Raw genomic sequence first — 57,245 nt, forward strand, 5'->3', positions numbered from 1 at the left:
CTGTCACCGTACGCGGCACCGGCTTCGACCCGGACTTCAACAACGGGGCCGGCATCTACGTCTCGTTCGGACCAAAGGTCGACGAGCACTGGGCCAACGCCGGCGTCCTCCAGGTCACCAAGTGGGTCAACAAGACCAACGAGCCGACCGACGCCCGGGACCGGATGGCCGCCGACGGCAGCTTCACCACGACGCTGCCGATCAGCGCCGTCTACACCGACCGCAACGGCGACGAGGTGGACTGCACCGAGGTGCAGTGCTACGTCATCACGTTCGCCGCCCGCGGTTCGGCCGACCGCCGCCAGGACACGTTCACCCCGATCACGTTCACCCGGACTGGGGCGGGCGGGAACTCGGCCCAGCAGCGGATCACCAGCACCGTGACCGGCGGTCCGCTCAGCCTGAGCGTCGCCGGCGCGACAGTCGCCCTGCCGCCGGTCGGCAAGGGCGAGTACGCCCGGGCGCCGCTGAACACGGCCACGGTGGCCGACCTGCGCGGCGCCGGCACCGGCTGGAGCCTGGTCGGACAGGTCTCCGACTTCACCTCCGCCGCCGGTGGCGTCATCGCCGGGAACTACCTCGGCTGGGCGCCGACGGCGAGCGTGGTGGACGACCCGCTGGGCGGCACGACCGGTGCCGTCACCCCGGGCGCGGTGGCCGCTCCCGGCGCCGGTCTCGGTGAGGCCCGGGCCCTGTGCACGGCCGGAGCCGGGACCAGCAACGGCGTCTTCGCCTGCGGCGCCGAGCTCAACCTCGGTGTGCCGGCGTCCGCCGCGGCGGGTGACTACGTCGCCACGCTCACCCTGACTCTCTCCTGATTCACCGACCGGGTCGGACCTGGTGGGGCGCGGGCACGTCGCCCGTGCCCCACCAGCCGCCTCCCGGCGACCACCTCGCAGCGGAGCACGGAATGCCCCTCCTCACGCCCTCCACCCGCACCCCGCGGCGGCGCACGCCCGGCCCGGCCGCGCGGTTCGGCGCCGCGCTCGCCGCCGCGCTGCTCGCGGTGCTGCTCGGGCCGCCGGCCGCCGGCGAGGCCGCCCCCCGGCCCGCACCGTCCGCCGACCCCGGTGCCGTCCGCTGGGCGGTCCAGCCGTCCGGGCCCGGCGGGCCGACCGGGCGCAACTACTTCACGTACGACCTGGCGCCCGGCGACAGCGTCACCGACCACGTCGGCGTCACCAACCTCGGTGACCGACCGCTCACCTTCGCGGTGTACGGCACCGACGCGTACACCACCACCGACGGCGCCTTCGCGCTGCTGCCCTCCGACCGGGCCGCCACCGACGTCGGCGCCTGGATCGGCGTCGAGCGGCGAAGCTGGACCGTCCAGCCCGGCAGGCGCGCGGACATCCCGTTCCGCCTCACGGTGCCGCGCAACGCCACGCCGGGCGACCACACCGGCGGCGTGATCGCCGCGGTCGCCCAGGACGGCGTGACCGCCGACGGGCAGCGGGTCCGGCTCGACCAGCGGATCGCCGCCCGGGTCTACCTCCGTGTGGCCGGCGAGGTCCGCCCCGCCGTGACTGTCGAATCGGTACGCGTCGGCTACGACACCCCGCTCAACCCGATCGGCCGCGCCGACCTCACAGTCACCTACCGGATCCGCAACAGCGGCAACGTCCGCGTCGGCGGCACCGGCGCGGTGGTCGTCGCCGGCCCCGGTGGCTGGACGCTGTCCCGGACCAGCCCGGTCGACCTGCCGGAGCTGCTGCCCGGCGCCGAGTTCACTGTCACCGAGCGGGTCACCGGGGTGCCGCCCGCGCTGCGGCTGACCGCGACAGTCGACCTCGCACCCACCACCGTCGACACCGCGCTGCCCCCGGTGCAGCGCACCGCGAGCGTGTGGGCGCCGCCCTGGCTGCTGCTCGCCGCCCTGGCGGCCGCCGGACCCTGGCTCTACCTGCGTCGCCGTCGTCGCCGTCCCACCTCGGCCGCGCCCTCCACCACGCCCGGGCCGGCGTCGGTGTCCGAGCCCTCGGCCGCTCCCGCCGGGCCGGCGGATGCGTCCGGGGCCCCCGTCGCGGGGACGGCCGAACCCCCGGCGGGCGGCGCGGCGGCCGGTGCCCGGTGACCCCGGTCCTGCCGGCTGCCGCCGCGATCCTCGCGCTGGCCGTGCCGGTCCCGGCGCCGCCGTCCACCCCGGACGGCACCGCCGTCTCCGCCCCGGGCGCGCCGTCGTCCAGTGCGGCCTCCGCGGCGCCGCGGCCCGCTGTCGTCGTGCCGTCCGGCCCGCTGACTGTCGGGCAGCGGGTCACCGTCACGCTGCGCGGCTGGCCGGCCGGCCCGGTCCACCTCACGGTCTGCGGCAACGACGCCCACCGGGGCGCGCTCGACTGCGCCAACGAGCAGGCCACCACCGTCCAGGTGCCGGAGGGCACGACGGCGGTGCCGATCGTGCTGGCGGCACCGCCCGTCGCCTGCCCCTGCGTACTGCGCGCGCATGCCCTGACCGGCACCGTCCAGGCCACCGCCGCGCTGCCGGTCAGTGGCGTGACCGCCGCCCCGGCGCCCGCGCCGGCCGCCACGCCGCGACTGCACCTCGACGAGCTGCGCGTCGCCGGCCGCCGCCCGCTGCGGGAATGGTTCGGGCTGCCCGAGACGCTCACCGTACGCGTCGCGCTGCGCAACCCCGGCCCGGCCGACGTGGTCTACCCGACGTTCACGCTGCTGTTCGGCCGGCCCGGACGGGCGCACACCATCGTCGCCGCCCCGCCCCTGGGCCGATGGTGCCCAGGGCAGGTCCGGACGTACGAGATCCCGGTGCCGGTGGACGTCGCCGTGCTCGGGGCACACGAACTCCACGGCCGCGTCGACCTGCCGGAACGGCCGGTGGCGTTCGTGGTCGAGACCAGCCGCCACCCCTGGGGACTGCTCGGTGCGGCGGCGGTCCTGGTGGTGGCGCCGGTCGTGCTCCGGCCGCGCCCGCCGCGCCGCCGGGGCCGGCACCGCACCGGCGAGGGAACCGGCTAGCCGACGGCGGTGGGGGAGGGCGGCGCGCTGCCACCCTGCGGCGCCTCGGCCGTCATCAGCCGCACGATCTCCGCCCGGTCGGCTGCCGACGGCATCCCCCACTCCGGCCGGTAGCCGAACGCCCGGTCCAGCGGGATCGACGAGGTCCGGCCGTCGAGGATCTCCACCGCGTCGGTGCCGATCAGCCCGGGATGCTCGACGCCGCACGCCTCGGCCACCTTGACCAGGTCGCGGCGCAGCGTACGGATGTAGTTCGCGGCCCGCACCGACTTGCGGGCCGGGTCCAGACCCCGGGCCAGCCACGCGTTCTGGGTGGCGACGCCGGTCGGGCAGGTGTCGGTGTGGCACTTCTGCGCCTGGATGCAGCCGATCGCCAGCATCGCCTCCCGCCCGACGTTGACCATGTCGGCGCCGAGCGCGAACGCCACCACCGCGTTGTCCGGCAGGCCGAGCTTGCCGGCACCGACGAACACCACGCTCTCGTGCAGGTCGCGTTCGGCGAAGGTGCGGTAGACCCGGGAGAAGCCCTGCTGGAACGGCAGCGAGACCGAGTCGCTGAAGATCAGCGGCGCGGCGCCGGTGCCGCCCTCGCCCCCGTCGACAGTCACGAAGTCCACGCCGCGCCCGGTGTCGCGCATCAGCGTGGCCATCTCCTCCCAGAACCCGAGGTCACCGACGGCGGACTTGATGCCGACCGGCAGGCCGGTCTCGGCGGCGAGCAGCTCCACCCAGTCGAGCAGACTGTCGCAGTCGGAGAACTCGGCGTGCCGGGACGGGCTGACGCAGTCCCGCCCGGCCGGGATGCCCCGGGTGGCGGCGATCTCGGCGGAGACCTTCGCCGCCGGCAGCAGGCCGCCGAGGCTCGGCTTGGCGCCCTGACTGAGCTTGATCTCCAGCGCGCGTACCGGCGCCGACGCCACCAGGTCCTTGAGCCGTTCTAGGCTGAACCGGCCCTGCTCGTCGCGGCAGCCGAAGTACGCGGTGCCGAGCTGGAAGACCAGCTCACCGCCGTTGCGGTGGTACGGCGACAGCCCGCCCTCGCCGGTGTTGTGCAGGCAGCCGGCCAGTGCGGCGCCCCGGTTGAGCGCCTCCACCGCGTTGCCGGACAGCGAACCGAAGCTCATCCCGGAGATGTTCACCACCGACTCCGGCCGGAACGCGCGCGCCCGGCCGCGCGCCGCGCCGAGCACCTTGGCGCAGGGCAGCGTCACGTCGTGCCCGGCGGTCGGCGTCGACGGCGGGACCGCCCGGCCGAACGTACGGTGCTTGATGATCGGATAGCCGGAGGTGTGCTCGATGTCGTTGTCGGTGCCGAAACCGAAGTAGTTGTTCTCCTGCTTGGCCGAGGCGTACACCCAGCGCCGCTGGTCGCGGGTGAACGGCCGCTCCTCGTCGTTGCCGGCCACGATGTACTGCCGCAGCTCCGGGCCGATCGACTCGATCAGGTACCGCGCCCGGCCCAGCACGGGGAAGTTGCGGCGCAGCGCGTGGTCGCGTTGCAGCAGGTCCCGGGCCGCCAGCGCGGCGACGGCGGCGACGGCTGCGGGTACGGCTCTTCTCGCCCAGCTCATCCCGCCACTCTTTCCGGCCCGGCACCCGGTCAAACGCCTGATGGAACCCGGCCGCCCCGGGCGGTGTCATGAAAGCGGACCGACGGCGGAGGCTGCCCTGGACGACGACGACCTCGTCACCCGCGTACGCGCCGGCGACCGGGAGGCGTACGACGCCCTGGTCGCCCGGCACACCGCGTCCGCGTACCGGACGGCGGTGCTGCTCGGCGCCGGTCCGGACGCCGAGGACGTGGTCCAGGAGGCGTTCGTGAAGGCGTACCGGAAACTGTCCCGCTACCGGGCCGAGGCGTCGTTCCGGTCCTGGCTGCTCGCGATCGTCGCCAACGAGACCCGGAACCTGCACCGTGCCCGCACCCGGCGGGACGGGCTGACGCTGCGCGCGGCGGCGGCGGAGCCGGTCGCGGCGGTCACCGGCGACGACGGGCTCGACGCCGTGCTGGCGTCCGAACGCCGCGCCGCGCTGGTGGGTGCGCTGCGGCGGTTGCCCGTCCGCGACCGCGAGGTGATCGTCTGCCGCTACCTGCTCGACCTCGGCGAGGACGAGACGGTGACAGTGCTGGGGGTGGCCCGGGGCACCGTGAAGTCACGGACCCACCGGGCGCTGGCGAAGCTGCGGGCCCTGCTGGACCGGGAGGTGGCGCACCGTGGATGACCTGGAACGGGAGCTGCGGGAGCTGACCGGCTGGCTGGAGCCGGCGCGGACGCCGGATCTGACCGACCGGGTCCGGGCCCGGCTCGACGCGCCCGCGCCGCGCCGCCGGTGGCGGTACGTGCTGGCCGGCGCGCTCGCCGCCCTGCTGGTGGCGGCGCTGCCGCCGGGGCGGGCCGCGGTCGCCGGCGCGGTGACCGGGCTGCTGCGGTTCTCCGGGGTCGTCATCGACACCGCACCCGCGCCGCCGCCGGCCGGTACGCCGTCGCCGTTGCCCGCGCAGCACCAGGTCGCGCTCGCCGAGGCGCAGCGGCAGGTCCGCTTCCCGATCCGCGTTCCGGCCCGCCTCGGCGCGCCGGAACGGGTGCTGGTCGCCGATCCGGACGGTGCCGGCGCCCACCGGGTCGTCAGCCTGCTCTACCGGGGCGGGACGGTCCGGCTGGACGCGTTCGACGGCTCGCTCGACATCGTGTTCCACAAGCGGTCGGTCGGGGCGGACGTGACGCTCACCCAGGTCGGCGGCGAGTTCGCTATCTGGGTCGGTGGGCCGCACGCGCTCGCGTACGTGGACCGCTCGGGGACGGAACGGGTCGCCACCGCGCGGTTGTCCGCCGCCACGCTGATCTGGGAGCGGGCCGGGGTGAGCTACCGGCTGGAGGGCGATCTCACCCGCGAACAGGCGCTGGACGTCGCGTCCTCGTTGGAGTGAGGGCGCCGGGAACCCCGGGGCGCCGGGCGGTGTCCTGTTGACGAGAGTCGTCGACGGGGGAGGCCGGATGTCCGTTCCGAGAAGAGTCCTGCTGGTGTCGGTCCTGCTGCTGGCCGGGTGCACCGGCCCGGCCGGCGTGCCCGACACGGCCCCGGGCACCACGCCCGCCACCGGCCCGGCCGCGCCGTCGGCCTGTGCCGAGCGGCTGGAGACCGGCCGGCTGCCGGACTGGGCGGACGCCGGGTTCACCGGCGACACCCGGGTGCGGCACGTCTTCGGCACCGGGGGCGACATCGTGGCGATCCTGTTCGCGTACCCGCTGGTGCACGCGCGCGGGGACGGCGCGAACAACAAGATCCTCTGGGTGGCCCGCCCCGATCCCGGCCGGTCCGAACCGGCGCCGCGGACCCCGCTGGTGATCACCGCGACGCGGGACGGGACGGACACCCCGGTCGTCCGGGAGGTGGAGGGCGGACCCGGCCGTCCATCGTCGACCTGCCGGCCGCCGGGTGCTGGCGGCTGCGGCTGGACTGGTCGGGCCGCACCGACACGATGGATCTGGTCTATCGGCCGGCGCTCGGCTGACCGGCATGGCCGCTCCCGGTCCGGGTAACGCTGCGTCATGGCGAAGTACACCGAGCCGGAACTGCGGGAGCGCCTCAAGGCCGAGATCCGCGCCTCCGACAAGGGCGGACGGCCGGGGCAGTGGTCGGCCCGCAAGTCGCAGCTGCTGACGAACGAGTACAAGAAGGCCGGCGGGGGATTCGAGGGCCCGAAGGACGCACGGCAGCGCTCGCTGCAACGCTGGGGCGGCGAGAAGTGGCAGACCCGCAGCGGCGACACGCGCGCCCGCAACGGCGGCGAAACCCGCCGTTACCTGCCCAAACAGGCGTGGGAGGAGCTGTCGGAGAACGAGCGGCGCGCCACCGACACCCGCAAGCGCCGCGCGTCGCGCTCCGGCCGCCAGTACGTGCCGAACACCGGCCCGGCGAAGCGGGCCCGCCGGGACGCCACCGCCGCCGAGCAGATCAACGAGCTGCCGGTTACCGAGGCGGTCAAGCTGGTCCGTGACCTCGACACCCGCCAGCTCGACGCGGCGCTGCGCCGGGAACGCGGCGGCAAGGCCCGCAAGACGCTCATCGGGCGGCTGGAGTCGGAACTGGGCCGGCGCCGGGCGGCGTGAGCGTGTGCCGGCCGGGCACAGGCGACGGGGCCGGTCACCGGACCGGCCCCGCCGTGGTGCGCCGGTCGTCTAGCGGCGCGGGTGCTGCGGGATGCGCGGCAGCACGTACGGCGGACCGGAGAAGATCAGGTCGGCCTTCAGCTCGTGGTACGCCCGCTTCGGCTGGTAGTTCTCGTCGTAGACGGTGGCCAGGCCCTCCGGCGGGTCGGAGAACGCGCCGGGTACCCAGGAGTGCTTGTCGGTGAAGCCCCAGAGGGTGAACGACAGGCAGTGCCGCTCGGCCAGGCAGGCCTGCATCAGCACGCTGAAGTTCGCCGCGGACGCCTGCAGACGCGGGTTGATCTCCGCGGAGTCGCCGGCCTCCACCCCCTCGGTGATCTGGCTGCGCACGTCCACCTCGGTGAGGGCCGTGGCCAGCCCGAGCCCGGCGAACTTGCGCAGGGCCGCGGCCACCTGGAGCGTGCTGAAGTTGCCGTACTGGGTGCCGAGGTGGCCCTGTGCGCCTACGCCGTCGATCGGCACGCCCTTGGCCCGCAGGTCACGGGCCATGTCGTAGACGAACTGCGTCTTGTCGTCGGCCGGGTTGCCGGAGCCGAACGCCTCGATGTTGTAGTCGTTGTAGAACAGCAGCGCCTTCGGGTCGGCGGCGCGGGCCCAGCGGAACGCGTCGGCGATGTAGCCGGGTCCGAGGTTCTGCGCCCAGAACCCCTTGTAGTGCAGGGTGGACGGGGTGTCCCAGGGGTCGCTGACCGCCTCGTTCACCACGTCCCACTGCCAGATCTTGCCCTTGAAGTGGGTGACCACGGCGGTGATGTGGTTGCGCAGGATCTGGCGCAGCTCGGCCTTGCTGATCGAGCCGTCCGCGACGCCGCTGGTCAGCCACGCCGGCAGCTGGTTGTGCCAGACCAGCACGTGGCCCCGGACCCGCTGGTTGTTCTTGCGGGCGAAGTCGATCAGCTCGTCGGCCGGCCCCCAGTTGTATGTGCCCCGGGTGGGTTCGAGGCTCTCCCACTTCATGACGTTCTCGGCGGTGACGGTGGAGAACTCGGATGCGGCCAGCTCGCGGTACCGCGGCTCGGCGGCGTCGTTGAGGGCGGCCATGTCGACGGCGGTGCCCACGTACAGGCCGTGGCGCTTGGCCAGCTCGCGCAGGCTCTGCGCGGCCGGGTCGTAGGGGCGGCCGGCCGTCGCGGGGACGACGTTGAGGGCGGTGGCGGTCGCGACGGCGACGGCGCCGGCGGCGAGCCAACGTCTCAGCTTCATGGTCGTTCCTTTCGGGATGGTGCGCGCGGCCGGAGGCCGGCGGTGGCGGTGCCGGGAACGCCGCGGCGTGGAACGGACCGGCGGGCGCCCGGGTGGACGGACGGTGCGGGCTTCCGAAACTTCCGGTCTGGCTTCCGGAAGTAGCCCGAAACATTACGGACGCCGATAGCCGTCCGTCAATCACCCGGGCCGGGAGGGTGAGATGGCGCCTCAGCGCAGCGGGCGGCAGGAGGCCCGGACGACCAGCTCGGTGGGGAGCCGGATGTGCGTGTCCCGCTCGACGCCCGCGATGAGGTCGATCAGCAGACGCAGCGACTCGGCGCCCATGCGTTGCAGCGGCTGCCGGATCGTGGTGAGGGGAGGGTCGACGAGCGCCGACTCCGGGATGTTGTCGAAGCCGATGACCGACAGGTCGTCCGGTACGCCGAGGCCGAGGCCGCGGGCGACGTCCACAGTGGAGATGGCCGAGAGGTCGTTGCCGGCGAAGATCGCGGTGGGCCGGTCGGGGAGCGCGAGCAGCTCGGCGGCCGTGCTCGCGGCGCTCTCGGTGCGGAACCCGCCGACCCGCACGAGCCGCTCGTCCACCGTCAGGCCCGCGTCGGCCATCGCCTTGCGGAACCCGGCCTCGCGCAGGCGGGCCGACTCCAGGTCGGGGCGGCCGCTGATGTGCGCGATCCGCCGGTGCCCGAGCGACAGCAGGTAGTCGGTGGCCAGCACCGCGCCGGCGAAGTTGTCGGAGTCGACGGTGGGCAGACCGGACGGGCCGGTGTGCGGGTCGACGGCCACCACGTGGAAGCCGTGCTTGGTCTCGACCACTGTCGGCGTCACGATCACCGCGCCGTCGATGAGTGTGCCGGACAGCCGGGCCAGCGAGCGCCGCTCCCACCCTATGGCCGCGCCCTCCCCGTCACCGCTGGAGTAGGCGAGCAACTGGTAGCCGCTGCCGGCGACCTCCCGGGACGCGCCCTTGAGCAGCTCGGTCGAGAACGGCTCGAACTCGGCGACCAGGATGCCCAGCACGTTCGTGCGGTGGCTGCGCAGGCTCTGCGCCCCCAGGCTGGCCTCGTACCCGAGCTCGTGGATGACCTGCTGGACGCGCTCGACGGTGGCCTGCGCGACGCCGTACCGGCCATTGACAACCTTGGATACGGTTGCCACCGAGACGCCGGCCGTACGTGCCACGTCCGACATCTTGACGCGCTCCTGGAACACCACGCCGACGATGATAGAGGGCTCTCCCAGGTCGATCGAAGACGATGTCGAAAACGTTATCGATACCGATTGACTTCACGTTACGGCCCTGTAAAACTCCCCGGCAGGTAACCCGACTGAGTGGTCGAGGAGACATCTATGGTGATGAAGCGCCGTGCTGGCGCCGTCCTGGCACTGTTTGTGACAAGTGCTCTGCTGGCCTCCGCGTGCAGTGGTGGTGGCGACGAGGAGAAGGCCGCCGAGAGCGAGCTGTACAAGAACCCGGTGACCTTGACCTGGTGGCACAACGCGTCGCAGGACGGGCCCGGCAAGACGTACTGGGAGAAGGTCGCCAAGGACTTCTCCACGGCCCACCCGACCGTCAAGATCGAGATCGAGGCGATCGAGACGAACCAGCTCCAGCGCACCCGGCTCCCCGCCGCGCTGCTGAGCAACGACCCGCCGGACATCTTCCAGGCGTGGGGCGGCGGCGAGATGCGCGAGCAGGTCGAGGCCGACTACCTCAAGGACATCACCGACCAGGTGAAGGGCGAGGTCGCCGACATCGGCAACGCCGCCGAGATCTGGCAGGTCGAAGGCAAGCAGTACGGCCTGCCGTACCGGATGGGCATCGAGGGCATCTGGTACAACAAGGACATGTTCGCGAAGGCGGGCATCACGGCGCCGCCGACCACCTTCGAGGAACTCAACGCCGCGGTCACCAAGCTCAAGACCATCAACGTCATCCCGATCGCCCTCGGCGCCGGTGACAAGTGGCCCGCCGCGCACTGGTGGTACAACTTCGCGCTGCGTGCCTGCTCGGTCGACACGCTGAAGAAGGCGACCAAGGACCGGAACTTCGACGACCCGTGCTTCGTCAAGGCCGGCCAGGACCTCAAGACCTTCATCGACACCAAGCCGTTCCAGAACAACTTCATCGCCACGCCGGGTCAGAACGACCCGACCAGCGCCAACGGCCTGCTCGCGAACGGCAAGGCCGCGATGGAGCTGATGGGTGACTGGAACCGCGGCACCCTGGACACCGTCGCCACCGACAAGGCGGCCCTGGGCAAGTTCCTCGGCTGGTTCCCGGTGCCGGCGATCTCCGGCTCCGCCGGTGACCCGAAGGCGGCCCTCGGCGGCGGCGACGGGTTCGCCTGCTCCAAGAACGCCCCGGCCGAGTGCGTCGAGTTCCTCAAGTACCTCGTCAGCCCCGAGGTGCAGAAGGGCTACGCCGCCACCGGCACCGGCCTGCCCGTCGCCAAGGGCGCGGCCGACGGCGTCACCGACCCGGCCCTGAAGTCGATCCTCCAGGCCACGTCCGACGCCACCTACGTGCAGCTCTGGCTGGACACCGCCTACGGCAGCACCGTCGGCACCGCGATGAACGACGCGATCGTCGCGATCTTCGCCGGCAACGGGACACCTGAGAAGGTCGTCTCGGCCATGAAGGCGGCCGCAAGCAAGTGACGTCCGCATCGCAGACCCGTACGCCCGCCGTCGGTGCGCAAGCGCCGCCGGCGGGCCTCCGGCCCGGCGCACGGGCCGCCTCCCGCCGCGCCGAGACCCGTCGCAAGTGGTACGAGATCATCGGGCTGACCACGCCCGCGATCGTCATCTACGTGATGTTCGTGCTGGTGCCGATGGGCTTCGCGTTCTACTACAGCCTGTTCCGCTGGCGCGGCGTCGGCCCGCCCACCGAGTACGTCGGCTTCCGCAACTACACGCTCGCCTTCCAGGACCCGATCTTCCTCGACGCGCTGCGCAACAACGCGATCATCGTGTTCGGGTCGCTGCTGATCCAGGGCCCGGTCGCGCTGGGCATCGCCCTCCTGCTCAACCGCCGCTTCCGCGGGCGCTCGGCGTTCCGCCTGCTGGTGTTCGTGCCGTACGTGCTGGCCGAGGTCACCGTCGGCATCATGTGGAAGCTGATCCTGACCGAGAACGGCACGCTCGACGCGCTGCTGCAGTCGATCGGGCTCGGCGGGCTGGTGCAGGCGTGGCTGGCCGACCTGGACGTGGTGATCTGGACGCTGCTGTTCGTCCTCACCTGGAAGTACGTCGGCTTCGCCATCATCCTGCTGCTCGCCGGCCTGTCGAACGTGCCGCAGGAGTTGAACGAGGCCGCGGAGATCGACGGCGCGAGCTGGTGGCAGATCCAGCGCCACGTCACGCTGCCGCTGCTCGGCCCCACCATCCGGATCTGGATGTTCCTGTCGATGATCGGCTCGTTGCAGGTCTTCGACATGGTCTGGGTGACCTCGGTGCCGGCCGTGCGCTCGCTCGGCGCCTCGGCCACCATGGCGACGTACATGGTGGACAACGGCTTCTTCGCCCGGCTCTGGGGCTACGGCAACGCGGTGGCCGTGATCCTGTTCGCCATCTCCTTCGTCGCGGCGCTGCTGTTCCAGCGTTTCCTGCTCCGCCGTGACATCGAGGGCGCCATCACCCGGAAGGGGAAGTGACAGTGGCCGTGAACTCCGTACCCGCCCCCTCGGCCGGGCGCCGGCCGGTCCAGTGGAGCGCGCCGCTGACGTACGCGATCGCGCTCGCGGTCGCGGCCGTCTCGATCGCACCCGTCGTGTACGTCGTCGTCGGCGGTTTCCGGACCACGCCGCAGATCGTGAACGACCCGGCCGGCCTGCCGGACCCGTGGGTCTGGGAGAACTACTACCGGGTGCTGACGCAGAGCGGCTTCTGGAAGCAGGCGTTCAACAGCGCCGTGGTCGCCCTCGGCACCACGCTCGGCGTGGTGGTGCTCGGCATGGCCGCCGCGTTCGTGCTCGCCCGGTACACGTTCCGGGGCCGCGAGGGGCTCTACACGTTCTTCACCCTCGGCCTGCTGTTCCCGGCCGGCGCGGCGATCCTGCCGCTGTACCTCATGCTGCGCGACCTGAACCTGATCAACTCCTACTACGCGGTGATCCTCCCGCAGGTGGCCTTCTCGTTGCCGCTGACGATCGTCATCCTGCGGCCGTTCCTGTCGGCCATCCCGCGGGAGCTGGAGGACGCGGCCGCCATCGACGGCGCCGGCCGGCTCGGCTTCCTCTGGCGGATCGTGCTGCCGCTGTCGCGGCCCGCGGTCGTCACCGTCGGCATCCTCGCGTTCGTGGCGAGCTGGAACGCGTTCCTCCTGCCGCTGCTCGTCCTGGGGGACGTCAACCTGCACACCCTGCCGCTGGGCGTGCAGAACTTCTCCAGCCAGTACACCACCGACACCGCGGGCGTCCTCGCCTTCACGTCGCTGGCGATGTTGCCGGCGCTGCTGTTCTTCACCCTGGCGGAGAAGCAGATCGTGGGCGGCCTCCAGGGCGCGGTCAAGGGCTGAGCGGCAGCGGTACCAGCACAACCAGTGGAAAGGCACACCATGACAGAGGTCCACGCGGTGGTGGACGGGCCGGTACCGGCTCAGGCAGGTTCGGACCACGACCGGCCGGACGGGCACGACGCCGAGGCGCGCGTACGGGAACTGCTCGCTCGCATGACGATCGAGGAGAAGGTCGCGCAGCTCGTCGGGTTCTGGGAGAAGGAGGACGGTGAGGCGGTCGCGCCCCTGCAGGGCGAGTTCGCCGACACCGGCCGGCTCGAGGACTTCTCCCGGCACGGGCTGGGTCACCTCACCCGCGCCTACGGCACCCGCCCGGTCGACGCCGCGGCCCGCGCGGCCTGGCTGTGGAAGTTCCAGCGGGACCTGGTGACCGGCACCCGGCTGGGCATCCCGGCGATCGTGCACGAGGAGTGCCTGACCGGCCTGTCGGCGTGGAAGGCGGCCACCTTCCCGACGCCGCTGGCCTGGGGCGCCGCGTTCGATCCCGATCTGGTCGCCGAGATGGCGGCGGCGATCGGGGCCTCGATGCGCGCGCTCGGCATCCACCAGGGACTGTCCCCGGTGCTCGACGTGATCAGGGATCCCCGCTGGGGCCGGGTCGACGAGTGCATCGCCGAGGACCCGTACCTCGTCGGCACCATCGGCACCTCGTACGTGCGGGGGCTCCAGTCGCAGGGCGTGCTCGCGACGCTGAAGCACTTCGCCGGCTACTCCGGCTCGCGGGCCGGGCGCAACTTCGGCCCGGTGCACGCCGGTCCCCGGGAACTCGCCGACGTGCTGCTGCCGCCGTTCGAGATGGCGATCCTCGACGGTGACGCGCGCAGCGTCATGCACTCGTACGCGGAGATCGACGGCGTGCCGGTCGCCGCCGACCCGACGATGCTCACCGACCTGCTGCGGGACCGGTGGGGGTTCGACGGGACCGTGGTGGCCGACTACTACGGGGTCGCCTTCCTCAACCTGCTGCACCACGTCGCGGCCGACAACGCGGACGCGGCCGTGCAGGCGCTGAGCGCGGGCCTCGACATCGAGCTGCCCACCGGCGACGCCTACCTGACCCTGACCGAGACGGTGCGGGCCGGCAAGGTCGACGAGGCGCTGGTCGACCGGGCGGTGCTGCGGGTCCTGCGCCAGAAGCAGGAACTCGGACTGCTCGACGCCACGTTCGACGACGAGCCGCCGGGCGCGATCGACCTCGACTCGCCGGAGCACCGGGCGATCGCCCGCCGGCTCGCCGAGGAGTCGGTCGTCCTGGTCGCCAACGAGGGCGTGCTCCCGCTGCCGGCGGGCCGGCGGGTGGCCGTGGTCGGCCCGAACGCCGACCGGCAGGGCGCGCTGTTCGGCTGCTACTCGTTCCTCAACCACGTGCTGGCCCACCACCCGGGCGTGGAGACCGGCTTCGAGGTGCCGACAGTGCTGGAGGCGGTGCGCGCCGAGTTCGGCGCCGACCGGGTCACCTTCGCGGCCGGCTGCGAGGTGGACTCGGCGGACCGGTCCGGGTTCGACGAGGCGGTCGCCGCCGCGTCCGCCGCCGACGTGGCGGTTCTCGTGGTCGGCGACCACGCGAGCCTGTTCGGCCGCGGCACCGTCGGCGAGGGCTGCGACCGGGACGACCTGGAGCTGCCCGGCGTGCAGCGGCAGCTCGTCGAGGCGGTGCTGGACACCGGCACCCCGGTCGTCCTCGTGCTGCTCACCGGCCGCCCGTACGCGCTCGGCTGGGCGCTGTCCCGGTGCGCGGCGGTGGTGCAGACGTTCTTCCCGGGCGAGGAGGGCGCCGGGGCGATCGCGGGTGTGCTCTCCGGGCGGGTCAACCCGTCCGGCCGGCTGCCGGTCAGCCTGCCCGGCTCGGCCGGCGCGCAGCCGTACTCGTACCTGCACCCGGAGCTGGGGGAGGGCATGAACGGGACCAACCTGCCGGCGACTCCGGTGGCGCCGTTCGGGCACGGGCTGTCCTACAGCACGTTCGCGTACACCGATCTGACCGTGCCGGCCGAGGTGCCGACCGACGGGGCGCTGCGGGTGTCGGTGCGCGTGACGAACACCGGCCCGGTCGCCGGTGACGACGTGGTGCAGCTCTACGGCCGCGACCTGGTCGCCTCGGTGACCCGGCCGGTCGCGCAGCTGCTCGGCTACCGGCGGGTGCGCCTGGAGCCGGGCGCCTCGGTGACCGTCGAGCTGACCGTCCCCACCACGCGGCTGGCGTTCACCGGCCGCACCCTCACCCGGGTGGTGGAGCCCGGGGAGGTCGACGTCTGGGTCGGCACGAGCGCCCGGCGCGACGCCCAGGCGCGGACGACGCTGACCGGCGACACCGCCGCGATCACCGCCGCCTCGCCCCGCTGGACGACGACCGACCTTCGCTGAGCCGGGTCCGCCGGTCGTCCACGGGGCGGCCGGCGGACCCTTTCTGTGCATATTGGCGTTATGCCGTTTTTGACTCAGTAGGCTCCAGGATGTCATCCAGCCCGTGACCCGGGGCCGCGCGGATCGCGCCTCGCCGCCCGGTCGGCTGGATCCCCGTCGCCGGCACCCACAGGGATGCGTGAGTCACGATGATGGACGCGGACACGATGGTCCTGCCCCGGCTCGGGGACGCCACGGTCGAGGATCCGTGGGGCGAGGACCGGCCGCGCCGGGTCACCGTCCGCGCCGCGACCGGCGTGCTCCGGTGGCGGATCGCGGCGTGGCTGGTGCCGGCGGTCCTGATGGGTGCGCTCGGCGCCGCGCGGATCACGGAATCCGGGGCGAGCGCCGGAGAACTCGCGACCCGGCGCGCGGCCACGTCGCCCTGGCCGGGGATCGGCGTCACGCTGACCGGCGACGACCTCGCGCTCGGGCCGTACCACCTGCTCATGCGCGGCTGGGCGGCGCTGTTCGGCGCGGCGGACCTCGCACTGCGCGTACCGTCCCTGCTGGCCATGGTCGGTGCCGCGGCGCTCGTCGGCGCGCTCGCCGCCCGGATCGCCACGCCCGCCGCCGGCCTGCTCGCCGGCGTGATCTTCGCGGTGCTGCCGGCCTCGATCCGGTACGCGCAGGAGGCGCAGCCGTACGCCCTGGCGGTGTTCGCCGCCGTGCTCGCCACCTGGCTGGTGGTGCCCGCGCTCGACCGGCCGGGCGCGCGCCGGCTCGTGCCCTACGCGGGCGCGGTGCTGCTGCTGGGCGTGTGCCAGCCGGTGGCGTTGCTGCTGCTCGCCGGCCACGGCTGGGTCGTGCTGGCGTTCCGTCGCCGCTGTGCTCTCCGGTGGCTGGCCGCCGTGGCCCTCGGGCTGCTCCCGGTCGCCGCGCTGCTCGCCTCCGGCCTGAGTGGCGGCGGGCACCTCGCGTCCGGCGCCCGTCCCGGTGCCGCAGTGCTCGCGGCCACGCCCGGGGACCTGTTCGGCGTCGCCGCGCTCGGCGGCGTGCTGGCCGGGCTGGCCCTGTTCAGCCTCCCGCTGCGGTACGCCGCCGCGATCTGCACCGCCTGGGCGCTGGTGCCGGCGCTCGGGCTGCTGGCGCTGGCGCAGGCAGTGCCGGTCTGGTCGGCGGTGAACCTGCTGTTCACGGTGCCGGCCTGGGCGGTGCTCGGCGGGGTGGCCCTGTCCCGGGCGCGTGCCGCCGGGGCCGTCGCCGTGCTGGCGCTCGTCGCGCTGCTCGCCGTGGCGGCCCAGCTTCCCGGCTGACCGCGTGACCGGTCGACGAACGGGCGATGTCTGCCTGATTCGCCCTTTTTGAGGTTGATTGTCGGCTTAGCATTCGGTCGGCTCCTGAGCCGGAAGCAGACCATGGGGGAAACGTGGCCGTCGCCGCCGATACACGCCCGTCCCGCGCCACGACGGCCGGGCCGCCGGGCGCCCGCCCGATCGCACCCGTCCCGCCCGGGACGCCGGCCGATCCGGACCGCCGGCAGCGCAACGTCCGCGCCCGTCTGGCGTACGCGCGCTGCGGGGCCACCGCCGGTCCGCTGCGCCCGCCCCGGCGCCCCGACGCGGCGGTCGAGTTCCGGCCCACCGCCTCGGTCGCCGCGCGGCTGGTGCTGACGCTGCTGGTGCTCGTCAACAGCGCCGCCGGGCTGGTCTTCGTCGGCTGGCTGCTGCTGCCCCAGCACGTACCCGGCCCCGGCGTCGTCGGGCTCGGCGGCTGGCAGACAGTCGCCGCCCGGCTCGCGTTCTGCGTCGTCGTCGGCGTCGAGCTGATCCGCCTGGCGCAGAACGTGGTGGTCTGGGTATTCGCCTTCCACGCCCGGGATCCGGTGCCTGTCGACCCGCCGGTCGGCCTGCGGGTCGCCCTGCTCACCACCATCGTGCCGAGCAAGGAGCCGATCGAGGTCGCCGAGCGGACGCTGCGCCGGCTGCGGGAGATCGTCTACTGCGGTCACGTCGACGTGTGGATCCTCGACGAGGGCGACGACCCGGCGGTACGGGCGATGGCTGCGCGGCTGGGCGTACGCCACTTCACCCGCAAGGGCCGGCCCGAGTACAACCGGCCCGGCGGCGGGTTCCGGGCCCGCACCAAGTCCGGCAACCACAACGCCTGGCGGGCCGAGCACGAGCACCGCTACGACGTGGTCGCCAACGTCGACCCGGACCACGTGCCGCTGCCGAACTTCCTGGAACGCACGCTCGGCTACTTCCGCGACCCGGACGTCGCGTTCGTGGTGACCCCCCAGGTGTACGGCAACATGCACCAGAACTTCGTCGCCCACGGCGCCTCGGTGCAGCAGTACCTCTACAACGGGCTGATCGCCCGTGGCGGCAACGGCCTGGACGCGCCGCTGCTGACCGGCACCGGGCACCTCTACCGGCCGGCGGCCTGGCGGACCATCGGCGGCTACCAGGACTCGATCATCGAGGACCACCTCACCAGCATCCGCGTGCACGCCGCCGTCAACCCGGCCACCGGCAACCGGTGGAAGGGCGTCTACACCCCGGACGTGGTGGCGCTCGGCGAGGGACCGACCTCCTGGGCGGACTACTTCAATCAGCAGAAGCGCTGGGCGGCCGGGATCTGCGAGATCCTGCTCCGGCGCGAGCTGCGCACACCGCGCGACCTGCCGTCCCGTCGTCGCTGGCAGTACCGGCTGCTCCAGTTCTACTACCCGAGCGTGGCGGTGAGCCTGCTGCTGGGTAACGCGGCCACCGCGCTGTACCTGCTGACCGGCGTCGACGCGGGTCGCCTCGACCCGCAGGTCTGGGCGACGCTGTGGGGGTCCACCATCGGCACCTGGTTCCTGCTCTGGCTGTGGCTGCGCCGCTTCAACATCGCCCCGCACGAGCGGGAGGAGGTGGGCATGGCCGGCATGGCGCTCGCGCTGTTCGCCGGACCGGTCTACGTGGCCGCGGCGGTGGGCGCCCTGCTGCGCCGCAAACTCGGCTTCGTGGTCACCGCCAAGGGCGCGCTGCGCACCGTCGAGTCGCCGCGTACGTTCCGGCTGCACCTGTGCTGGGCGCTTGCCGCCGCCGGACTGCTCGCGGCGAGCTTCGCGCTGGACCACGACTACCCGCTGCTGCGGGTCTGGCCGGCGCTGACACTGCTGACCGGGCTCGCGCCGCCGTTGATCTCCTGGGTGGAGAGTCTGCGGGCGCGCCGGGACCGGGTCGCCGGCGTGACCCGGGAGCCCCAGGTGGTGCCCCGGACCGTGGCCGAGGGTGGTGTGCCGTGCTGAGGCCGACGCTGCCCCGGATGGGCCTGGCGCTGGCCGGAGTGCTGCTGCTCGCGTACGCCTTCGTGGTGGCGCCGGGCGCGTGGCGCGACCCGGCCACCGACGCCGCGGTGCGGCGGCCCGCCCCGGCGACGCCGCAGGCGAGCACCGACGTGCCGGCGGCGGTCGTGCCGAGCCCGCGCGGCGGCCCGTTCCCGCCGGCCGGGCAGGCGTTCTTCGGGGTGATGACCGACAAGGGACCGTACGACTTCGCGCCGGTCGACCGGTTCGCCGACGCGGCAGGGCGGTCGCCGCAGGTGATGCTCTTCGGCGCCGACTGGGCGTCGGCCGCGTTCGACCGGAGCCTGTTCGACCGGATCGCCGAGCGGGGCATGATGCCGATGCTCGGCTGGGAGCCGTGGGACCACACGGTCGACAAGGCGGCCCGCCGCACCGGCCTGACCGACAGGCAGATCGACCGGCTGCGCGCCACCCAGCCGGACTACCGGCTGGCCCGCATCGCGCGCGGCGACTTCGACGCGTACGTGCGCTCCTGGGCCGACGGCGTCCGGTCGCTGGGCTACCCGGTGGCGATCCGCTTCGCGCACGAGATGAACGGCGACTGGTACCCGTGGTGCGAGCGGGCCAACGGAAACCGCCCCGGCGACTACGTCCGGGCCTGGCGGCACGTGCACGACCTCTTCGCCGCGGCCGGCGCCACGAACGTCACCTGGGTGTGGAGCCCGAACGCCCGCTGGGACAAGACGACCGCCGGGCTCACCGGCCTCTACCCGGGCGACGAGTACGTCGACTGGGTCGGTGTCACCGGCTACTACGGCAGCGGCGCCTTCACCAAGACGTACTGGTCGTTCGACCAGATCTTCGGCCCGACGATCGCGGAGATCCGCAAGGTCACCGGCAAGCCGCTCGTGGTCACCGAGACCGGCGCCGCCGACGCCGCCGGGCACAAGGCCCGGTGGATCCGGGACACGTTCCGCGCCCTGCCCCGCTATCCGAACCTGATCGGGCTGATCTGGTTCGAGGTGGACAAGGAGAAGGACTGGCGCATCGCCGGCTCGCCGGCGGCGGCGACCGCGTTCGCCGAGGCGGTGGCCGCCGAGCGCTACGACGTGACCTGGTCACCGGCGGTGCGGCCACGCGAAGGCCCCTGACCTGGAGCCGTTCCTCGCCCCCGAGCACGAGATGTACGCCGCCGTCCAGGCGGACCTGCCGGACTGGCTGGACCGCTCGGAGGAGTGGCTCAGCGCCACCCAGATCCGGCTGCTGCGCGACATGCCGCACCTCAATGAGTGCGCTGGCCGAGCAGCTCTGGCCGGAGCGGCAGTCGTGGCTGCCGGAGGACGTCTTCATCGGCGGCTACCGAAGTGCGGGCCAGTGCTCCGGCCTTCAGGCCAGGGGGGAAGGCCCGCGCTGGGAGGGCCGCCAAGGCCCGAGCAGTGCCTTAACCTCGCGCCCGCTCGTTCTGCTCGGCCACGGGGACCGGCACGATGGCAGCGATCCGGCGTCCGTGGTTGGTCACGTAAAGGGTCTTGCCGTAGACGGCGACGCCGTTGAGCGCTCCGGCGAGCGTCTTGCGCAGCTCGCGGACGCTGATCTCATTTTCGCGGGTGTCACTCATAGTCGCCATCGTAACCTTGTGTACACTTGTGTGTGTGCAGCTCCGGTACAACTACCGCGTGTACCCGACGCCTGGCCAGCAGATCGAGCTGGCGCGGGCGTTCGGGTGCGCGCGGGTTGTGTTCAACGACGGGCTGCGCCTGCGTCAGCAGGCCCGGGAGGCGGGGGAGAAGTACATCTCCGACGGGGAGCTGTCCCGGCGTCTGATCACCGAGGCGAAGGCGACGCCGGAACGCGCGTGGCCGGGAGAGGTTTCCACCGTGGTGTTGCAGCAGGCACTGGCGGACCTGAACACCGCGTACCGCAACTTCTTCAACTCGATCACGGGCAAGCGCAAGGGCCGCAAGGTCGCACCTCCCCGGTTCCGCTCCCGCAAGGACAACCGGCAGGCCATCCGCTTCACGAAGAACTCCCGGTTCAAGGTCCTCGACAACGACCGGCTGCGGTTGCCGAAGATCGGCGACCTCGCAGTCCGCTGGTCCCGGACGCTGCCCTCAGACCCGTCATCGGTGGCGATCATCCGGGATGCGGCCGGACGGTACTTCGCGTCGTTCGTCGTGCAGACGGGCGAGGACGAGGCGTTACCGCCGGTCGACTCCGAGGTCGGGATCGACCTGGGCCTGACCCACTTCGCGGTGCTCTCGGACGGCACGAAGGTGGCGGCGCCGACGTTCCTGCGCCGGGCCGCGCGCAAGCTCAAGCGGTTGCAACACGACCTGTCCCGCAAGCAGAAGGGCTCGGCCAACCGCAAGAAGGCCGTCGTCAAGGTCGCACGGGCGCACGCCCGGGTGGCCGACATGCGGCGGGACTGGCAGCACAAGCTGTCCACGGCGATCATCCGCGAGAACCAAGCGGTGTACGTCGAGGACCTGTGCGTCGTCGGTCTCGGCCGGACGCGGCTCGCGAAGTCCGTGCACGACGCGGGCTGGGCCAGCTTCACCGCCATGATGGAGTACAAGGCCGCCCGGTACGGACGCACCTTCGGCCGGGTGGATCGGTTCTTCCCGTCCACCCGCATGTGCTCCGACTGTGGCCGGATCAACGAGAAGATGGCGCTCAACGTCCGAGCGTGGGACTGCCCCTGCGGGGCAGCCCACGACCGGGACGTGAACGCCGCGAAGAACGTCAAGGCCGCCGGGCAGGCGGACTTCAACGCCCGTGGAGCGCACGTAAGACCGGGGCTCGTCCCGGCGGCGCGCAACGAAGCGGGAACCCACCCGGACGCCGCGTGTTCCACGCGCAGCGTGGAGGGAATCTCCGTCCCTTAGGGCGGAGAGGATGTCAAACCATCTCGGCGCAGGACCCGCCCGAGGTGATCATGATGGAGCGGGAGCGGCAGGCGAGGTCGCTACCCCGCCAGGAGCAGATGGTGGCTCTGTACGAGGAGGAGCAGCGGGTGATGCGCGAGTGGGTGCCACTGGCCCAGTTCGGCGTACCGGACGAGGAGTACGTCAACGCGCGGTTCCTGATCCGCCACGACGACCTCGCCGCCCGGCGGTTCGACCGGGTGCTGTCCTTCTGCGAGTTCACCGAGTGACAGCCGGAGCGGCTCAGACCAGCGTGCGGACCGCCCGCAGCGCCGCCTCCACATCCTGCTCGCCGTTCGCGATCGTCGCGCCGAAGCGCAGGTACGACGGCCGGTAGGGCGTGCTGCTGGCGATCACGCCGGCCGACCGCAGCCGGTCCACCGCCCGGTCCGCCGGCACGCCCGGCACCTCGCAGCAGACCACCCCGGCGGACAGGTCGGCGTCGCGCGGCGTGACCAGCCGGACGCCCCGGATCCCGGCCAGCCCCTCCTTGAGGAGGTCCGCGAGTTCCCGGGTGCGCCCGGCGACCCGGGCCGGGCCGATGCGCCGGTGGAACGCGAACGCGTCGGCGAGCGCCCAGCGGTGCTCGAAGCTGTGGTAGCCGCCGGGCGTGTGCGCCGGGCCCGGTGGCACGGGCTGCCCGCCGGTGCCGCCGGCGAGCCAGCGACCGATGCCGCGCCTGTCGAAGCTGGGGATCACCGGCGTCATCCGGGCCCACGCCCGCTCGGCGGCCCAGACCAGGCCGGTGCCGCGCGGCCCGAGCAGCCACTTGTGGCAGCCGGAGACGAGCACGTCGCAGCCGAGCTGCTCCGGTGTGGACGCGTCGGCGCCGAAGCCGTGCACCGCGTCGAGGCAGAGCAACGCCTCCGGGCTGCGCTCGCGGACCGCCTCGGCCAGCCGGCGTACCGGCAGCTTCACGCCGGTGCTGGAGTGCACCCAGGTCAGCGCCACCACCCGGGTACGCGGCGTGAGCGCCGCGGTCAGTCCCGCGACCATCTCGTCCGCCCCGGCCGTGGCCGCGTCGCGGTAGAGGCGGGCCCGGCGTACTGTCACCCCGTCGCGTTCGGCGCGCAGCCGCAGCGACTCGTGGGTGGCGTAGAAGTCGTGCTCGGTGGTCAGCACCTCGTCGCCCGGTCGCAGTCGGATCGCGCTGTAGACCAGGCCGAGGCCCATGGTCGTGGAGTCGGTGAGCGCGATGTGGTCCGAGCGGGCGCCGAGGTGCCCCGCCGCCGCGGCGAGCACTGCCCGGTCCAGCCGTTCCTCGTTCGCGGCCAGGTAGCCGGAGGCGTCCCGGTCGAGGCCGGCGCGGTGGGTGGCCACGGCGGCCCGTACCGGGGCCGGGTGCGGGGCGAAGACGAACGTGGCCAGGTGCGCCCGGGAGCGGTCGAGCGCGAACTGGGCGCGGACGCTGTCCCAACTGGCCGGATCCAGGGCGGGCGCGTCGTCGGACACCGCGGTCCCGGCCGCCGGGCGGTCCGGGTCGCAGCCGGTGGCCAGGCCGGTGACGCCCGCCGCCGCTGTGGCGCCGAGCAGGTGCCGCCGGGTCAGGCGCCGTCGGGTCGGATGCATGGGGTCAATCGTCCGCTGTGCATGTCACGGCCGGGTCACCGCCCCGGGACCGGTGATTTCACCGATGCGCGTCGGCGGTCCGGGCACGGATGCTGACGCATGTCGATGTAATTCCGGCGCAAGGAGTGACCGACGTGCCCACCGCCCGTTCCCGTACCCCCGTCCGTGCCCTCGCCCGTCTCGCCGTGGCGGCACTGCTCGCCACCGGCGGCGCCCTCGCCGTCCCGGCCGCGGCGAGCGCGGCCAGCCCCTACGAGCGCGGCCCGGCGCCCACGAGCGCCATCCTGGAGGCCAGCCGCGGCCCGTTCGCCACCTCGTCGATCAACGTCTCCTCGTTGAGCGTGACCGGCTTCGGCGGCGGCGTCATCTACTACCCGACCAGCACCGCCGAGGGCACCTTCGGCGCGGTCGCCATCTCGCCCGGCTACACCGCCTCCTGGTCCAGCCTGAGCTGGCTCGGACCGCGGATCGCCTCGCACGGCTTCGTGGTGATCGGCATCGAGACCAACACCCGGCTGGACCAGCCGGACAGCCGGGGCCGCCAGCTCCTGGCCGCGCTGGACTACCTGACCCAGCGCAGTTCGGTGCGCGGCCGGATCGACTCCTCCCGGCTGGCAGTGGCCGGGCACTCGATGGGTGGCGGCGGCAGCCTGGAGGCCGCGGCGGCCCGGCCGTCGTTGCAGGCCGCCGTCCCGCTCGCGCCGTGGAACCTGGACAAGACCTGGTCCGACGTACGGGTGCCGACGCTCATCATCGGCGGCGAGAGCGACAGCGTGGCACCGGTGGCGAGCCACTCGATCCCGTTCTACAACAGCATCCCGGCGTCCTCGGAGAAGGCGTACCTGGAGCTGAACGGCGCGAGCCACTTCTTCCCGCAGACCGTGAACACGCCGACGGCGAAGCAGACGGTCGCGTGGCTGAAGCGGTTCGTCGACGACGACACCCGCTACGAGCAGTTCCTCTGCCCGGGCCCGACCGGGTCGGCGATCGAGGAGTACCGCAACACCTGCCCCAGCTCCTGATCCCCTCCGCTCCCGGGGTGGTCGCCACGGCGGCCACCCCGGGAGCGTGTCCGCCTCTTTTCCGACGGGTTGCCCATCTGTGACACTGCATGCATGGTTTCTGCATCGACAGTGCATATAGCCTTGCGGGGCCGGGACGACGAGTGCGACGCGATCCGCCGGCTCCTCGACCGCGACGACGGCGGCGCCCTGCTGTTCCACGGGCCGCCCGGCTCCGGGCGCAGCGCGCTGCTGGCGTACGCCCGCAGGTGGGCCGGGCAGCGCGCGGTGCTCGCCGGCGGCGGCCTGGCCGACGAGGCGACACTGCCCTACGCCGGGCTGCACCGCCTGCTCGACCCGGTGCTGGACGCGGACACCGCACTCCCGGTGCGGCAACGCCGGCTGCTGCGCCGGGCGCTGGGCGGCGACGGGTGCCCGGCCGAGCAGCGGCTGGCCCTGGCCGCGGCGGTGCGGTCCCTGCTCGCCGCCGTGGCGGCGGACCGCCCACTGCTGTGCACGGTGGACGACCTCGACACCGGCGATCCGCAGAGCGCCTGGACGCTGGCCGTGGTGGCGCGCCGGCTGCGCCGGCTGCCGGTGGCGATGCTGCTGACCGCGACCGCCCCGGCCACTGTCGACGGTGTGCCGGCCCACGGGCTGCGTCCGCTGGACGCCCACGAGTGCCACGCGATGCTCGCCGGACTGCGGGAGCGGCCACCCGCGCCGGTGGCCGCCGCACTGGCCGCGCTCAGCCGGGGCAGCCCGGCCGCGCTCGCCGACCTGGCCGGCACGCTCACCCCCGCCCAGTGGCGGGGCGAGGCGCCGCTGCCCGACGCGCCGCCGGTGGACGGCGCGCTCGCCGCCGCGTACCGGGCCCGCCTGGACCGGCTGCCGGTGCCGACCCGGCGGATGGTGCTGCTCGCCGCGCTCGACCCCGGAGACGACCCGGGCACGCTGGTGCGCGCCGCGTGGGCGGCCGGCCTGACCGTCGAGGCGCTCGCCCCCGCCGAGGCCGCCGGCCTGCTGCGCACCGGGCCCGGCGGGGCGACGTTCCCGCACCCGCTCGCCCGTACGATGATCACCGCCGTCGCGCCGCTCGCCGACCTGCGCGCGGCCCACCTGCTGCTGGCCGGCACGCTCGCCGAGGGCGCGCTGGGCCGGGCGCTGCGCCACGCCACCGCCGCCGACTGTCCCTCCGACGTGCTCGCCGCCGAGCTGACCGCGGCTGTCGACGAGGTGCCGGACCGCGCCGCCGCGGCGGTCGTGCTGCGCCGCGCCGCCGAACTGAGCCCCGACCCCGGCCGCGCCGCCGAACTGACAGTCGCGGCCGCGCGGTGCGCCTGGACAGCAGGCGACCCGGACCAGGCCCGAGGGCTGCTGCGACGCCTGCCCGGCGCGTCGCCCGCCGAGGGCCGGGCCGACCTGCTCCGCGGCGACATGCAGCTGCGCTGCGACGCGCCCGCCGCCGCGGTCGCCACGCTGCTGGGCGCCGCCGACGCGGTCGCGCCGGCCGACCGGCGGGCCGCGCTGCTGGCGCTGGTCCGGGCCGGCGAGGCCATCTGCGTCACCGGCGACCAGTACCGGTACGCCGAGGTGGCCCGCCGGGCCGAGGCGCTGCGGCGGCCCGGCGACCCGCCCGAACTCGACCTGCTGGCCACGTTCGCCTCGGGCGTCGGGGCGACGCTGCGGGGTGACCACGGGCGCGGCGGCCCGGCGCTGCGCCGGGTCGTCGTCATCGGCGGCCGGCTGACCGGGCCCGCGCTCACCCCCGGCGCGCTCGTCTGCGCCGCCGCAGCCGCCCTGCTGGTCGCCGTGGACGGTCCCGCGCACCGGCTCGCCGGCCGGGCGGTGGAGGTGGCCCGCGCACGCGGCGAGCTGTCGCTGCTGCCCCGGGCGCTGGAGCTGCGGGCCGTCGCCGAATACTGGCTGGGCCGGCACGAGGCCGCGGCGGAGACCGCCCGCGAGGGCGTACGCGCCGCTCGCGCCGGCGGCCAGCACGTGTGCGCCCAGGTGCATCTCGGCATCCTCGCCGTGCTGGCCGCGGTACGCGCCGACCGGGACGCCGCGCTGGCCCGGATCGCCGAGATCGGTGACGGGGCCGCGCCGGGGAGCCGGCCGGACGCGTACGCCCGCTGGGCGCTCGGCGTACTGGACCTGATCGACGGCCGGTACGCCGACGCGGTGGCCCGGCTGTCCGCGCTGGCCCGCACCCGCACCGGCCGGGGGCAGGTGCTGGTCCAGGTGATGGCCACGCCGTACCTCGTGGAGGCCGCCGCCCACGACGGCGGGCGGCCGGCCGCCGCGCTCGCCGTGTTCGACCACTGGGCCAGCAGTACGGCGAGCCCGTCGCGGCGGGCGCTCGCCGCGCGCTGCCGGGCGCTGCTCGCGCCGCGCGGCGGTCCGGAGGCCGAACGCGAGTTCCACGCGGCGCTGCGGCTGCACCCGGCCGACACCGACCGGTTCGAGCGCGCCCGCACCGAGCTGCTGTTCGGCCGCGAGCTGCGCCGCCGGCGCCGGCCCCGGGACGCCCGCGCGCACCTGCACCGGGCCCGGGAGGCGTTCACCCTGCTCGGCGCCGCCGTCTGGGCCGACCGGGCGGGGGAGGAACTGCGCGCGGCGGGGGAGTCGGTCGGGCCGGTGCGGCACGGCCCGGAGCAGTTGCTGACCGGGCAGCAACTGCACATCGCCCGGCTGGTCGCGGAAGGGGCGACCAACCGGGAGATCGCCACCCGCATGTGCCTGTCCACCCGGACCGTCGACCACCACCTGCGCAACGTCTTCCACCGGCTGGGCGTGCGCTCGCGTACCGAACTGGCCCGACTGCTGTCCTGACCGCCCGCCGCCGTCGGGCACCCGCGCGGCGCCGGTCGCCGCCGGGCCGGGTGCGCCGCCGGGGTCAGCGCAGTGCGGCCACCGCGGCGTCCGCGCCGCCGCGCCAGAGCACGCCGGCCTCGGTGAAGCCCGCCGCGCGCAGCGCGTCCAGGTGCCACGCCGCGGGCGGGTTCCACTCCGGGCTGTGCCCGGTCGGGTAGATCTGCCGCCGCTTCTCCACGAGCGGCCCGAGCACCGGATCGTCGGCCGCCTGCTCCCACCAGTCCGACCAGGACAGCGCCGCGCCCGCGCGGTGCCGGGCCGCCCGCTGCTCGCCGGCCCGCGTGTGCAGCCGGTCGGTCAGCGTCGGCATCCCCTCGTCGGGCATGTGGTCGGCGTTGACGAACACCCCGCCGGGGCGCAGCACGTCGCGGATCTCGCCGTACAACCGCGCGAGGCGCGGGCCGTCGAGCCAGTGCAGGGCGGTCGCGGTGAGCACGGCGTCGTAGTCGCGGTGCGGCAGCGCGGCGGCCCAGTCGGGCCGGTTGAGGTCGGCGGTCACCACAGTGGCCCGCCCGGCCAGCGCCGCCTCGGCGAGGGTGAGCAGCACCGGGTCGAGGTCGAGCACCGTCACCTCGGCGTCCGGCCGGCGGGCCAGCGTCCGCAGGCTGATCGATCCGGTGCCGCCGGCCAGGTCGAGCACCCGTGGCGGCCGGTCGCCGGCGACCGCCTCGACGGCGTCGAGCATCGCCGCGAAGCGGTGCTCCCGGTCGGGCAGGTACGCCTCCTGCTGCCGGTCCCAGCTCTCCTGCCAGGCCCGCACATCCAAATCGTAAGGAGTCATGCCGCTCACGATAGTTACCGCTGATGGACCTGTCGAGACTTGTTGCCAAAGTTTTGCAATAAGCGCCGCCGTCCCGGCGGCGTCACCGGGACCGGACGTGCGGCGGGTCGACGGTGACGAGCGGGTGACGCGCGCTGCGGCAGGGTCGCGGCACGACGACGGCACCGTTCGAGGGGGCTGCATGATCAGGACGATGCTCCGGCTGCGCGCGCGCACCGGCTGCGAGCCCGCGGTCGGGCCGGCCTTCGAGACGGTCGCCGGGCAGCTCGGCGCGCTGGCCGGCAACCTGCGGCACGAGCTGCTGCGCGACGCCCTCGACCCGCGCGGCTTCGTCGTCGTCACCGAGTGGGCCGACGACGCGGCACTGCGCGCGTACCGGCGGGGGCCGGTGGCGGCCCGCCTGGCCGACCTGCTCCGGCCGCTGACCGAGCCGGACGGCGACCCCGGCTACCCGCTGATGCGCGAGACCGGGGACGGGACGGGTCCGGTCTACGTGGACGTCGAACTGACAGTGCCGCTCGACCGGCTTGCCGAGTTCCACAGCGGCTACCCCGAGGTGGTCCGGCGGATGGCGGCGATACCCGGCTACCGCCGCGAACAACTGCTGCGGGAGCCCGGCTCGGACATCCACCACATCTTCGCCGAGTGGGACGGCGCCGCGCCGTTCCTCGCCTGGATCGGCGACCCGGCCCACGCCTCGGCGCAGGCCGGGCCGATCGCGCCGTTCCTTCTCGACATCCGGCGCCGGCTGTTCCACGTCGTGCCCGACGCGGACGGCCGCCGACAACCCACCACGGGCTGGGAGGCCGACGTGCACAGGACAACAGACGTACTCGTCGTCGGGGCGGGGCCCACCGGGCTGACCGCCGCCGTCGAACTGGCCCGGCGGGGCATCGACTGCCTGGTGATCGACAAGCAGGCCACCCCGCCCGGCCACGCCGACAAGGCGATCGGTGTGCACTGCCGGACCATGGAGATCTGGGAGGAGCAGGGCGTCGTCCGCGAGGCCATGGACGCCGGCATCTGGCTCACCGGCAACACGGTCTTCGTCAACGGCGAGCAGACCCACCGGATGAGCTGGGAACTGCCCGGCCTGCCGTACGCCCACCTCGGCCTGCCGCAGTACGAGACCGAACGGATCCTCACCGCCCGGCTGGCCACGCTCGGGGTCCGCCCGCAGCGCGGTGCCGAACTCGTCGACTTCACCCAGGACGCCGACGGCGTGACCGCCACAGTCCGCACCGCCGACGGCGGCACCGAGACGGTACGCGCGGCGTACCTGGTCGGCGCCGACGGCGCGCACAGCCGGGTACGGGAGCGGCTCGGGCTCACCTTCACCGGCGGGCTCGGCCGGTTCCCGCAACTGTTCATGCTGGTGGACGTCGACGTGGACTGGGACATGCCGGACGGGCACCTGCTGCGGTTCCTGCACATGACCGACGGGCAGATGGACGGGATGCTCGTCTGCGTACCGCTGCGCGGCGAGCACCGCTACCGCATCGCCACCCTCGCCCCGCCCCGGTTCTTCGCCCAGACCGGCGGACGGGACGCCCCGCCCGGGTTCAGCGAGGAACTCGACGAACCGACGATCGAGGACGTGCAGGCCGCGCTGGACCGCCTGGCACCGCCCGGCACCCGGGCGAGCAACCTGCGCTGGTCGTCGGTGTTCCGGATCAGCCACGGCATCGTCGACCGCTACCGCGACGGTCGGGTGTTCGTCGCCGGGGACGCCGCCCACCTGCACCCGCCGGCCGGCGGACAGGGCATGAACACCGGCATCCAGGACACCTGGAACCTCGCCTGGAAGCTCGCCCTGGCGGTACGCGGTCTCGCCGCGCCCGGCCTGCTCGACAGCTACGAGACCGAGCGGCGGCCGGAGGGCGAGGAGATCGTCGGCCGGGCGGTACGGATGGCCGGCACCGAGGAGGTGGACCGCGCCGACCTGGAACGGCAGTTCCTCCAGGAGATGTCCATGCTGCTCAGTTACGCCGGCAGCCCGCTGGTCGGGGAGACCGTCGCCGACCCGGCCGCGCTCGGTGACGCGCCCCGCCCCGGCGACATCGCGCCCGACGTCGACGGGCTGCGCCGGCGCGGCGTCGGCCACCCGCTGCGGCTGCGCGATCTGACCCGGGGCACCCGGCACACGCTGCTGCTCTACGCCGACCGCACGGTCGACGCGGGGCAGTTGGCCGCGTTCACCGGCCTGTGCGCCGACGCGCGCCGGCTCGCCGGCGGGGAAGTCGAGGCGTACCTGCTGCTCGACCCGGACGCCGACGAACCGCGACTGCTCGACCCGCCCGTGGTGCGCGACGCCGAGCGCCGCTTCCGCGCCGCGTACGGGCTGGACGGCACCGGCCTGTACCTGATCCGCCCGGACGGGCACATCGGGTTCCGGGGCGCGCCGGTCGACCCCGACGCGCTGCGCAAGCACCTGCACCTGGTGTTCGGGAGCGCCCGGTGAGCCGGGTCCGGACCGTGCTGTCGATGCGGACCCGGGAGGGCTGCGAGGAGCGCTTCGAGGCGGAGTGGCTCACCGCCGCCGCACAGATCCGCACCCTGGACGGCTGCCTGCACCAGGACCTGGTCCGCGACGCCGACGACCCGCGCAGCTATCTGATCATCAGCGACTGGGCGGACCGCGAGCGGCTCGACGCGTTCGGGCGCAGCTCGCACCGGGACCGGCTGCTGAGCATCATCCGTGAGCTGCGGGAGTCCGCCGACCGGCACACCTACCAGGTGCTGCACAGCGTGACCGGCGGGCCGGGGGAGGGGCGATGACCGACGACGTGGTGCCGGCGAGCGAACTCTACACCGACGCGTTCGCTGCCGACCCGTACCCCACCCTGGCCCGGCTGCGCGCCGAGCGGCCGGTCTGCCCGGTCGGCTCGCCGCGCTTCGACTCCTGGCTCATCACCCGCTTCGACGACGCCCGCACCGCGCTGACCGACCCGCGCCTGTCCAAGGACCTGTACGGACCGGAGCAGCACTACCTGAAGATCTTCGGCCCGAACTCCGAGGGTCTGAACCGCAACATGCTCAACTCCGACCCGCCCGAGCACACCCGGCTGCGCCGGGTGGTGTCGCAGGCGTTCGCGCCCCGGCGGATCGAGGCGCTGCGCCCCCGGGTGGCGTCGATCGTCGACCAGCTCATCGACAAGATGGCGCCGCACGGCGAGGCGGACCTGATGCACGACTTCGCCATCCCGCTGCCGATGACAGTCATCTGCGAACTGCTCGGCGTGCCGCCCGTCGACCACGGCCGGGTGCTCGACTGGACCCAGGTCATCCGCACCTCCGGCTCCACCAGCCGGCCTCCCGCGCAGGAGCGGGCGGCGGTGCAGGAGGCCCAGCTCCGGCTGCACCACTACCTGGCCGGGCTGGTCCGCGCCAAACGCGACGACCCGGCCGACGACATCATCGGCGCGCTGATCAAGGCGGTCGACCAGGACGGGACGCTGTCCGAGGCGGAACTGGTCACCACCACGTTCCTGCTGCTGTTCGCCGGGCACCAGACCACCGCCGACTTCCTCGGCAACGCCGTACTGGCCCTGCTGACCCACCCCGAGCAGATGGAACTGCTGCGCGCCACGCCGCGTCTGCTGCCCGCCGCGATCGAGGAGCTGTTGCGCTTCGACGGGCCGCTGCCCGTGGCCAGCCCGCGCATCGCCACCGAGGACGTCGACTACCAGGACGTACGCATCCCGCGCGGCGCGATCGTCGGGGTCGCGATCAACGCGGCCAACCACGACCCGGCGCACTTCGCCGACCCGGACCGGCTGGACCTGCGCCGCGTCCGGGGCCCGCACCTCGGGTTCGGTCACGGCGTCCACTACTGCCTGGGCGTCTCGCTGGCCCGGATGGAGGCCGAACTCGCGCTCGGCGCGCTGCTGCGCCGGCTGCCCGGACTGCGTCTCGGCGTGCCGCTCGCCGAGGTGCGCCGGCTCCCCGCCGCCTCGCCGTTCCGCGGCCTGCTGGAACTGCCTGTCACCTTCACCGCGTGACGGCGCCGCCGTCCGAACCCACCCACCAAGGAGCAGTCATGGTCTTCCGCAACGTGATCGTCTGTCACATGGTCCCCGGCAGCGAGCAGATCGTCGGCGGCGTGTTCGGCCACTACGACCAGGCCACCCGGCCGCAGGACCTGGGCGTCATCGGCCGGTACCTGCTGTCGCACCACGACCTCTACATCCACGTGATCGAGCGGGAGCAGGACCCGCGGATCTCCGGGCAGACCCGCGGCCTGCCCGCCTTCCAGAAGATCGCCGAGGAGATCGGCCCGTACGTCACGCCCTACCCGCGCTACTGGAAGAACCCGTCGGACTCGGTGGCGAAGGAGTTCTACCACTGGGCGCCCGAGGGCGAGCCGCCCGCCGACACCACGCTCACCGTGATCGTCGGGCGGATCAAGCCGGGCGCCGAGCCGGACGTGGCACGGGTCTTCGCCGAGTCCGACGCCGGGTCGCTCCCGGCCGACCTCGGGGTCACCGGGCGCTGGCTCTACTCGATCGACGACGTCTACGTGCACCTGCTCGAACAGGAGTCGTCGGCGGCCGAGGCCACCCGGGACCAGCACGGCGACAAGCCCGCGTTCGGCAAGGTGATGCAGGACCTGGGCCCGTACATCGAGCCGTACCGGCCGGACCGGTGGCAGGGCCCGCAGGACTCGGTGGCCACCGTCTTCTACCGCTGGCAGGCCCAGGACTGAGCGCCCCGGACGCGACCACGAGCGGGGTTTACAACCCGGTGACCCTGTGCCAGCCTCGTGGGCGCGCTCCCACGATCGCCGGCGGTGGCACGTCTTCCGGGAGCCGGAGGGCGGTGCGCCGTGACGGCGGCGGTGGACGTCGAACTGGTGACGGCGGCACGCCAGGGTGACCGGGCCGTGCTCACCGCGCTTCTCGCCGCCCATCTGCCGCTGGTGTACAACGTGGTCGGACGCGCGCTGGCCGGGCACGCCGATGTCGACGACGTGGTGCAGGAGGTCATGCTCCGCGTCGTCGAGCGGCTGCCCACGCTGCGCGAGCCGGACCGGTTCCGCGCCTGGCTGGTCACCATCGCCATCCGCCAGGTCCGCGAACACGCCACCTGCCGGGCCGGGGCCCGCCAGGTGCCGCTGGATCCGTACGCGGAGGTGCCGGATCCGGACGCGGACACCGCGGGCGCGGCCCTGTCCGAGGTGGACCGGGACGCCCGGCGACGGGACGTGCTCTCCGCGGTCGCCTGGCTCGACGCCGACGACCGTGAGGTGCTCGCGCTGTGGTGGCGGGAGCTGGACGGGGAGCTGACCCGCGGCGACGTGGGCGAGGCACTCGGGGTCGGCGCCTCCCACGCGGCGGTCCGGATCCAGCGGATGCGCTCCCGGCTCGCGCAGGCGTACACCGTCCTGGCCGCGTGGCGGGCCCGGCCGCGCTGCCCCGGCCTGGCCGTCGCCGCTCGGGCGTGGGACGGCACGCTCGTGCCGCTGTGGCGCAAACGGCTGAGCCGGCATGTCCTGGCCTGCCCGGCCTGCCTCGCCGCGGGCGGACGCCGCGGCACGCCGGAGCAGATCCTGCCCGGCCTGGCCGGGCTGGCGGTGCCGGCCGGCCTGGCCGCCGGACTGCGCGCGGCGCTCGAAGCGCAACCGGCGGTGGTGGCGGTCCCGCCCGTGGCGCCGGCCGCGGTGGGCGGCCTGCGGCGGGCGTTGTCGTCGAAGGCGGCGGTCGCCGCCGGCACGGTCGCGGTCCTGGCCGTCACCGCGCTCACCCTTGCCGTGCGCCATGAGCCGGACGGCCGGGACGGTGTGGTGGCCGCCGCGCCCACGCTCCCGGTCCGGGGCGGGCCGTCGGCCGCCGCAACGCCGTCCGCCGCCCCGTCCGCCGTCCCGTCGCCGCGTCCGTCGCGTGCGCTCACCGGCGTGACCGACGCCGACATCGTCGTCGCCCCGGACGGCAGCGACGACGGCGACGGCAGCCTCCGCCGTCCGTACGCCACGCTGAACCGAGCGGCCGAGGTGGTCCGGCCCGGCCAGACCATCGCCCTGCGCGGTGGCACGTACCGGATGACCGAACCGGTGACCATCGGTACGGACGGCACGGCGGACCGGCGCATCGTGCTCAGCGCATACCGGGGCGAGCGGCCGGTGCTCGACGCCGCCGCGGTGCCCGCGGACGCCTGGGCCGTCACCCAGCGGACCGCCTGGTGGACCGTGCAGGACATCGAGGTACGCGGCTCCCGCAGCCACGCCTGGGTCTGCCGGGCCTGCTCCCACACCGTGTTCCGTCGCCTGTCCGTGCACGACAACGCCCGTTCCGGCCTGACGCTGCGCGACCCGGGCACAGTGGGCAACCAGGTGCTCGACAGCGACTTCTTCCGCAGCTACGACCCGGCGGACCCGGGCGGCGCCGGCGTGGGGCTCGCGGTCAAGTTCGGCGACGGCGCGGGCAACGTGCTGCGCGGCAACCGGACCTTCCACAACGCCGACGACGGCATCGACCTCGGCGGCTTCGCCGACCCGGTCACCGTGGAGCGGAACTGGTCCTACGGCAACGGGCAGAACCGGTGGGGCGTGACCGGCTGGGACAGCAACGGGTACGGCTTCTCGCTCGGCGGCGGGGAACCGGTCCCGGCCGGTCACCGGGTGCGGGACAACGCCGCCTGGGGCAACCGGGGGCACGGATTCGGTGTGGAGGCCAACGCCGGCCGGATCGACCTCACCGGCAACACCGCGTTCCGCAACGGTGGCGCCGGCTTCGACCTGACCGGCGCCGGCGGCACGGCTCGGTGGAACCTGGCCCTGGACAACCGGACGCCGGCCCGCGGCGGTGAGCGCGTCGCCGCCACCGGAAACTCGTGGGACGACGACGGCTGGAGCGCCGCCCGGCTGCGGTCCACCGATCCGCGGACGGCCGAGGGGCCCCGGCGCGCCGACGGGACGTTGCCGTCCACCGGCTACCTGGGCACCGGCACCCGGCTCGGCGCCGACCTGACAGCCCGCTGAGGCGTCCGGCGGAAAACCGGCGCGAGAAAAAGCGTTGTCGCGGCCGGACCGCCCCGTCTGTGTGGTGACGGGTAGCCGGGCAGCATCCGTCACCGGGCACCGGCCGCCGCCGTGAGGGCCGCCGCCAGCGATGGCGGTGACGGCGGAGGCCGACACACCGCACACCCAGGATCCCCGGGGAGAACCGTGAGACAACTCGTCCGACGACGGGCGGCGGCCCTGTTCGCCGTCCTCGTCACCACCACCGCGACCGCCGCCGTCGGCGTCGCCACCGCCGGCCCGTCCCAGGCCGCCGCGGGCTGCCAGGTCGGCTACCGGGTCACCGCGCAGTGGGCCGGCGGCTTCACCGCCGCCGTCACCATCCGGAATCTCGGCGACAGCCTCACCGGCTGGCGTCTCGGCTGGACGTTCCCGGCCGGGCAGTCAGTCACCCAGGCGTGGGGCTTCACCACCAGCTCGACAGGCGCGTCAGTGGTCGCGGCCAACGTCGACTGGAACGCCACCATCGGCACCGGCGCGAGCGTCGAGGCCGGGTTCAACGGCACCTGGAACGGCGTCACGAACCCGAGCCCGGCCACGTTCACGCTCAACGGCGTCACCTGTACCGGCTCGTCCGGCTCGCCCACGCCCACCGCCGCGCCGACGTCACCGCCGCCGACCGGCACGGCGACCGTGGCGGCCGACGGCACCGGCACCTACCGCACCGTGCAGGAGGCCGTCGACGCGGTGCCGGCGAACAACACCACACGGCGGGTCGTCACCATCAAGCCGGGCACCTACCGCCAGGTGGTGCGGGTGCCGTCGAACAAACCCCACATCACGTTCCGGGGACTCGGCACGTCACCGGCGAACACCGTGATCGTCTTCAACAACTCGGCGAACAGCAGCGGCACCTCCGGCAGCGCCAGCATGTTCGTCGACGGGTCCGACTTCGTGGCGGAGAACCTGACCATCGCCAACGACTTCGACGAGGGCTCGGTGACCAGCGGCCAGCAGGCGGTCGCGCTGCACCTCAACGCCGACCGTGCGGTGCTGCGCAACGTACGCCTCCTCGGTGATCAGGACACCTTCCTGGTCAACGACCGCACCCGGGCGTACGTGGTCGACTCCTACGTCGAGGGCACCACCGACTTCATCTTCGGCGGCGGCACGATCGTCTTCCACGCCTGCACCATCCACGAGAAGCGTTCCAGCGGCGGCACCGTCACCGCCGCCAGCACGGACGCCGCCAAGACGTACGGCTTCCTGTTCTACCGGTCGACGATCACCGGCACCGGGAACAACAACACCACCCTCGGCCGGCCGTGGCGCCAGGGCGCGCAGGTGCTCTACCGGGAGTCCACGCTCAGCGGCACGGTCCGCAACGTCCAGCCGTGGACGAACATGGGCGACGCCACCTGGCAGAACGCCCGCTTCTCCGAATACCGCAACACCGGCCCCGGCGCGACGGTCAACGGCAACCGGCCGCAGCTCAGCGACGCCCAGGCCGCCACCTACACACCGCAGAGATACCTCGCCGGCACCGACGGGTGGAACCCGTTGTGATCACGATGTTGGAGAACGGCATGACTGTCACGAAGAAGGGCCGGCCCTGGCGTACCGCGCTGGTGCTCGGCACGACCGCGGCGCTGGCGGCGCTCGGCGCGGTCACCGCGGTCACCGCCCAGGCGGCGGCCGGCTGCCGGGTCGACTACCGGGTCAGCAGCGAGTGGAGCGGCGGCTTCAACGCCGACGTGACGATCACGAACCTGGGCGACGCGGTGAACGGCTGGCGGCTGGCCTGGACGTTCCCGGCCGGCCAGCAGGTCACCCAGTCGTGGAACGCCACCGTTACGGCCGGGACGTCGAGCGTCACCGCGACGAACGTCGACTGGAACGCCGCCCTGCCGGCCGGGGGGAGCGTCTCGTTCGGCTTCACCGGCTCGCGCGGCGCCACGAACCCGGCGCCCACGGTGTTCACGCTCAACGGCACCGCCTGCACCGGCGGGGTCACCCCGACGACCGGTGCGCCGTCCCCGACGCCGACCGCGCCGCCGGCCGGTGTGCCGTACTCGAACGCGCCGGACGGGTTCGCCGGCGCGGCCGGCACCACCGGCGGGGCGGCCGGCGCCACGGTCACCGTGACCAGCCAGGCCGACCTGGAGCGGTACGCGGCGTCCAGCACGCCGTACGTCATCCGGGTCGGCGCGGCGATCACGGTCAGCCCGTACGGCCGGGAGATCCCGGTCGGCTCGAACAAGACGATCGTCGGAGTCGGGCGGAACGGGCAGATCGTCAACGGCGGATTCCACCTCGGCGCCGGCACCGCCAACGTCATCATCCGCAACCTGACCATCCGGGACACCCGGGTGGCCTCGGACGACCCGGACGACAAGGACTTCGACTACGACGGCATCCAGATGGACACCGCGAACCGGATCTGGATCGACCACAACACGATCACGCGGATGAACGACGGCCTGATCGACAGCCGGAAGGACACCACGAACCTGACCGTGTCCTGGAACGTCATCGCCGAGGGCAACAAGGCGTTCGGCATCGGCTGGACGGACAACGTCACCGCCCGGATCACCATGCACCACAACTGGATCCACGACACGAACGTGCGCAATCCCAGCACCGACAACGTCCAGTACGCCCACTTCTTCAACAACTACCTGCAGAACATCAGGGGGTACGGCAACTACTCCCGGGGCCGTACCAAGCTGGTGATCGAGAACAGCTACTACGAGAACGTGAAGGACCCCTACTACCGGGACGACACCGCGGAACTACGCCAGAGCGGCAGCGTCTGCGTCGGCTGCACCGGTCAGCGGGAGACCGGCGGCTCGGCGTTCACCCCGTCGAGTTTCTACTCCTACCGCCTCGACCCCGCCGCGCAGGTTCCCGCACTGCTGCGCACGTACGCCGGGCCGCAGGCCGCCATCGGGCAGTGACCGGGCCGGCCGGGACGGCGGCGCACCCGCCCCGCCGTCCCGGCCGGACGTCCCCCCACCGGCTGCCCGACCGGCAAACCCGCTCGCGGGCGTGGCCGACGGGTCAGGCTGGTGCGGGGGTGCCGGGTGCCGACGAAGGAGATCGTCCAGCACGTCGGGGCACTGCTCGACCTGGCCGGGGTGCTCGTCATCGCGGTCGGCGTCGCGGTCGCCACGGCGGTGTTCGCGGTGCGCTGCGCCCGGACCCGCCAGGTGGTCGCGCACTACCGGGCGTACCGGCAGGGGGTCGGCCGGGCCATCCTGCTCGGCCTGGAGTTCCTGGTCGGCGGCGACATCATCCGTACGGTAGCGGTGTCGCCCACCTTCACCAGCGTCGGCGTGCTGGCGCTGATCGTGCTGGTCCGCACGTTCCTGAGTTTCTCGCTGGAGGTGGAGCTGGACGGCCGCTGGCCCTGGCAGGGCCGTCCTCCGGCGGACCGGCCGAGCGTCGGCGCCCGCCCCCAGCGCTGACCACCGCGCCGACCGGACGCCGGCGGTTACCCCCAGGGGGTATGGTGGCGGATGGAGGTGACGCCCGATGGAGCACGGAACCGGCCACCACGGAGGCCACGACACCGGCGGCCACGGCGGCGGTCAGGACGACCACGGCGGCGGGCACGGCGCGCACGCCGGGCACGACCCGGAGCAGTTCCGCCGCCGCTTCTGGCTCAGCCTGGCGCTGACGGTACCGATCGTCGCCACCAGCCACATGGTGATGGACTGGTTCGGCTACTCGCTCGAGTTCCCGGGCGTGCGCTGGGTCGGCCCGGTGCTCGGCACCGTGGTGTTCGCGTACGGCGGCTGGCCGTTCCTCACCGGCGGGCTGCGTGAGCTGCGCGAACGTGCCCCCGGCATGATGCTGCTGATCTCGATGGCGATCGTCGTCGCGTACCTCGCCTCGGCCGCCACCAGCCTCGGCCTGTTCGATCTCGACTTCTGGTGGGAGCTGGCCGCGCTGGTCACCATCATGCTGCTCGGGCACTGGCAGGAGATGCGGGCGGTCGGGCAGGCGCGCGGCGCGCTCGGTGCCCTCGCGGCGCTGCTGCCCGACGACGCCGAGCGCCTGGACGACGCCGGGCGGCCGCATCCGGTGCCGGTCGGCGAGCTGCGGGTGGGCGACCTGGTGCTGGTGCGCCCCGGCGGGCGGGTGCCGGCCGACGGCCGGATCGTCGAGGGCGCCGCCGAGCTGGACGAGTCGATGATCACGGGGGAGTCGCGGCCGGTGGCCCGCGCCGCCGGGGACCGGGTGGTCGCCGGCACCGTCGCCACCGACTCCACCCTCCGGGTACGCGTCGAGGCGGTCGGCGCGGACACCGCGCTGGCCGGCATCGGGCGGCTCGTCGCCGAGGCGCAGGCCTCCGGCGGGCGCGCGCAGGTGCTCGCCGACCGGTTCGCCGCGCTGCTGTTCTACCTGGCGGCGTTCGCCGGCCTCGCGACGTTCGCGGTCTGGGCGCTGCTCGGCGACCCCGACCAGGCGGTGGTACGCACCGTGACCGTGTTGGTGATCGCCTGCCCGCACGCGCTCGGCCTGGCCATCCCGCTGGTGGTGGCGCTGTCCACAGCGCTGTCGGCCCGCGCCGGCATCCTGGTCAAGGACCGGCTCGCGCTGGAGCGGATGCGCACCGTCGACACGGTCCTGTTCGACAAGACCGGCACGCTCACCACCGGCCGGCACACGGTGACCGGGGTGGCCTCCACCGGCGGGACGGACGAGGCGGTCGCCCTGGCGCTGGCCGGCGCGGTGGAGGCCGACAGCGAGCACCCGCTGGCCCGGGCGCTGGTGGCCGCCGCCGACGCCCGCGGCGCCCGTCCCGCCGCGCGCGGCTTCCGGGCACTGACCGGCCGGGGAGTGCGCGCCACTGTGGACGGCGTGGACTGGGCGGTCGGCGGTCCGGCGCTGCTGCGCGAACTCGACGCCGCGGTGCCGGACGACCTGGCCCGGGCCGCGCAGGAGTGGTCGGGCCGGGGCGCCGCGGTGCTGCACCTGGTCCGCCTGCCCGAGGGTGGCCCGCCGGAGGTGACCGCCGCGTTCGGGCTGGAGGACCAGGTCCGCCCGGAGGCGCGGGCCGCCGTGGCCGAGCTGCGCGACCTCGGCGTACGCAAGATCGTGATGATCACCGGCGACGCGCGCCCGGTCGCCGAGGCGGTCGCCGCCGACCTCGGGTTCCGGCCCGGCGTCGACGAGGTCTTCGCCGAGGTGCTCCCGGCCGACAAGGACAAGGCGGTGGCCGAGCTGCGCGGCCGGGGACTGACGGTGGCGATGGTCGGCGACGGCGTCAACGACGCACCGGCGCTCGCCCGCGCCGACGTCGGGCTGGCCATCGGCGCCGGCACCGACGTGGCGATCGAGTCCGCCGGGGTGGTGCTCGCCGGCTCCGACCCGCGCGGCGTCGGCGGCGTGATCCGGCTGTCCCGCGCGTCGTACCGGAAGATGCGGCAGAACCTGGCCTGGGCGGCCGGCTACAACGTGGTGGCGATCCCGCTCGCCGCCGGTGTCCTCGCCTGGGCGGGCGTCGCGCTCAGTCCGGCGCTGGGCGCGGTGCTGATGTCCGCCTCGACGATCGTGGTGGCGCTCAACGCCCAGCTGCTGCGGCGGGTCCGGATCACCCCGGCCGACTGAACCGCAGTTCCGGGCACCGAGGCGCATCGCGGCTCGCGGGTGCGAGCCACCACGCCCCTTCCGGCTCGCACCTGCGGGCCGCTAGGGTGAGCGCGTGACGGTGTTCCGGATCGGCGAGGCAGCCGAACTGCTCGGGGTCAGCGCGGACACGGTCCGCCGCTGGATCGACGCCGGCAAGCTGCCGGCCACCCGCGACGAGCACGGCCACCGGGTGCTCGACGGCGCCGACGTGGCAGCGTTCGTCCGCGCCCCCGGCCACCCCGAGCTGTCCTCAGCCCGCAACCGGCTGCGCGGCATCGTCACCGCCGTCGTCAAGGACACCGTGATGGCCCAGGTGGACATCCAGGCCGGGCCGTTCCGTGTGGTGTCGCTGATGAGCCGCGAGGCCGTGGACGACCTCGACCTCCAGGTCGGCTCCGTCGCCGTCGCGGTGATCAAGTCGACCACCGTCGTGGTCGAGCGCGCCCCCGCCACCACCCCCAGGGGAAGGACGAGCCCGTGACCGTACGGTGGATCCGCGCCGCGCTCGCCGCCGCGCTGGTGGGGGCGCTGGGCCTGACCGCCTGCGGCGGCGCGGACGAACCGGCCGGTCCCGACGGTGCCGGCCCGGTGACCGTGTTCGCCGCCGCCTCGCTCACCGAGTCGTTCACCACGCTCGGCAAGGAGTACGAGGCCGCCCACCCGGGCAGCAGCGTCACGTTCAACTTCGGCGGCAGCTCGGGCCTCGCCACCCAGATCACCCAGGGCGCACCCGCCGACGTGTTCGCCGCCGCCTCCCCGGCCACCATGAAGACGGTCACCGACGCCGGTGACGCCGACGGCGAACCTGCTGTGCTGGTCCGCAATCAGCTCGTCGTCGCCGTACCCCGTGGTAACCCGGCCCGGGTCGGCGGCCTGGCCGACCTCGCCCGCCCCGGCGTCAAGGTGGCGCTCTGCGCCGAGCAGGTGCCCTGCGGCGCCGCCGCGCGTACCGCCCTGGACGCCGCGGGCGTGCGGCTCACCCCCGCCACGCTCGAACAGGACGTCAAGGGCGCGCTGGCCAAGCTGCGTCTCGGCGAGGTCGACGCGGCACTGGTCTACCGCACCGACGTCCGCGCCGCACCCGGGCTCGACGCGGTCGAGTTCCCCGAGTCGGCGCGCGCGGTGAACGACTACCCGATCGTGGTGCTGCGCGCCGCCGGGAACCCGGCCGGCGCCCGCGCCTTCGTCGACTTCGTCCGCTCCGACGCCGGGCTCGCCGTGCTCACCGCCGCCGGGTTCCAGGCGCCGCCCGGCGCATGAGCCGCACCGTACGCCGGCAGCGGGTGCCGATCGCCCTGCTCGTGCCCGCCGGGCTCGGCCTGACCTTCCTCGTCCTGCCGCTCGCCGGCCTGCTGCTCCGGACGCCCTGGACCACGCTGCCCCAGCGGCTGGCCGAGCCGGGTGTGCTCACCGCGCTGCGGCTGTCGCTGGAGACCGCCACCGTCGCCACGCTGCTCTGCGTGGCGCTCGGCGTACCCCTGGCCTGGCTCTTGGCGCGGGTGGAGTTCCCCGGCCGGCGGCTGGTCCGGGCGCTGGTCACGGTGCCGCTGGTGCTGCCGCCGGTGGTCGGCGGCGTGGCGCTGCTGCTGGTCTTCGGCCGGCGCGGGCTGGTCGGGTCGTGGCTCGACGAGACGTTCGGCGTGACGCTGCCGTTCACCACCGCCGGGGTGGTGCTGGCCGAGGCGTTCGTGGCCATGCCGTTCCTGGTCATCGCCGTCGAGGGGGCGCTTCGCGGCGCCGACCCCCGGTACGAGGAGGCCGCCGCCACGCTCGGCGCCGGACGGTTCACCACCTTCACCCGGGTCACGCTGCCGCTCGTCGCCCCGGGCGTGGCGGCCGGGGCGGTGCTGTGCTGGGCTCGCGCGCTCGGTGAGTTCGGGGCCACCATCACGTTCGCCGGCAACTATCCCGGCCGCACCCAGACCATGCCGCTGGCGGTCTACCTGGCGCTGGAGACCGACCTGCAGGCCGCGATCGTGCTGAGCCTGATCCTGCTCACCGTCTCCGTGGTCATCCTCGCCGCCCTGCGCGACAAATGGGTCGGGACGACATGAGTGTGCTGGACGCGCATCTGGTCGCCGAGCGGGACGGGTTCACCCTCGATGTGCGGCTGCGCATCGCCGCCGGTGAGGTGGTGGCGCTGCTCGGCCCCAACGGCGCCGGCAAGACCACAGCGCTGCGGGTGCTCGCCGGGCTGCACCCCCTCACCGCCGGGCACCTCACGCTCGGCGGCGCCGACCTGGACCGGCCGGACCGCCGGGTGTGGACGCCGCCGGAGCGGCGGCCGGTCGGCGTGGTGTTCCAGGACTACCTGCTGTTCCCGCACCTCAGCGCGCTGGACAACGTGGCGTTCGGGCCGCGCCGCCGGGGCGCGGACAAGCGCGCCGCCCGCGCCCGTGCCCAGGAGTGGCTGGACCGGGTCGGCCTCGGTGACCAGGCCCGGCGCCGGCCCCGGCAGCTCTCCGGCGGGCAGGCGCAGCGGGTCGCGCTGGCCCGCGCGCTCGCCGTCGACCCGGCGCTGCTGCTGCTCGACGAGCCGCTCGCCGCGCTCGACGCCCGGACCCGGCTGGACACCCGCGCCGAACTCCAGCGCCACCTCGGCGCGCACCCCGGCGCGACGCTGCTCGTCACCCACGACCCCCTCGACGCCCTGGTGCTCGCCGACCGACTGGTCATCGTGGAGCACGGCCGGGTGGTGCAGGAGGGCGACGCCGCAACCGTCACGGCCCGGCCGCGCACCGACTACGTGGCCCGGCTGGTCGGCCTCAACCTGCACCGCGGCCGCGCCGACGGACACACCGTGACCGTCGGTGAGCTGACGCTCACCACCGCCGACACCGTCCACGGTGAGGCGTTCGTCGCGTACCCGCCGGCCGCCGTCGCGCTGCACCCGTCCCGGCCGGAGGGCAGCCCGCGCAACGTGTGGGCCGCCACCGTCACCGGCGTCCAACGCCACGGCGACAACCTGCGCGTGCAACTGGCCGGGCCGGTCGAGGTCGCCGCCGACGTCACGCCCGCCGCCGCGGCCCATCTCGGACTGATCCCCGGCCGCGCGGTCTGGGCGGCGGTCAAGGCAGCCGAGACGCGCGCCTATCCGGCGTGACCAACACCGCTGGTCGCGACGTGTCCGCAGGTGAGAGGTTTGATCTGCGCTCAACCGGTCACTGGGACGGTAGCGACGACGCAAAGGGGGACACGGTGCCCGACACGATCCGCAACAGGTCCAGTCTGGACGCCGACCTGCCACGGGGAGTCACCGACCCGTTGCTCTGGCGGGCCGCGTACGACGTTGCAGTCGCCCACCGGCCCGACGAGGCCGGCCGGTGCGAGAGCCTGCTGTGTGACGGTCAGGTCGCGCCGTGTGACGCGCTGACCGCTGCCCACCGCGCGATGGAACTGGCCGGGGACCGGCACGCCGACCGGGCCGATCCGGAGACCTGGCGTACGGAGCAGCGCCGGCGCGCCGCCTGAGCATCGGGTCGCGGGCGGTTCGAACCGCGGACGCCCCGCTTCCGTGTCTATGATCGACAACTCGGTCGGAATGCGGGGAAGAGGAGAGTTCGTGACGGTCGACGCCCACGCGTTCTGGCTCCGCGCCCCCGGCGAGGGCGAGATCCGGCCGGTCCGGCTCGCCGTTCCCGGCCCCGGTGAGGTGCTGGTCCGGACCCGCTTCTCCGGCGTCAGCCGCGGCACCGAGACGCTGGTGTTCACCGGCCGCGTCCCGGCCGACCAGCACGACGCCATGCGCGCGCCGTTCCAGGAGGGCGACTTCCCGGCCCCGGTGAAATACGGCTACCTCAGCGTCGGCACCGTCGAGGCGGGCGACGAGCGGCTGCTCGGCCGTACCGTCTTCTGCCTCTACCCGCACCAGAGCGCGTACGTGGTACCGGCCGACGCCGTGACCGTCGTGCCGGACGGCGTACCGGCCGAGCGTGCGGTGCTGGCCGGCACCGTGGAGACCGCTGTGAACGCGCTCTGGGACGCCGCCCCGCTGGTCGGCGACCGGGTCACCGTGATCGGCGGCGGCATGGTCGGCTGCGCGGTGACCGCGCTGCTGGCCCGCTTCCCCGGCGTACGCGTCGAACTCGTCGACGCCGACCCGGCCCGCGCCGCGGTGGCCGCCGCGCTCGGCGCCGGCTTCGCCACGCCCGCCGACGCCACCGGCGAGCGCGACCTGGTGGTGCACGCCAGCGCCACCGCCGACGGGCTGCAACGCGGCCTGGAGCTGCTGCGCCCCGAGGGCACCGTGCTGGAGCTGAGCTGGTATGGCGACCGGCCGGTCACGCTGGCGCTGGGCGGCGCGTTCCACTCCCGACGGCTGGGCATCCGCAGCAGCCAGGTCGGCACCGTCTCGCCCCGGCGGGCCGACCGCAGCTACGCCGACCGGCTCGCGCTCGCCCTCGACCTGCTGGCCGACCCGGCGTTCGACGCGCTGCTCACCGGCCGGTCCCGCTTCGACGACCTGCCCGACGTGCTGGACCGGCTCGCCTCGGGTGAGCTGCCGGCGCTGTGTCATCTCATCACCTACGGCGAGGAGTGATCGTGTTCAGCGTGACCGTCCGGGACCACATGATGGTCGCCCACAGCTTCCGCGGCGAGGTCTTCGGCCCGGCGCAGCGGCTGCACGGGGCGACGTTCGTCGTCGACGCCACGTTCCGCCGCGCCGATCTGGACGACGACGGGATCGTTGTCGACATCGGGCTGGCCACCGAGCAGCTCAAGGCCGTGCTCGCCGAGCTGAACTACCGCAACCTCGACGACGAGCCCGCCTTCGCCGGGGTGAACACCACCACCGAGGTGCTGGCGCGGACGATCGCCGACCGGCTCGCCGACGCGGTGCACGCCGGCCGGCTGGGGGAGGGCGCGCGCGGGCTCGCCGGGATCACCGTCACCCTGCACGAGTCGCACATCGCGTGGGCGAGCTACGAGCGGTCGCTCTGACCGGATGACAGTCGTCCACGTGGTGCTGCCGGGCGACATCGACGACCCGGCGGACCCCAGCGGCGGCAACGCCTACGACCGGCACGCCTGCCGGGGCCTGGCCGCGCGTGGCTGGACGGTACGCGAACACATGGTCCCCGGCGGCTGGCCACACCCGGGGCCACGGGAACGCGCCGACCTGGCCGGACTGCTCGGCGGGCTGCCCGACGGCGTGCCGGTGCTGCTCGACGGCCTGGTGGCCTCGACCGTGCCGGACGTGCTCGCCCCGCACGCCGCGCGGCTGCGCCTGGTGATCCTGGTGCACCTGCCGATCGAGGGCGAGACGGAGGCGCGGTCACTGGCGGCGGCCACCGCAGTGGTCGCCACCAGCGCGTGGACCCGCGACCGGCTGCTCGACCGCTACCGGCTGCGCCCCGAACGGGTGACCGTCGCGCCACCCGGCGTCGACCCGGCGCCCGTCGCCGACGGCACGCCCGGCGGGGGACGGCTGCTCTGCGTCGCGGCGGTAACCCCGCTGAAGGGCCACGACGTGCTCGCCGCCGCGCTCACCGAGGTGGCCGACCTGGACTGGACCTGCGACTGGGTCGGTCCGACGGACCGGGACCGCGCGTTCGCCGACCGGCTGCGCGGACGGCTCACCGCTACCGGTCTCGCCGGCCGGGTCCGGCTCACCGGTCCGCGCACCGGACCCGACCTGGCCGCCACGTACGCGGCAGCCGATCTGCTGGTTCAGCCCTCCCGGCGGGAGACGTACGGGATGGTGGTCACCGAGGCGCTGGCCCGGGGCGTACCGGTGCTGGCGAGCGACACGGGCGGCCTGCCGGACACGCTCGGGCACGCCCCCGGCGGCGACCGGCCCGGCCTGCTGGTGCCGCCGGGCGACCCGGGCGCGACCGCCGCGGCGCTGCGCCGCTGGCTCACCGACCCGGGCCTGCGGGACCGGCTGCGCCGCGCCGCCCGGCAGCGGCGGCACACCCTCACCGGCTGGCCGGTCACCGTGGACCGGCTGGCGACGGCACTCAAGGAGGCGACCGCGGCATGACCACCTCACTCCCGCCCGGCTTCGCGGACTGGCTGCGACTGCGCGAGCCCGCCGACGCGGCGGCCCGCAGCGCCGAGCTGGCCGACGCGGTCCGCGACCGGCTGCCCGCCGGCCGGCCGATCGTCGTGCACGACCTGGGCAGCGGCACCGGCTCGATGGCCCGCTGGCTCGCGCCCCGGCTGCCCGGCCCGCAGCGCTGGGTGCTGCACGAACGCGACGCGGACCTGCTGGCGCTGGCCCGGGCCGGACGGCTCACCGCCGCCGACGGCACCGAGGTCTCGGTGACCACGCGCGGCTCCGACGTCACCCGGCTGACCGCCGCCGACCTGGCCGACGCCCACCTGATCACCGCGTCCGCGCTGCTGGACATGCTCACCGCCGAGGAGGTCGAGCGGATGGCGGCGGCCTGCGCCGGCCACCCGACGCTGTTCGCGCTCACCGTGACCGGACGGGCCGAGTTCACCCCGCCGGACCCGCTGGACGCCGAGCTGACCGCCGCGTTCAACGCCCACCAGCGTCGTACCGTCGACGGCCGGGTCCTGCTCGGACCGGACGCGGTGGACGTCACGGTGGCCGCGTTCCGCCGTCACGGCGTCGAGACGCTCGTGCGGCCGACCCCGTGGCGGCTCGGCCCGGAGCAGGCGGAACTGGCCGCGGAGTGGCTCACCGGCTGGGTCGACGCGGCGGTCGAGGAACGACCGCATCTGTCCGGGCCCGCCGCGACGTATCAGAAGTGGCGGCTCACCGAGGCCGCCGCCGGCCGGCTCGAGGTGGTGCTGCACCACGCCGACCTGCTCGCCGGCTGAACCGTACCGGCTGCTGGCACGTGACAACCGGTGGGAACAAGGGAGGACCGTTTGTCACACGTCGCCTCCGCCGGACCCGTACCGGCCGTCGCATCCGTACCGATCCGGCCACGCCGGGCCCGGCTGAACGGAGCCTGGGTACGCCCGCTGCTCGGGCTGGCGGTGCTCGCCGCGCTCGTCGCCTCGGTGGGTACCGGCCCGTTCCTGGCCGGGCTGCGGCTGATCGACGCGCCGGCGCTGGCCGCCGCGCTCGGCATCGGCGTGATCACCACCGTCTGCTGCGCCTGGCGCTGGTCGCTGGTAGCCGGTGGGCTGGGCGTACGGCTGCCGATGCGCGCCGCGGTGGCGCACTGCTACCGGGCGGTCTTCCTCAACTCCACGCTCCCCGGCGGCGTGCTCGGCGACGTGCACCGGGCGGTACGGCACGGCCGCGACGCCGGGGACGTGGCCCGCGGCGTCCGGGCGGTGGTGTGGGAGCGCACCGCCGGGCAGGTGGTGCAGGTGGTCATCGCGGTGGCGCTGCTCGCCGCGTTCCCGTCGCCGGTGCGCCGGTACCTGCCGGCCCTCGCGGCCGTGCTCGCCGTGGTCGCGCTGGCGCTGGTGCTCGCCGCCCGCGCGGTGCCCCGCTCCGGGGCGTCCCGGCTCGCCCGGGCCGCCCGGACGGCTGTCGCCGACGTCCGCTCCGGGGTGCTGGGCCGCCGGACCTGGGCCGGCGTGGTGGTCGCCTCGACCGTGGTGTTCGCCGGTCACCTGGCCACGTTCGTGGTGGCGGCCCGCACGGCCGGCGCGGAGGCACCGCTGTCGCACCTGCTGCCGCTGACGCTGCTGGCCCTGCTGGCCATGGCGGTGCCGTTGAACGTCGGTGGTTTCGGGCCGCGCGAGGGAGTGGCCGCGTGGGCGTTCGCCTCGGCCGGGCTGACCGCCGCGCAGGGTGTGGCGACCGGCACGGTGTACGGCGCGCTGGTCCTCGTGGCCAGCCTTCCCGGCGCCGCGGTGCTGCTGGCACGGCGGATGCCTCGGCGCGAGCCCGGCAACTGTCGGTGATCCCGCCTACGGTGGGGGAGCGAGGTGTGCGTCGCCGGGTCCGCCCGGCGACCGGAGGACAGGAGAACCATGGACGAAACGCTGCCCGCCGCGACGGTCCGGACCCGCGTGACGGTTCCGCTCCGGTTCCCCGACGGCTACGTGACCACGGCCCGCGTGCACACCTTCCACGGTCTCGTCGACGGCCGCGAGCACCTGGCGTTCGGGCTCGGTGAGCACGCCGAAGCCGACCCGCCGCTGGTCCGCCCGCACAGCGAGTGCCTCACCGGGGACGTGTTCGGCAGCCAGCGCTGCGACTGCGGCCCGCAGTTGCGCGAGGCGGTCGAGCGGATCGCCGAGGCCGGTGGCTACCTGCTCTACCTGCGGCAGGAGGGGCGCGGCATCGGCCTGTACGCCAAGCTCGACGCGTACGCCCTCCAGGACGGCGGCCTCGACACGTACGAGGCGAACCTGGCGCTCGGGCGCGGTGCGGACGAGCGCGACTACACGGTGGCCGCGCAGATGCTCGCCGCGCTGGGCGTGGACCGGGTGGCCCTGCTCAGCAACAACCCGGACAAGGCGGCGCAGCTCGAACGGCTGGGCGTGACGGTGGCCGGCCGGGTGTCCACCGGCGTGCACCTGTCACCGGCGAACGCGGGCTATCTGGCGGCCAAGGTGACCCGCGCCGACCATGCCCTCGACCTGCCGTTCGTGCCGTGACGACCCGCCCGTACGTGCTGCTCAGCTGCGCGATGTCGATCGACGGCTACATCGACGACGCGACGACCGAGCGGCTGCTGCTGTCGAACGACGACGACCTGGACCGGGTCGACGCGACCCGGGCCGGGTGCGACGCGATCATGGTGGGCGCGGCCACCGTCCGCCGCGACGACCCTCGCCTACTGGTGCGCAGCGAGCACCGGCGCGCCGAGCGGGTGGCGCGCGGGTTGCCGCCGTCGCCGGTGAAGGTGACTGTCACCGGCAGCGGCGACCTCGATCCGCGGGCCCGGTTCTTCACCGCCGGTGACGGGCTCAAGCTGGTGTACTGCCCGAGCGGCGTGGTGGACAAGGCCCGCGAGCAGGTGGGCGCGGTGTCCACGGTGGTCGACGCCGGTGATCCGGCCACTCCGGAGGCGGTGGTGGCCGACCTGGCCGGGCGCGGGGTGGCGCGCCTGATGGTGGAGGGCGGCGGCTCGGTGCACCGCCAGTTCCTGACCGCCGGCCTGGCCGACGAGTTGCACCTGGTGGTGGCGCCGTTCTTCGTGGGGGACCGGCGGGCGCCGCGCTTCGTCGGGGACGGCCGCTTCCCGTGGCACCCGGGGCGCCGGGCCCGGGTGGTCGAGGTGCGCCAGATCGGCGACGTGGTCCTCACCCGCTACGCGTTGTCCGACCGCTGCCCGGCCTGACCGCCGTGTCGATCCGGTCCGCCCTTGTGCAAGCTCATCGACGTGATTAGTTTGTTGACCATCCATACGAACTAATCCACTGCGCTTCCCTTCCCGAAGGGGGACCGATGACCGCGCACCACCCCGACCCGGGCTCCTCCCGCCGCCGCTTCCTCGGCCTGGTCGGCCTCGGCGTGGCCGCCACCGCCACCGGCCCACTGCTCGCCGGCTGCTCGGAGAAGCCGGCCGGCTCCGGCACCGCCCAGGACCTCGACGCCGTCTCCGGCCTGCTGCCCACCCGCAAGGACCTGCCCGGCGCCGTCAAGCCCGACATCGTGGGCACCCGTCCGGTGCCCGACGGCTACACCCGCTATCCGGCGAACCTCGTCGACGCCATCACCGACAAGCCCGGCACCAGCGGGAAGCAGGTCACCGCGATGACCCCCGCCTGGGGGCCGGCGCCGCCCGGAGTCGCGCAGAGCGCCTACCTCCAGGCCGTGAACGCCGAGCTGGGCGTGCCCGTCAACTTCACCATCCAGGACGGCGCCACGTACGCCGACAAGCTCAACGCGATGCTCGGCGCGCGGGACGTACCGGACCTGCTGTGCGTGCCGGGGTGGGAGGTGGAGAAGATCCCGCGCTTCGCCGAGGCGATCAAGGTGCTCTTCGAGGACCTGACCGACCACCTCAAGGGCGACGCCGCCGGCGCGTACCCGATGCTGGCGAGCTTCCCCACCGGGGCCTGGCGGCGCGCGGTGTGGAACGAGCGGATCATGTCCGTGCCGAACCCCACGGACGGGCCGTTCCCCTGGGCGCTGTTCACCCGCAAGGACCTGCTCGACGCGCGCGGCCTGGCCGTGCCGGCGAACCTCGACGACCTGCTCGCCGTGGCCAAGCAGGTCACCGACCCGGCGCGCAAGGTGTGGGCGTTCAACGACGTCTTCGCCATGATCCAGATGTTCCACAAGGTGCCGGGCCACAAGGGCGGGTGGCGGGTCAAGCCCGACGGCACCCCCGAGTTCAAGTACGAGACCCCGGAGTTCCGCCGCGCACTGGAGGTCATGGCCAAGATCTACGCGGACGGCCTGGTCCACCCGGACATCGTGGCCAGCAAGGGCGCGGACGCCAAGCAGCTGTTCGCCAAGAACGGCGCGATCGTGTTCCACCAGGACGGCGTCGGATTCTGGCAGGGCGCCCAGGCCGAGCACCAGAAGACCAACCCCAGGCTGAACATCCAGCCGGTGCCGATCTTCTCCGCCACCGGCGGCGACCCGCTGGTCTGGGGCGACGACGAGCCGATCTCCTACACCTTCGTCAAGAAGGGCCTCGGCAAGGACCGGGTCCAGGAACTGCTGCGGATCATCAACTGGTGCTCCGCGCCGCTGGGCAGCCAGGAGGCCCAGCTGCGGGACTTCGGCGTCGCGGGCAAACACCACACCCCGTCGCCGAACGGTCCCGTCAAGACCGACCTGGCGTTCAAGGAGATCGCCAACCAGTACTTCTTCATCAGCGGCCGCAACCCCACCATCGGGCCGTTCCCGGACACCCCGCGCTTCGTGCCGGACGTGCTCGCGTACTCCAACGAGATGGTCAAGCACATGGAGCCCAACCCCTGGGCCGGGGTGAAGCTGGAGATGCCCGCGGCCTACAAGGCCAACCAGGTGCCCACCGAGGACAAGTTCACCGACGTGCTGCGCGGCCGCCGACCGCTGAGCGACGTGGACGCCATCGTCGCGGAGTGGAAGGCGAACGGCGGCCAGGAGGCCCGCAAACTGCTCGCCGACTCGCTGCCCAAGGAGGGCCGGTGAACGAGCCGGCCGTCCTGGCCGGGCCCGAACGGGCCCGGCCGGACGCGCCGGCCCCACCGGGCCGCCCGCCCCGACGTCGCCAGTCCCGCCGCCGGGTGCCGCTGCGCACCCGGCTGCGCCGGGACTGGCAACTGCTCGCCATGGTGGCGCCCGGCTTCCTCGTCCTGCTGATCTTCAGTTACCTGCCGATCGCCGGCAACGTGATCGCGTTCCAGGACTACAACCCCTACCTGGGCGACAACCCGTGGCAGGCGTTCCTGCACAGCGACTGGATCGGCTTCGGGCAGTTCCAGCTGCTGTTCGACGACCCGGCGTTCTGGGACGCGTTCCGCAACACGCTGGCGATCACCGCGTTCCAGCTCGTCTTCTTCTTCCCGCTGCCGATCCTGCTGGCCATCGCGCTGCACAACCTGATGTCCAGCCGGCTGCGCGGCCTGATCCAGACGATCGTCTACCTGCCGCACTTCTTCAGCTGGGTGCTGGTGGTGACGTTCTTCGTCGCGATGCTCGGCGGTGCCGGGCTGCTCGCCCAGAGCATGCGCGAGGCCGGGCTGCAACCGTGGAACGTGATGACCAACCCGGACACGTTCATCGTCCTGGTCACCGTCGAGGCGGTGTGGAAGGACGTCGGCTGGGGCACCATCGTCTTCCTCGCCGCGCTGTCCACCATCGACCAGAACCTCTACGAGGCCGCCGCCGCGGACGGCGCCGGCCGGTGGCGGCGGCTGTGGCACATCACGCTGCCCGGTCTGCGCCCGGTGATCGTGCTGCTGCTCATCCTGCGCCTGGGCGACGCGCTCTCGGTCGGCTTCGAGCAGTTCCTGCTGCAACGCGACGCCGTCGGCCGGCAGGCCGCCGAGGTGCTCGACACCTTCGTCTACCACTTCTCCATCGCCACCGGGAACTACGGCTACGGCGCGGCGGCCGGACTGTTCAAGGCCGTCATCGGGCTGGTGCTGATCCTGGCCGCGAACCGCGTGGCGCACATGCTCGGCGAACGAGGGATCTACTCGAAGTCATGACCACGCTCATCCGCCGGGCGTCCGGCACCCGATCCCGCCGGCCGGTGTGGCAGGAACCGCCCACCCCGGTCGGCCAGGGGCTCAAGGCCGTCGCGCTCACACTGCTGGTGGCGGGCGTGCTGTTCCCGCTCTGGGTGATCCTGGTGACCAGCCTCTCCTCCCGGGAGACCATCGCCCGGGCCGGCGGCCTGGTGGTCGTGCCCCGGGGGATCGACACGTCCGCGTACGAGACGATCTTCGCCGGTGGCGCGGTCACCCGGGCGCTGTGGATCAGCACGCTCGTCACCGTGATCGGCACCGCCATCGCGCTGACGGTCACCGTGCTCGCCGCGTACGGGCTGTCCCGGCCGGGCTCGCTGGGCCACCGCTGGCTGCTGGCGTACTTCCTGATCCCGTTCCTGGTCTATCCGCCGCTGGTGCCGCGCTACCTGGTGGTCACCGGGCTGGGCCTGAAGGACACCATCTGGGCGCTGGTCCTGCCGCCGGCGATCAGCGTGTTCAACCTGGTCGTGGTGCGCGGGTTCTTCCAGGGCATCCCGTCGGAGCTGCTGGACAGCGCCCGCATCGACGGCGCGAGCGACTTCCGTACGCTCGCGCGCATCGTGCTGCCGCTGTCCCGCGCGGTGATCGCCGTGGTCGGCCTGTTCTACGCGGTCAGCTACTGGAACGTCTGGTTCGACGCTCTGCTGTTCATCGACCGTAACGACATGTACCCGATCCAGCGGGTGCTCCAGAGCTACCTGCTGGCCGGGCAGGCCCCGCACACCTCCGGCGCGAGCAGCGGGGTGACCATGCCGCCGACCGAGGCGATCAAGATGGCGGTGGTGGTGCTGACGGTCGCCCCGATCGTCGCTGTCTACCCGTTCATCCAGCGGCACTTCGTCAAGGGCGTGCTGATCGGCGCGGTGAAGGGCTGAGGCCGCAGGTCCGTCAGAGCACCTGGGACAGGAAGCGCCGCAGCCGCGGGTGCTCCGGCGCCTCGAACACCGCCTCCGGTGGCCCGGCCTCCAGCACCACGCCCGCGTCCATGAACGCCACCGTGTCGGCGACGCTGCGCGCGAACCCCATCTCGTGGGTGACCACGACCATCGTCATCCCGGCGGCGGCCAGGTCCGCCATCACCGCCAGTACGCCCTTGACCAGCTCCGGGTCCAGCGCGCTGGTCGCCTCGTCGAACAGCATCACCTGCGGGCGCAGCGCGAGCGCCCGTGCGATGGCGACGCGCTGCTGCTGGCCGCCGGAGAGCTGCGCGGGCCGCGCGTCCGCCTTGCCGGCCAGGCCGACCAGGTCGAGCTGGGCGCGGGCCAGCGCCACCGCCTCGTCCTCGCTCAGCTTCTTGAGCTTGCGCAGCGCCAGCGTGATGTTGCGCAGCACGCTCAGGTGCGGGAACAGGTTGAACTGCTGGAACACCATGCCGATGCGCTGACGCAGCGCGTCCGGGTCGTCGCGCAGCACGCTGCGCCCGTCCAGCAGCACGTCACCGCGGTCCGGCTCGATCAGCCGGTTGATGGTGCGCAGCAGCGTCGACTTGCCGGAGCCGGACGGGCCGATGACGCAGGCCGCGCGGCCTCGGGCCACGTCGAGGTCCGCGCCGCGCAGCACCCGGTGCGCGCCGAAGGCCAGGTGCACGTCGCGGACGGCCAGGCTGACCGAGGTCGTGGTGGTCATCGCGGGTCCTTCCCGGACGGGGTGAGGTCGGCCGGCTCGGTGTCGGGCTCGGGCGGCGCGGCGGGGCGGCCCTGCCGCAGGCGCCGGTCCAGCCAGTTGACCGCGTGGGTCAGCGGCACGGTCAGCACCAGGTAGAACAACTCGGCCAGCAGCAGCGCGGACTGGTTGCCGGTGTTCGCCGCGTAGTCCTGCCCGATCCGGAACAGCTCCCGCTGGCTGGCCAGCAGGCCGAGGAAGTAGACCAGGCTGGAGTCCTTGATCAGCGCGATGAGCTGGTTGACCCAGGCGGGCAGCACCCGGCGTACTCCCTGCGGGATGATCACCAGGCGCATCGCCTCACCCCACGAGAAGCCGAGCGCCCGCGCGCCCTCCAACTGGGCGGCCTCGACGCTCAGGATGCCCGCCCGGAAGATCTCACCGAGGTAGGCGGCGGCGATCAGGGACAGCGCCAGCACGCCGAGCGGATAGGGGTTCGGGCCCCACACCTGCATGCCGAGCGGCGCCAGGCCCACGCCGATGAGCAGGATGGTCGCCGCGGCCGGCAGGCCGCGGAACACGTCGGTGTAGACCCGCGCCGGCCACCGCAACCATCGGGTACGCGAGATGCCGGCGACGGCCAGCAGCATGCCCAGCACCGAGCCGAGCAGGGCGGCGGAGACCGCCAGGGTGAGCGTGTTGGGCAGCCCGACGGTGAGCATCTCGGGCAGCGCCTCGCGCATCGAGTCCCAGTCGAAGAACGTCTCCCACAGCGTGCTCAGTGGATCCATGTCCGCTCCGTCCGCCCCGCTCGTGCTCGGTTACCGGTTCAGGAGGCGGCCGACGGCGACGGCACCGCCACCGACCCGCTGCCCGGCTTGAAGTCGGCCGGGACCGGCCGCCCCGGGTAGTACTCGGCCTGCAGGCGGCTCCACGTGCCGTCGGCGATGACCTCGTCGAGGCCCTTGTTCAGCGCCTCGCGCAGCTTGTCGTCGCCCTTCGCCACCGCGTACGCGGTAGGGGTGGGGCTGAGCTGCTTCGCCGCGACCTTGATCTTGCCGTTGCTGTCGGCGGCGGACTTGTCGCCGATCTCGGCCGGGGCGATCCAGGCGTCGGCGGTACCGGCCTTGAGCTGGTTGATCGCGCTGTTGTAGTCGGGCACCCGCACCGGATCGAGGTTCTGCTTGGTGGCGTAGTCGTCCTGCACGGTGCCCTGGACCACCACCACGCGCTTGCCGGCGAGCTGGTCGAAGCCGGTGATCGGTGAGCCGGCCGGCACGTCCAGGCCGAAGTAGCCGAAGTCGTAGCCGTTGCCGAAGTCCACTGTCTTCTTCCGCGCCTCGGTGACCGTGATCGAGGAGCTGCCCACGTCGAACTTGCCGCTGTTGACCTGGGCGAGCAGGCCGGAGAAGTCGGTGCCGACGAACTCCACCTTCAGGTCGATCTTGGCGGCCACGGCGCGCAGCAGCTCGTTGTCGAAGCCGGTGAACTTGCCGTCCTTCAGGAAGACGTTCGGCGGGGCGTCGGTGAGCGTGCCGGCGCGGATCACGCCGGGCTGGAGCAGGCCGTACGGGTTGTCGGCCGCGGTGGTGTCGTCGTTGCCGCAGGCGGTGAGCGCGGTGACGGCGAGCAGGGCGGCCGCGCCGACGGCGACGGCACGGGTCAGGACGGTACGGAAACGCACGATGTCTCTCCAGAGTGGATGGACGCGCGGGGTGCGCGTCGGCGCCGGCCCGCCGGACGGACACCGGGCCGGAGAAGGGTGGATCGGGGAAAGGAGGGTGGCGTTCGCTCAGCGCGCGAGGCGACAGGCGTCGCTGCACACCCGCATCAGGTGGACATGGCGGCGCTTGACCAGCGCGAAGCGGGCCGGGTACGCGGCGACGTCGCCGGATGGGGTGGAGGGTGGTGCGGACATCGGTCTCCCTGGTCTGTTGCTGACCTGGGTGCCAGGCCACGCTTGCACCGGCGGCTGCCGGTGCCTGGTCTTCACCCGGGGCACCCCACCGCGGAGGAGGGTTGCCGGCCAGCGAGCCGGGGCTTCGCGCTGGCGCTCATGACCTGCCCAGAAGGCTAGCAGCACTGCCGCGGCGGTCGTCCAGCGGTTATGACCACCCTCACGCGCCGGGGCCTTCAGCCGGTTCCGTTCCGGCCGGACCGCGGAGCCGGTCCTCGATGTCCGGGATGACGAAGCAGATCTCCAACGTCTTCAACTCGGCCCAGAACCGCAGCACGACGCTCCGCCAGGCGGCGCCACCCGCGACGGCGAGCAGAGCCGGCCCGGCGAGGACCGCCGCGGTCCCGCCGAACCCGCGACCGGCTTCGACAACGGCCAGGACCGCGCCGAGAAGCAGCGGCACCGTGGCGTTCCGCATCATCAGCCCGATCGCCCGCATCCGTGTCGCCTCGGCGGCCACCTCCCGGTTGTGCAACTCGGCCGCTGCGAGCAGCACCCCCCAGGGCGCGGTGAGCATCCGCGAGCCGGCCGCGCCGAGGGCCTGCTCCGCGAACACCCGGCGGGCGTCGAATCGGCCCCAGTTCCAGAACGGCAGTGCCCGGTCGACGACACGACCGAGGCCGTACGTGGCGTTGCCCAGCACGTAGGCGAGCAGCAGGGCCAGGAGCAGGAGCAGCGGCGTGGGCTGCCGGCTCAGGTCGTCCAGCCGCACCCAGTCCTGCCGGACCGCGAGGTAGGCGGACAGCGTGAGGTAGAGCGACCCGGGGGTGAGGTAGGTGAAGAGGTCGAAGATGCCGATGCTGAAGGTCATCAGTCCTCGCAGGGCCCGGAGGTGGCGACGCCGGAAGGGTGCCGCTCCCGGTCCACGCTAGGTGACCGGCACAACGCCGCCCGTCACGACCACCTCACGCCCGGGGCCTCACCGCCGGGCCGGGACGACCGGCGCGTCCCGGCCGGTGCCGTGCCGCGACGGGCTGCGCTGCTCGTGGTAGTCCTGCTCGACGTTGACGGTCCAGACGTCGTGCTCCGCGCCGTGCGCGATGTTCTCCGCGGTCAGCATCGCCGTCAGCATGGAGTGGTCGGCGTTGTTGTACCGGTGCATGCCGTTGCGGCCGACCGGGTGCACGTTCGGCACGTTCGCTGCGAGCCAGTCCCGGATCACGTCGACGTTGCGCTGGTACCGCTCGTCGTAGACCGGGTACGCCTTCGGCATCCGGACCACGTAGCCCGCCTCCACGCACCCGGGCTTGACCAGGCCCAGCCGTTCCAGCTCGGCGGTGGCGAACGCGATCAGCTCGGCGTCCGGCGTCCGCCACATCTCGTCGCCCTCGAACACGAAGTACTCCAGCCCCAGGCAGGTCCGCCCGTCCT

At 73.7% G+C, this 57,245-nt stretch carries 54 protein-coding genes and 1 riboswitch (2 of these 55 cut by a window edge); of the genes, 42 read left to right on the forward strand and 12 right to left on the reverse strand.

What is annotated here, in order from left to right:
• From ABD52_RS00220 to ABD52_RS00230, 3 genes are all read left to right on the forward strand, one after another.
• Positions 1-818 carry the 3' portion of an HtaA domain-containing protein gene (locus ABD52_RS00220; protein ID WP_047890387.1) on the forward strand. It extends 676 nt beyond the left edge of the window, so only the last 818 of its 1,494 coding nucleotides appear in the window; its start codon lies beyond the left edge, outside the window; the stop codon is at positions 816-818.
• A gap of 92 nt (positions 819-910) precedes the next feature.
• On the forward strand, positions 911-2,074 hold the full coding sequence (locus ABD52_RS00225) for a DUF916 domain-containing protein (protein WP_053065249.1): 1,164 nt from the start codon (positions 911-913) through the stop codon (positions 2,072-2,074).
• Positions 2,071-2,973 (forward strand): hypothetical protein, encoded by a 903-nt coding sequence (locus tag ABD52_RS00230; RefSeq protein ID WP_047890388.1) that lies wholly within the window; start codon positions 2,071-2,073, stop codon positions 2,971-2,973. Before ABD52_RS00225 ends, ABD52_RS00230 begins: the two co-directional genes overlap by 4 nt.
• On the opposite strand, the gene ABD52_RS00235 is transcribed toward ABD52_RS00230, so the two are convergent.
• The gene (locus tag ABD52_RS00235) at positions 2,970-4,544 is read right to left on the reverse strand and encodes an FMN-binding glutamate synthase family protein (RefSeq protein WP_047890389.1); all 1,575 of its coding nucleotides are present in this window, start codon (positions 4,542-4,544) and stop codon (positions 2,970-2,972) included. The two genes, ABD52_RS00230 and ABD52_RS00235, sit on opposite strands and share 4 nt — an antisense overlap.
• A gap of 40 nt (positions 4,545-4,584) precedes the next feature.
• Here ABD52_RS00235 and ABD52_RS00240 point away from each other — a divergent pair, with 40 nt between their 5' ends.
• The 4 genes from ABD52_RS00240 (at position 4,585) to ABD52_RS00255 (ending at position 7,085) form a co-directional block, all read left to right on the forward strand.
• Positions 4,585-5,196, forward strand: a complete 612-nt coding sequence (locus ABD52_RS00240; RefSeq protein ID WP_047890390.1) for an RNA polymerase sigma factor — start codon at positions 4,585-4,587, stop codon at positions 5,194-5,196.
• Complete coding sequence (locus tag ABD52_RS00245; RefSeq protein ID WP_047890391.1) at positions 5,189-5,902, forward strand: hypothetical protein; 714 nt, start codon at positions 5,189-5,191, stop codon at positions 5,900-5,902. Before ABD52_RS00240 ends, ABD52_RS00245 begins: the two co-directional genes overlap by 8 nt.
• A 67-nt stretch (positions 5,903-5,969) precedes the next feature.
• The gene (locus ABD52_RS00250) at positions 5,970-6,515 is read left to right on the forward strand and encodes a hypothetical protein (protein ID WP_235437287.1); all 546 of its coding nucleotides are present in this window, start codon (positions 5,970-5,972) and stop codon (positions 6,513-6,515) included.
• Positions 6,516-6,524: 9 nt separating this feature from the next.
• A complete protein-coding gene (locus ABD52_RS00255; protein ID WP_013286796.1) occupies positions 6,525-7,085 on the forward strand; it encodes a DUF5872 domain-containing protein in 561 nt (186 codons plus the stop codon).
• Positions 7,086-7,154: 69 nt separating this feature from the next.
• Here ABD52_RS00255 and ABD52_RS00260 read toward each other — a convergent pair whose 3' ends face one another.
• On the reverse strand, positions 7,155-8,348 hold the full coding sequence (locus tag ABD52_RS00260) for an endo-1,4-beta-xylanase (RefSeq protein WP_013286795.1): 1,194 nt from the start codon (positions 8,346-8,348) through the stop codon (positions 7,155-7,157).
• A 210-nt stretch (positions 8,349-8,558) separates the two neighbouring features.
• On the reverse strand, positions 8,559-9,563 hold the full coding sequence (locus ABD52_RS00265; protein ID WP_013286794.1) for a LacI family DNA-binding transcriptional regulator: 1,005 nt from the start codon (positions 9,561-9,563) through the stop codon (positions 8,559-8,561).
• Between the two features lie 177 nt (positions 9,564-9,740).
• On the opposite strand from ABD52_RS00265, the gene ABD52_RS00270 reads away from it, so the two are divergent.
• From ABD52_RS00270 to ABD52_RS00300, 7 genes are all read left to right on the forward strand, one after another.
• Entirely contained in the window at positions 9,741-11,009 is a 1,269-nt protein-coding gene (locus ABD52_RS00270; protein ID WP_232236588.1) for an ABC transporter substrate-binding protein, read from the forward strand.
• A complete protein-coding gene (locus tag ABD52_RS00275; RefSeq protein WP_013286792.1) occupies positions 11,006-12,004 on the forward strand; it encodes a carbohydrate ABC transporter permease in 999 nt (332 codons plus the stop codon). The genes ABD52_RS00270 and ABD52_RS00275 overlap by 4 nt, the downstream gene beginning before the upstream one ends.
• Entirely contained in the window at positions 12,001-12,867 is an 867-nt protein-coding gene (locus ABD52_RS00280; protein WP_047890392.1) for a carbohydrate ABC transporter permease, read from the forward strand. The genes ABD52_RS00275 and ABD52_RS00280 overlap by 4 nt, the downstream gene beginning before the upstream one ends.
• 39 nt (positions 12,868-12,906) lie before the next feature.
• Entirely contained in the window at positions 12,907-15,231 is a 2,325-nt protein-coding gene (locus ABD52_RS00285) for a glycoside hydrolase family 3 N-terminal domain-containing protein (RefSeq protein ID WP_013286790.1), read from the forward strand.
• A 188-nt stretch (positions 15,232-15,419) separates the two neighbouring features.
• A complete protein-coding gene (locus ABD52_RS00290) occupies positions 15,420-16,526 on the forward strand; it encodes a glycosyltransferase family 39 protein (RefSeq protein WP_047890393.1) in 1,107 nt (368 codons plus the stop codon).
• A 113-nt stretch (positions 16,527-16,639) separates the two neighbouring features.
• On the forward strand, positions 16,640-18,508 hold the full coding sequence (locus ABD52_RS00295) for a glycosyltransferase family 2 protein (RefSeq protein WP_047890394.1): 1,869 nt from the start codon (positions 16,640-16,642) through the stop codon (positions 18,506-18,508).
• Positions 18,502-19,656 (forward strand): glycoside hydrolase family 26 protein, encoded by a 1,155-nt coding sequence (locus tag ABD52_RS00300; protein ID WP_047890395.1) that lies wholly within the window; start codon positions 18,502-18,504, stop codon positions 19,654-19,656. The genes ABD52_RS00295 and ABD52_RS00300 overlap by 7 nt, the downstream gene beginning before the upstream one ends.
• 290 nt (positions 19,657-19,946) lie before the next feature.
• Here the strand turns inward: ABD52_RS00300 and ABD52_RS00305 are convergent, their stop codons facing one another.
• The gene (locus ABD52_RS00305) at positions 19,947-20,123 is read right to left on the reverse strand and encodes a hypothetical protein (protein WP_225319553.1); all 177 of its coding nucleotides are present in this window, start codon (positions 20,121-20,123) and stop codon (positions 19,947-19,949) included.
• Positions 20,124-20,157: 34 nt separating this feature from the next.
• Here ABD52_RS00305 and ABD52_RS00310 point away from each other — a divergent pair, with 34 nt between their 5' ends.
• Both ABD52_RS00310 and ABD52_RS00315 read left to right on the forward strand, forming a co-directional pair.
• Entirely contained in the window at positions 20,158-21,390 is a 1,233-nt protein-coding gene (locus ABD52_RS00310; protein WP_152748162.1) for an RNA-guided endonuclease TnpB family protein, read from the forward strand.
• A gap of 50 nt (positions 21,391-21,440) precedes the next feature.
• A complete protein-coding gene (locus ABD52_RS00315; protein ID WP_013286784.1) occupies positions 21,441-21,659 on the forward strand; it encodes a hypothetical protein in 219 nt (72 codons plus the stop codon).
• Between the two features lie 13 nt (positions 21,660-21,672).
• On the opposite strand, the gene ABD52_RS00320 is transcribed toward ABD52_RS00315, so the two are convergent.
• Positions 21,673-22,998, reverse strand: coding sequence for an aminotransferase class V-fold PLP-dependent enzyme (locus ABD52_RS00320; protein ID WP_047890397.1), 1,326 nt, complete (start codon positions 22,996-22,998; stop codon positions 21,673-21,675).
• A 134-nt stretch (positions 22,999-23,132) separates the two neighbouring features.
• On the opposite strand from ABD52_RS00320, the gene ABD52_RS00325 reads away from it, so the two are divergent.
• Positions 23,133-24,020 (forward strand): lipase, encoded by an 888-nt coding sequence (locus ABD52_RS00325; protein WP_047890432.1) that lies wholly within the window; start codon positions 23,133-23,135, stop codon positions 24,018-24,020.
• Positions 24,021-24,113: 93 nt separating this feature from the next.
• Positions 24,114-26,831 (forward strand): LuxR family transcriptional regulator, encoded by a 2,718-nt coding sequence (locus ABD52_RS00330; RefSeq protein ID WP_047890398.1) that lies wholly within the window; start codon positions 24,114-24,116, stop codon positions 26,829-26,831.
• Positions 26,832-26,895: 64 nt separating this feature from the next.
• Here ABD52_RS00330 and ABD52_RS00335 read toward each other — a convergent pair whose 3' ends face one another.
• Positions 26,896-27,654 carry a class I SAM-dependent methyltransferase gene (locus tag ABD52_RS00335; RefSeq protein ID WP_013476471.1) on the reverse strand — a complete coding sequence of 253 codons (759 nt, stop codon included), beginning with the start codon at positions 27,652-27,654 and terminating at the stop codon, positions 26,896-26,898.
• A gap of 181 nt (positions 27,655-27,835) precedes the next feature.
• Here ABD52_RS00335 and ABD52_RS00340 point away from each other — a divergent pair, with 181 nt between their 5' ends.
• The 24 genes from ABD52_RS00340 to ABD52_RS00455 all read left to right on the forward strand — a co-directional run bounded on the left by ABD52_RS00340 (position 27,836) and on the right by ABD52_RS00455 (position 53,190).
• Positions 27,836-30,115 carry an FAD-dependent oxidoreductase gene (locus ABD52_RS00340; protein ID WP_047890399.1) on the forward strand — a complete coding sequence of 760 codons (2,280 nt, stop codon included), beginning with the start codon at positions 27,836-27,838 and terminating at the stop codon, positions 30,113-30,115.
• Positions 30,112-30,432 carry a putative quinol monooxygenase gene (locus tag ABD52_RS00345; protein WP_047890400.1) on the forward strand — a complete coding sequence of 107 codons (321 nt, stop codon included), beginning with the start codon at positions 30,112-30,114 and terminating at the stop codon, positions 30,430-30,432. The genes ABD52_RS00340 and ABD52_RS00345 overlap by 4 nt, the downstream gene beginning before the upstream one ends.
• Positions 30,429-31,655, forward strand: coding sequence for a cytochrome P450 (locus ABD52_RS00350; RefSeq protein ID WP_047890401.1), 1,227 nt, complete (start codon positions 30,429-30,431; stop codon positions 31,653-31,655). Before ABD52_RS00345 ends, ABD52_RS00350 begins: the two co-directional genes overlap by 4 nt.
• Before the next feature lie 38 nt (positions 31,656-31,693).
• The gene (locus ABD52_RS00355) at positions 31,694-32,359 is read left to right on the forward strand and encodes a TcmI family type II polyketide cyclase (RefSeq protein ID WP_013286776.1); all 666 of its coding nucleotides are present in this window, start codon (positions 31,694-31,696) and stop codon (positions 32,357-32,359) included.
• Positions 32,360-32,479: 120 nt separating this feature from the next.
• A complete protein-coding gene (locus tag ABD52_RS00360) occupies positions 32,480-34,630 on the forward strand; it encodes a sigma-70 family RNA polymerase sigma factor (protein ID WP_047890402.1) in 2,151 nt (716 codons plus the stop codon).
• Between the two features lie 186 nt (positions 34,631-34,816).
• Positions 34,817-36,175, forward strand: a complete 1,359-nt coding sequence (locus ABD52_RS00365; protein WP_047890403.1) for a pectinesterase family protein — start codon at positions 34,817-34,819, stop codon at positions 36,173-36,175.
• Between the two features lie 20 nt (positions 36,176-36,195).
• Positions 36,196-37,566 carry a cellulose binding domain-containing protein gene (locus ABD52_RS00370; RefSeq protein ID WP_047890433.1) on the forward strand — a complete coding sequence of 457 codons (1,371 nt, stop codon included), beginning with the start codon at positions 36,196-36,198 and terminating at the stop codon, positions 37,564-37,566.
• A gap of 126 nt (positions 37,567-37,692) precedes the next feature.
• On the forward strand, positions 37,693-38,076 hold the full coding sequence (locus ABD52_RS00375) for a DUF1622 domain-containing protein (protein WP_013286772.1): 384 nt from the start codon (positions 37,693-37,695) through the stop codon (positions 38,074-38,076).
• A 67-nt stretch (positions 38,077-38,143) separates the two neighbouring features.
• On the forward strand, positions 38,144-40,225 hold the full coding sequence (locus ABD52_RS00380; RefSeq protein ID WP_047890404.1) for a heavy metal translocating P-type ATPase: 2,082 nt from the start codon (positions 38,144-38,146) through the stop codon (positions 40,223-40,225).
• A 94-nt stretch (positions 40,226-40,319) separates the two neighbouring features.
• Positions 40,320-40,727 (forward strand): molybdopterin-binding protein, encoded by a 408-nt coding sequence (locus tag ABD52_RS00385; protein WP_013286770.1) that lies wholly within the window; start codon positions 40,320-40,322, stop codon positions 40,725-40,727.
• Positions 40,724-41,506: a molybdate ABC transporter substrate-binding protein gene (gene modA / locus ABD52_RS00390; protein WP_013286769.1), complete on the forward strand. Its 783-nt coding sequence runs from the start codon at positions 40,724-40,726 to the stop codon at positions 41,504-41,506. The genes ABD52_RS00385 and modA overlap by 4 nt, the downstream gene beginning before the upstream one ends.
• Complete coding sequence (locus ABD52_RS00395; protein ID WP_013476478.1) at positions 41,503-42,300, forward strand: ABC transporter permease; 798 nt, start codon at positions 41,503-41,505, stop codon at positions 42,298-42,300. Before modA ends, ABD52_RS00395 begins: the two co-directional genes overlap by 4 nt.
• Positions 42,297-43,349: an ABC transporter ATP-binding protein gene (locus tag ABD52_RS00400; RefSeq protein WP_047890405.1), complete on the forward strand. Its 1,053-nt coding sequence runs from the start codon at positions 42,297-42,299 to the stop codon at positions 43,347-43,349. Before ABD52_RS00395 ends, ABD52_RS00400 begins: the two co-directional genes overlap by 4 nt.
• Before the next feature lie 95 nt (positions 43,350-43,444).
• Positions 43,445-43,717: a hypothetical protein gene (locus tag ABD52_RS00405; protein ID WP_013286766.1), complete on the forward strand. Its 273-nt coding sequence runs from the start codon at positions 43,445-43,447 to the stop codon at positions 43,715-43,717.
• 91 nt (positions 43,718-43,808) lie between these two features.
• Positions 43,809-44,786: a zinc-binding alcohol dehydrogenase gene (locus tag ABD52_RS00410; RefSeq protein ID WP_047890406.1), complete on the forward strand. Its 978-nt coding sequence runs from the start codon at positions 43,809-43,811 to the stop codon at positions 44,784-44,786.
• Positions 44,787-44,788: 2 nt separating this feature from the next.
• Complete coding sequence (locus tag ABD52_RS00415; RefSeq protein ID WP_047890407.1) at positions 44,789-45,187, forward strand: 6-carboxytetrahydropterin synthase; 399 nt, start codon at positions 44,789-44,791, stop codon at positions 45,185-45,187.
• Between the two features lie 4 nt (positions 45,188-45,191).
• On the forward strand, positions 45,192-46,229 hold the full coding sequence (locus tag ABD52_RS00420; protein WP_047890408.1) for a glycosyltransferase family 4 protein: 1,038 nt from the start codon (positions 45,192-45,194) through the stop codon (positions 46,227-46,229).
• Positions 46,226-47,035: a class I SAM-dependent methyltransferase gene (locus ABD52_RS00425; RefSeq protein WP_013476482.1), complete on the forward strand. Its 810-nt coding sequence runs from the start codon at positions 46,226-46,228 to the stop codon at positions 47,033-47,035. The genes ABD52_RS00420 and ABD52_RS00425 overlap by 4 nt, the downstream gene beginning before the upstream one ends.
• Positions 47,036-47,137: 102 nt before the next feature.
• The gene (locus tag ABD52_RS00430) at positions 47,138-48,079 is read left to right on the forward strand and encodes a lysylphosphatidylglycerol synthase transmembrane domain-containing protein (protein WP_174361799.1); all 942 of its coding nucleotides are present in this window, start codon (positions 47,138-47,140) and stop codon (positions 48,077-48,079) included.
• A 69-nt stretch (positions 48,080-48,148) separates the two neighbouring features.
• On the forward strand, positions 48,149-48,778 hold the full coding sequence (gene ribA, locus ABD52_RS00435) for a GTP cyclohydrolase II (protein ID WP_047890410.1): 630 nt from the start codon (positions 48,149-48,151) through the stop codon (positions 48,776-48,778).
• Entirely contained in the window at positions 48,775-49,464 is a 690-nt protein-coding gene (locus ABD52_RS00440; RefSeq protein WP_047890411.1) for a dihydrofolate reductase family protein, read from the forward strand. Before ribA ends, ABD52_RS00440 begins: the two co-directional genes overlap by 4 nt.
• 107 nt (positions 49,465-49,571) lie before the next feature.
• Positions 49,572-51,251 (forward strand): extracellular solute-binding protein, encoded by a 1,680-nt coding sequence (locus ABD52_RS00445; protein ID WP_047890412.1) that lies wholly within the window; start codon positions 49,572-49,574, stop codon positions 51,249-51,251.
• Positions 51,248-52,273: a sugar ABC transporter permease gene (locus ABD52_RS00450; RefSeq protein WP_047890413.1), complete on the forward strand. Its 1,026-nt coding sequence runs from the start codon at positions 51,248-51,250 to the stop codon at positions 52,271-52,273. The genes ABD52_RS00445 and ABD52_RS00450 overlap by 4 nt, the downstream gene beginning before the upstream one ends.
• A complete protein-coding gene (locus ABD52_RS00455; RefSeq protein ID WP_013286756.1) occupies positions 52,270-53,190 on the forward strand; it encodes a carbohydrate ABC transporter permease in 921 nt (306 codons plus the stop codon). Before ABD52_RS00450 ends, ABD52_RS00455 begins: the two co-directional genes overlap by 4 nt.
• A 13-nt stretch (positions 53,191-53,203) precedes the next feature.
• Here the strand turns inward: ABD52_RS00455 and ABD52_RS00460 are convergent, their stop codons facing one another.
• The 6 genes from ABD52_RS00460 to ABD52_RS00480 form a co-directional block, all read right to left on the reverse strand.
• Positions 53,204-53,941 carry an amino acid ABC transporter ATP-binding protein gene (locus tag ABD52_RS00460; RefSeq protein WP_013476488.1) on the reverse strand — a complete coding sequence of 246 codons (738 nt, stop codon included), beginning with the start codon at positions 53,939-53,941 and terminating at the stop codon, positions 53,204-53,206.
• Positions 53,938-54,708 (reverse strand): amino acid ABC transporter permease, encoded by a 771-nt coding sequence (locus ABD52_RS00465; RefSeq protein WP_047890414.1) that lies wholly within the window; start codon positions 54,706-54,708, stop codon positions 53,938-53,940. Before ABD52_RS00465 ends, ABD52_RS00460 begins: the two co-directional genes overlap by 4 nt.
• 38 nt (positions 54,709-54,746) lie before the next feature.
• Complete coding sequence (locus ABD52_RS00470) at positions 54,747-55,601, reverse strand: ABC transporter substrate-binding protein (RefSeq protein ID WP_047890415.1); 855 nt, start codon at positions 55,599-55,601, stop codon at positions 54,747-54,749.
• A gap of 108 nt (positions 55,602-55,709) precedes the next feature.
• Positions 55,710-55,835: a hypothetical protein gene (locus ABD52_RS41345; protein ID WP_255352827.1), complete on the reverse strand. Its 126-nt coding sequence runs from the start codon at positions 55,833-55,835 to the stop codon at positions 55,710-55,712.
• 33 nt (positions 55,836-55,868) lie between these two features.
• A riboswitch (SAM riboswitch) is annotated at positions 55,869-55,979 on the reverse strand.
• Positions 55,980-56,034: 55 nt separating this feature from the next.
• On the reverse strand, positions 56,035-56,685 hold the full coding sequence (locus tag ABD52_RS00475; protein ID WP_013286751.1) for a hypothetical protein: 651 nt from the start codon (positions 56,683-56,685) through the stop codon (positions 56,035-56,037).
• Between the two features lie 108 nt (positions 56,686-56,793).
• On the reverse strand, positions 56,794-57,245 hold the 3' end of the coding sequence (locus ABD52_RS00480; RefSeq protein WP_047890416.1) for an NAD(P)/FAD-dependent oxidoreductase. 1,024 nt of this gene lie beyond the right edge of the window; only the last 452 of its 1,476 coding nucleotides appear in the window; the start codon falls outside the window, past its right edge; the stop codon is at positions 56,794-56,796.

The organism is Micromonospora sp. RV43, from assembly GCF_001029515.1.
GTDB lineage: Bacteria > Actinomycetota > Actinomycetes > Mycobacteriales > Micromonosporaceae > Micromonospora > Micromonospora aurantiaca.

What these genes read in the sequence shown, in the direction of transcription:
- ABD52_RS00400 (WP_047890405.1), top strand. Translation starts at nt 42,297, where the DNA reads ATGAGTGTGCTGGACGCGCATCTGGTCGCCGAGCGGGACGGGTTCACC.
- ABD52_RS41345 (WP_255352827.1), bottom strand. Translation starts at nt 55,835, where the DNA reads ATGTCCGCACCACCCTCCACCCCATCCGGCGACGTCGCCGCGTACCCG.
- ABD52_RS00290 (WP_047890393.1), top strand. Translation starts at nt 15,420, where the DNA reads ATGATGGACGCGGACACGATGGTCCTGCCCCGGCTCGGGGACGCCACG.
- ABD52_RS00315 (WP_013286784.1), top strand. Translation starts at nt 21,441, where the DNA reads ATGATGGAGCGGGAGCGGCAGGCGAGGTCGCTACCCCGCCAGGAGCAG.
- ABD52_RS00285 (WP_013286790.1), top strand. Translation starts at nt 12,907, where the DNA reads ATGACAGAGGTCCACGCGGTGGTGGACGGGCCGGTACCGGCTCAGGCA.
- ABD52_RS00235 (WP_047890389.1), bottom strand. Translation starts at nt 4,544, where the DNA reads ATGAGCTGGGCGAGAAGAGCCGTACCCGCAGCCGTCGCCGCCGTCGCC.
- ABD52_RS00260 (WP_013286795.1), bottom strand. Translation starts at nt 8,348, where the DNA reads ATGAAGCTGAGACGTTGGCTCGCCGCCGGCGCCGTCGCCGTCGCGACC.
- ABD52_RS00455 (WP_013286756.1), top strand. Translation starts at nt 52,270, where the DNA reads ATGACCACGCTCATCCGCCGGGCGTCCGGCACCCGATCCCGCCGGCCG.
- ABD52_RS00240 (WP_047890390.1), top strand. Translation starts at nt 4,585, where the DNA reads ATGGAACCCGGCCGCCCCGGGCGGTGTCATGAAAGCGGACCGACGGCG.
- ABD52_RS00420 (WP_047890408.1), top strand. Translation starts at nt 45,192, where the DNA reads ATGACAGTCGTCCACGTGGTGCTGCCGGGCGACATCGACGACCCGGCG.
- ABD52_RS00225 (WP_053065249.1), top strand. Translation starts at nt 911, where the DNA reads ATGCCCCTCCTCACGCCCTCCACCCGCACCCCGCGGCGGCGCACGCCC.
- ABD52_RS00380 (WP_047890404.1), top strand. Translation starts at nt 38,144, where the DNA reads ATGGAGCACGGAACCGGCCACCACGGAGGCCACGACACCGGCGGCCAC.
- ABD52_RS00305 (WP_225319553.1), bottom strand. Translation starts at nt 20,123, where the DNA reads ATGAGTGACACCCGCGAAAATGAGATCAGCGTCCGCGAGCTGCGCAAG.
- ribA (WP_047890410.1), top strand. Translation starts at nt 48,149, where the DNA reads ATGGACGAAACGCTGCCCGCCGCGACGGTCCGGACCCGCGTGACGGTT.
- ABD52_RS00445 (WP_047890412.1), top strand. Translation starts at nt 49,572, where the DNA reads ATGACCGCGCACCACCCCGACCCGGGCTCCTCCCGCCGCCGCTTCCTC.
- ABD52_RS00355 (WP_013286776.1), top strand. Translation starts at nt 31,694, where the DNA reads ATGGTCTTCCGCAACGTGATCGTCTGTCACATGGTCCCCGGCAGCGAG.
- ABD52_RS00465 (WP_047890414.1), bottom strand. Translation starts at nt 54,708, where the DNA reads ATGGATCCACTGAGCACGCTGTGGGAGACGTTCTTCGACTGGGACTCG.
- ABD52_RS00340 (WP_047890399.1), top strand. Translation starts at nt 27,836, where the DNA reads ATGATCAGGACGATGCTCCGGCTGCGCGCGCGCACCGGCTGCGAGCCC.
- ABD52_RS00335 (WP_013476471.1), bottom strand. Translation starts at nt 27,654, where the DNA reads ATGACTCCTTACGATTTGGATGTGCGGGCCTGGCAGGAGAGCTGGGAC.
- ABD52_RS00255 (WP_013286796.1), top strand. Translation starts at nt 6,525, where the DNA reads ATGGCGAAGTACACCGAGCCGGAACTGCGGGAGCGCCTCAAGGCCGAG.
- ABD52_RS00425 (WP_013476482.1), top strand. Translation starts at nt 46,226, where the DNA reads ATGACCACCTCACTCCCGCCCGGCTTCGCGGACTGGCTGCGACTGCGC.
- ABD52_RS00460 (WP_013476488.1), bottom strand. Translation starts at nt 53,941, where the DNA reads ATGACCACCACGACCTCGGTCAGCCTGGCCGTCCGCGACGTGCACCTG.
- ABD52_RS00330 (WP_047890398.1), top strand. Translation starts at nt 24,114, where the DNA reads ATGGTTTCTGCATCGACAGTGCATATAGCCTTGCGGGGCCGGGACGAC.
- ABD52_RS00370 (WP_047890433.1), top strand. Translation starts at nt 36,196, where the DNA reads ATGACTGTCACGAAGAAGGGCCGGCCCTGGCGTACCGCGCTGGTGCTC.
- ABD52_RS00250 (WP_235437287.1), top strand. Translation starts at nt 5,970, where the DNA reads ATGTCCGTTCCGAGAAGAGTCCTGCTGGTGTCGGTCCTGCTGCTGGCC.
- ABD52_RS00395 (WP_013476478.1), top strand. Translation starts at nt 41,503, where the DNA reads ATGAGCCGCACCGTACGCCGGCAGCGGGTGCCGATCGCCCTGCTCGTG.
- ABD52_RS00350 (WP_047890401.1), top strand. Translation starts at nt 30,429, where the DNA reads ATGACCGACGACGTGGTGCCGGCGAGCGAACTCTACACCGACGCGTTC.
- ABD52_RS00475 (WP_013286751.1), bottom strand. Translation starts at nt 56,685, where the DNA reads ATGACCTTCAGCATCGGCATCTTCGACCTCTTCACCTACCTCACCCCC.
- ABD52_RS00320 (WP_047890397.1), bottom strand. Translation starts at nt 22,998, where the DNA reads ATGCATCCGACCCGACGGCGCCTGACCCGGCGGCACCTGCTCGGCGCC.